53 protein-coding genes, 1 tRNA gene and 4 pseudogenes (2 of these 58 only partly in view) are annotated in these 57,671 nt (G+C 44.3%); 33 read left to right on the top strand and 25 right to left on the bottom strand.

Annotated features, from left to right (window positions below):
* Both dptH and ACRC53_RS11735 read left to right on the top strand, forming a co-directional pair.
* Window positions 1-643, top strand: the end of a protein-coding gene (gene dptH / locus ACRC53_RS11740; RefSeq protein ID WP_438643580.1) for a DNA phosphorothioation-dependent restriction protein DptH. Its footprint begins 4,442 nt before the window's first position; only the last 643 of its 5,085 coding nucleotides appear in the window; its start codon lies off the left edge, out of view; the stop codon is at window positions 641-643.
* Window positions 644-648: 5 nt separating this feature from the next.
* Complete coding sequence (locus ACRC53_RS11735) at window positions 649-978, top strand: hypothetical protein (protein ID WP_438643579.1); 330 nt, start codon at window positions 649-651, stop codon at window positions 976-978.
* A gap of 151 nt (window positions 979-1,129) precedes the next feature.
* Here ACRC53_RS11735 and dndE read toward each other — a convergent pair whose 3' ends face one another.
* The 5 genes from dndE to dbpA all read right to left on the bottom strand — a co-directional run bounded on the left by dndE (window position 1,130) and on the right by dbpA (window position 8,102).
* Entirely contained in the window at window positions 1,130-1,477 is a 348-nt protein-coding gene (dndE, locus tag ACRC53_RS11730; RefSeq protein ID WP_438643578.1) for a DNA sulfur modification protein DndE, read from the bottom strand.
* Window positions 1,477-3,492 carry a DNA sulfur modification protein DndD gene (dndD, locus tag ACRC53_RS11725; RefSeq protein ID WP_438643577.1) on the bottom strand — a complete coding sequence of 672 codons (2,016 nt, stop codon included), beginning with the start codon at window positions 3,490-3,492 and terminating at the stop codon, window positions 1,477-1,479. Before dndD ends, dndE begins: the two co-directional genes overlap by 1 nt.
* On the bottom strand, window positions 3,482-5,116 hold the full coding sequence (dndC, locus tag ACRC53_RS11720; protein WP_438643576.1) for a DNA phosphorothioation system sulfurtransferase DndC: 1,635 nt from the start codon (window positions 5,114-5,116) through the stop codon (window positions 3,482-3,484). Before dndC ends, dndD begins: the two co-directional genes overlap by 11 nt.
* Window positions 5,113-6,198, bottom strand: a complete 1,086-nt coding sequence (gene dndB, locus ACRC53_RS11715) for a DNA sulfur modification protein DndB (RefSeq protein ID WP_438643575.1) — start codon at window positions 6,196-6,198, stop codon at window positions 5,113-5,115. Before dndB ends, dndC begins: the two co-directional genes overlap by 4 nt.
* Window positions 6,199-6,698: 500 nt before the next feature.
* Window positions 6,699-8,102 (bottom strand): ATP-dependent RNA helicase DbpA, encoded by a 1,404-nt coding sequence (gene dbpA, locus ACRC53_RS11710; protein ID WP_438643574.1) that lies wholly within the window; start codon window positions 8,100-8,102, stop codon window positions 6,699-6,701.
* 543 nt (window positions 8,103-8,645) lie between these two features.
* Between dbpA and ACRC53_RS11705 the strand changes: the two are divergent.
* From ACRC53_RS11705 to ACRC53_RS11690, 4 genes and pseudogenes are all read left to right on the top strand, one after another.
* Window positions 8,646-8,801: pseudogene (locus tag ACRC53_RS11705) on the top strand (transcriptional regulator); the annotation flags it as partial.
* A gap of 83 nt (window positions 8,802-8,884) precedes the next feature.
* Window positions 8,885-9,955 (top strand): ACR3 family arsenite efflux transporter, encoded by a 1,071-nt coding sequence (gene arsB / locus ACRC53_RS11700; RefSeq protein ID WP_438643573.1) that lies wholly within the window; start codon window positions 8,885-8,887, stop codon window positions 9,953-9,955.
* A gap of 2 nt (window positions 9,956-9,957) precedes the next feature.
* Window positions 9,958-10,389 (top strand): glutaredoxin-dependent arsenate reductase, encoded by a 432-nt coding sequence (arsC, locus tag ACRC53_RS11695; protein WP_438643572.1) that lies wholly within the window; start codon window positions 9,958-9,960, stop codon window positions 10,387-10,389.
* 602 nt (window positions 10,390-10,991) lie between these two features.
* Window positions 10,992-11,672: a hypothetical protein gene (locus ACRC53_RS11690; RefSeq protein WP_438643571.1), complete on the top strand. Its 681-nt coding sequence runs from the start codon at window positions 10,992-10,994 to the stop codon at window positions 11,670-11,672.
* Between the two features lie 264 nt (window positions 11,673-11,936).
* On the opposite strand, the pseudogene ACRC53_RS11685 reads toward ACRC53_RS11690, so the two are convergent.
* Window positions 11,937-12,322 (bottom strand): annotated as a pseudogene (locus ACRC53_RS11685) (transposase); the annotation flags it as partial.
* A 167-nt stretch (window positions 12,323-12,489) separates the two neighbouring features.
* On the opposite strand from ACRC53_RS11685, the gene ACRC53_RS11680 reads away from it, so the two are divergent.
* A complete protein-coding gene (locus tag ACRC53_RS11680) occupies window positions 12,490-12,873 on the top strand; it encodes a Mor transcription activator family protein (protein WP_438643570.1) in 384 nt (127 codons plus the stop codon).
* Between the two features lie 156 nt (window positions 12,874-13,029).
* Here the strand turns inward: ACRC53_RS11680 and ACRC53_RS11675 are convergent.
* From ACRC53_RS11675 to ACRC53_RS11660, 4 genes and pseudogenes are all read right to left on the bottom strand, one after another.
* Window positions 13,030-13,630, bottom strand: a pseudogene (locus ACRC53_RS11675) (IS1 family transposase).
* A 168-nt stretch (window positions 13,631-13,798) separates the two neighbouring features.
* Window positions 13,799-14,080 carry a hypothetical protein gene (locus ACRC53_RS11670; protein ID WP_438643569.1) on the bottom strand — a complete coding sequence of 94 codons (282 nt, stop codon included), beginning with the start codon at window positions 14,078-14,080 and terminating at the stop codon, window positions 13,799-13,801.
* Window positions 14,081-14,091: 11 nt separating this feature from the next.
* On the bottom strand, window positions 14,092-14,964 hold the full coding sequence (locus ACRC53_RS11665; protein ID WP_438643568.1) for a DUF2589 domain-containing protein: 873 nt from the start codon (window positions 14,962-14,964) through the stop codon (window positions 14,092-14,094).
* Window positions 14,965-14,992: 28 nt separating this feature from the next.
* A complete protein-coding gene (locus ACRC53_RS11660) occupies window positions 14,993-15,550 on the bottom strand; it encodes a DUF2589 domain-containing protein (RefSeq protein ID WP_438643567.1) in 558 nt (185 codons plus the stop codon).
* Between the two features lie 506 nt (window positions 15,551-16,056).
* Between ACRC53_RS11660 and ACRC53_RS11655 the strand changes: the two genes are divergently transcribed.
* The 4 genes from ACRC53_RS11655 to ACRC53_RS11640 are packed head-to-tail and all read left to right on the top strand — an operon-like array spanning window position 16,057 to window position 23,723.
* Entirely contained in the window at window positions 16,057-18,135 is a 2,079-nt protein-coding gene (locus ACRC53_RS11655; RefSeq protein ID WP_438643566.1) for a type I restriction-modification system subunit M, read from the top strand.
* Window positions 18,135-19,457, top strand: a complete 1,323-nt coding sequence (locus ACRC53_RS11650; protein WP_438643651.1) for a restriction endonuclease subunit S — start codon at window positions 18,135-18,137, stop codon at window positions 19,455-19,457. The genes ACRC53_RS11655 and ACRC53_RS11650 overlap by 1 nt, the downstream gene beginning before the upstream one ends.
* Complete coding sequence (locus ACRC53_RS11645; RefSeq protein WP_438643565.1) at window positions 19,454-20,464, top strand: virulence RhuM family protein; 1,011 nt, start codon at window positions 19,454-19,456, stop codon at window positions 20,462-20,464. The genes ACRC53_RS11650 and ACRC53_RS11645 overlap by 4 nt, the downstream gene beginning before the upstream one ends.
* Before the next feature lie 4 nt (window positions 20,465-20,468).
* Window positions 20,469-23,723 carry a type I restriction endonuclease subunit R gene (locus ACRC53_RS11640; RefSeq protein WP_438643564.1) on the top strand — a complete coding sequence of 1,085 codons (3,255 nt, stop codon included), beginning with the start codon at window positions 20,469-20,471 and terminating at the stop codon, window positions 23,721-23,723.
* Between the two features lie 90 nt (window positions 23,724-23,813).
* Here ACRC53_RS11640 and ACRC53_RS11635 read toward each other — a convergent pair.
* From ACRC53_RS11635 to ACRC53_RS11620, 4 genes and pseudogenes are all read right to left on the bottom strand, one after another.
* A pseudogene (locus ACRC53_RS11635) lies at window positions 23,814-24,059 on the bottom strand (integrase); the annotation flags it as partial.
* On the bottom strand, window positions 24,055-24,204 hold the full coding sequence (locus ACRC53_RS11630) for a DUF4113 domain-containing protein (protein ID WP_438643650.1): 150 nt from the start codon (window positions 24,202-24,204) through the stop codon (window positions 24,055-24,057). The pseudogene ACRC53_RS11635 and the gene ACRC53_RS11630, both read right to left, overlap by 5 nt.
* Window positions 24,205-24,553: 349 nt before the next feature.
* Window positions 24,554-24,630, bottom strand: a tRNA-Arg gene (locus ACRC53_RS11625).
* 56 nt (window positions 24,631-24,686) lie between these two features.
* A complete protein-coding gene (locus ACRC53_RS11620; RefSeq protein WP_438643563.1) occupies window positions 24,687-25,931 on the bottom strand; it encodes a flagella assembly protein FlgT middle domain-containing protein in 1,245 nt (414 codons plus the stop codon).
* 190 nt (window positions 25,932-26,121) lie between these two features.
* Between ACRC53_RS11620 and ACRC53_RS11615 the strand changes: the two genes are divergently transcribed.
* Both ACRC53_RS11615 and ACRC53_RS11610 read left to right on the top strand, forming a co-directional pair.
* Window positions 26,122-26,766 carry a FlgO family outer membrane protein gene (locus ACRC53_RS11615; RefSeq protein WP_438643562.1) on the top strand — a complete coding sequence of 215 codons (645 nt, stop codon included), beginning with the start codon at window positions 26,122-26,124 and terminating at the stop codon, window positions 26,764-26,766.
* Window positions 26,767-26,837: 71 nt separating this feature from the next.
* Window positions 26,838-27,296 (top strand): LPP20 family lipoprotein, encoded by a 459-nt coding sequence (locus ACRC53_RS11610; protein WP_438643561.1) that lies wholly within the window; start codon window positions 26,838-26,840, stop codon window positions 27,294-27,296.
* A 129-nt stretch (window positions 27,297-27,425) separates the two neighbouring features.
* Here the strand turns inward: ACRC53_RS11610 and flgN are convergent, their stop codons facing one another.
* From flgN to flgA, 3 genes are all read right to left on the bottom strand, one after another.
* A complete protein-coding gene (gene flgN / locus ACRC53_RS11605; RefSeq protein ID WP_438643560.1) occupies window positions 27,426-27,839 on the bottom strand; it encodes a flagellar export chaperone FlgN in 414 nt (137 codons plus the stop codon).
* Window positions 27,840-27,881: 42 nt separating this feature from the next.
* Complete coding sequence (gene flgM, locus ACRC53_RS11600; protein WP_438643559.1) at window positions 27,882-28,214, bottom strand: flagellar biosynthesis anti-sigma factor FlgM; 333 nt, start codon at window positions 28,212-28,214, stop codon at window positions 27,882-27,884.
* A 317-nt stretch (window positions 28,215-28,531) separates the two neighbouring features.
* Window positions 28,532-29,275, bottom strand: a complete 744-nt coding sequence (flgA, locus tag ACRC53_RS11595) for a flagellar basal body P-ring formation chaperone FlgA (protein ID WP_438643558.1) — start codon at window positions 29,273-29,275, stop codon at window positions 28,532-28,534.
* Window positions 29,276-29,364: 89 nt separating this feature from the next.
* On the opposite strand from flgA, the gene ACRC53_RS11590 reads away from it, so the two are divergent.
* The 14 genes from ACRC53_RS11590 (at window position 29,365) to ACRC53_RS11525 (ending at window position 45,071) form a co-directional block, all read left to right on the top strand.
* Entirely contained in the window at window positions 29,365-30,306 is a 942-nt protein-coding gene (locus tag ACRC53_RS11590) for a chemotaxis protein CheV (RefSeq protein ID WP_438643557.1), read from the top strand.
* Window positions 30,307-30,309: 3 nt separating this feature from the next.
* Window positions 30,310-31,149: a CheR family methyltransferase gene (locus tag ACRC53_RS11585; RefSeq protein ID WP_438643556.1), complete on the top strand. Its 840-nt coding sequence runs from the start codon at window positions 30,310-30,312 to the stop codon at window positions 31,147-31,149.
* Between the two features lie 411 nt (window positions 31,150-31,560).
* A complete protein-coding gene (gene flgB / locus ACRC53_RS11580) occupies window positions 31,561-31,971 on the top strand; it encodes a flagellar basal body rod protein FlgB (RefSeq protein WP_438643555.1) in 411 nt (136 codons plus the stop codon).
* 3 nt (window positions 31,972-31,974) lie between these two features.
* Window positions 31,975-32,388: a flagellar basal body rod protein FlgC gene (flgC, locus tag ACRC53_RS11575; RefSeq protein WP_438643554.1), complete on the top strand. Its 414-nt coding sequence runs from the start codon at window positions 31,975-31,977 to the stop codon at window positions 32,386-32,388.
* 10 nt (window positions 32,389-32,398) lie between these two features.
* Entirely contained in the window at window positions 32,399-33,304 is a 906-nt protein-coding gene (locus ACRC53_RS11570) for a flagellar hook assembly protein FlgD (protein WP_438643553.1), read from the top strand.
* Window positions 33,304-34,620 (top strand): flagellar hook protein FlgE, encoded by a 1,317-nt coding sequence (gene flgE, locus ACRC53_RS11565; RefSeq protein WP_438643552.1) that lies wholly within the window; start codon window positions 33,304-33,306, stop codon window positions 34,618-34,620. Before ACRC53_RS11570 ends, flgE begins: the two co-directional genes overlap by 1 nt.
* 80 nt (window positions 34,621-34,700) lie before the next feature.
* On the top strand, window positions 34,701-35,447 hold the full coding sequence (locus ACRC53_RS11560; RefSeq protein ID WP_438643551.1) for a flagellar basal body rod protein FlgF: 747 nt from the start codon (window positions 34,701-34,703) through the stop codon (window positions 35,445-35,447).
* Between the two features lie 25 nt (window positions 35,448-35,472).
* Window positions 35,473-36,261 (top strand): flagellar basal-body rod protein FlgG, encoded by a 789-nt coding sequence (gene flgG, locus ACRC53_RS11555; RefSeq protein WP_438643550.1) that lies wholly within the window; start codon window positions 35,473-35,475, stop codon window positions 36,259-36,261.
* A gap of 11 nt (window positions 36,262-36,272) precedes the next feature.
* Window positions 36,273-37,370 carry a flagellar basal body P-ring protein FlgI gene (locus ACRC53_RS11550; RefSeq protein ID WP_438643549.1) on the top strand — a complete coding sequence of 366 codons (1,098 nt, stop codon included), beginning with the start codon at window positions 36,273-36,275 and terminating at the stop codon, window positions 37,368-37,370.
* A complete protein-coding gene (gene flgJ / locus ACRC53_RS11545) occupies window positions 37,370-38,479 on the top strand; it encodes a flagellar assembly peptidoglycan hydrolase FlgJ (RefSeq protein ID WP_438643548.1) in 1,110 nt (369 codons plus the stop codon). The genes ACRC53_RS11550 and flgJ overlap by 1 nt, the downstream gene beginning before the upstream one ends.
* A gap of 162 nt (window positions 38,480-38,641) precedes the next feature.
* Complete coding sequence (gene flgH / locus ACRC53_RS11540; protein ID WP_438643547.1) at window positions 38,642-39,325, top strand: flagellar basal body L-ring protein FlgH; 684 nt, start codon at window positions 38,642-38,644, stop codon at window positions 39,323-39,325.
* A gap of 130 nt (window positions 39,326-39,455) precedes the next feature.
* Window positions 39,456-41,375, top strand: coding sequence for a flagellar hook-associated protein FlgK (gene flgK, locus ACRC53_RS11535; protein ID WP_438643546.1), 1,920 nt, complete (start codon window positions 39,456-39,458; stop codon window positions 41,373-41,375).
* 138 nt (window positions 41,376-41,513) lie between these two features.
* Entirely contained in the window at window positions 41,514-42,785 is a 1,272-nt protein-coding gene (gene flgL, locus ACRC53_RS11530; RefSeq protein WP_438643545.1) for a flagellar hook-associated protein FlgL, read from the top strand.
* A gap of 192 nt (window positions 42,786-42,977) precedes the next feature.
* On the top strand, window positions 42,978-45,071 hold the full coding sequence (locus tag ACRC53_RS11525) for a tetratricopeptide repeat protein (RefSeq protein ID WP_438643544.1): 2,094 nt from the start codon (window positions 42,978-42,980) through the stop codon (window positions 45,069-45,071).
* 63 nt (window positions 45,072-45,134) lie between these two features.
* Here ACRC53_RS11525 and pseI read toward each other — a convergent pair whose 3' ends face one another.
* From pseI to ACRC53_RS11490, 7 genes are all read right to left on the bottom strand, one after another.
* Window positions 45,135-46,193 carry a pseudaminic acid synthase gene (gene pseI / locus ACRC53_RS11520; RefSeq protein ID WP_438643543.1) on the bottom strand — a complete coding sequence of 353 codons (1,059 nt, stop codon included), beginning with the start codon at window positions 46,191-46,193 and terminating at the stop codon, window positions 45,135-45,137.
* 71 nt (window positions 46,194-46,264) lie between these two features.
* The gene (locus ACRC53_RS11515; RefSeq protein WP_438643542.1) at window positions 46,265-46,708 is read right to left on the bottom strand and encodes a GNAT family N-acetyltransferase; all 444 of its coding nucleotides are present in this window, start codon (window positions 46,706-46,708) and stop codon (window positions 46,265-46,267) included.
* Between the two features lie 87 nt (window positions 46,709-46,795).
* Window positions 46,796-47,836, bottom strand: coding sequence for a UDP-2,4-diacetamido-2,4,6-trideoxy-beta-L-altropyranose hydrolase (pseG, locus tag ACRC53_RS11510; RefSeq protein WP_438643541.1), 1,041 nt, complete (start codon window positions 47,834-47,836; stop codon window positions 46,796-46,798).
* On the bottom strand, window positions 47,826-48,518 hold the full coding sequence (gene pseF / locus ACRC53_RS11505) for a pseudaminic acid cytidylyltransferase (RefSeq protein WP_438643540.1): 693 nt from the start codon (window positions 48,516-48,518) through the stop codon (window positions 47,826-47,828). The genes pseG and pseF overlap by 11 nt, the downstream gene beginning before the upstream one ends.
* Complete coding sequence (gene pseC, locus ACRC53_RS11500; protein ID WP_438643539.1) at window positions 48,515-49,687, bottom strand: UDP-4-amino-4,6-dideoxy-N-acetyl-beta-L-altrosamine transaminase; 1,173 nt, start codon at window positions 49,685-49,687, stop codon at window positions 48,515-48,517. Before pseC ends, pseF begins: the two co-directional genes overlap by 4 nt.
* A gap of 3 nt (window positions 49,688-49,690) precedes the next feature.
* Window positions 49,691-50,689 (bottom strand): UDP-N-acetylglucosamine 4,6-dehydratase (inverting), encoded by a 999-nt coding sequence (pseB, locus tag ACRC53_RS11495; RefSeq protein ID WP_438643538.1) that lies wholly within the window; start codon window positions 50,687-50,689, stop codon window positions 49,691-49,693.
* A gap of 299 nt (window positions 50,690-50,988) precedes the next feature.
* Window positions 50,989-51,132: a hypothetical protein gene (locus ACRC53_RS11490; RefSeq protein WP_438643537.1), complete on the bottom strand. Its 144-nt coding sequence runs from the start codon at window positions 51,130-51,132 to the stop codon at window positions 50,989-50,991.
* Here ACRC53_RS11490 and ACRC53_RS11485 point away from each other — a divergent pair.
* A complete protein-coding gene (locus tag ACRC53_RS11485; RefSeq protein WP_438643536.1) occupies window positions 51,131-52,564 on the top strand; it encodes a flagellin N-terminal helical domain-containing protein in 1,434 nt (477 codons plus the stop codon). The genes ACRC53_RS11490 and ACRC53_RS11485 overlap by 2 nt on opposite strands.
* Here ACRC53_RS11485 and ACRC53_RS11480 read toward each other — a convergent pair.
* The gene (locus ACRC53_RS11480; RefSeq protein WP_438643535.1) at window positions 52,524-52,685 is read right to left on the bottom strand and encodes a hypothetical protein; all 162 of its coding nucleotides are present in this window, start codon (window positions 52,683-52,685) and stop codon (window positions 52,524-52,526) included. The two genes, ACRC53_RS11485 and ACRC53_RS11480, sit on opposite strands and share 41 nt — an antisense overlap.
* Window positions 52,686-53,169: 484 nt before the next feature.
* Between ACRC53_RS11480 and fliD the strand changes: the two genes are divergently transcribed.
* From fliD to fliE, 5 genes are all read left to right on the top strand, one after another.
* Window positions 53,170-54,534: a flagellar filament capping protein FliD gene (gene fliD / locus ACRC53_RS11475; protein WP_438643534.1), complete on the top strand. Its 1,365-nt coding sequence runs from the start codon at window positions 53,170-53,172 to the stop codon at window positions 54,532-54,534.
* A 31-nt stretch (window positions 54,535-54,565) separates the two neighbouring features.
* A complete protein-coding gene (locus ACRC53_RS11470) occupies window positions 54,566-54,850 on the top strand; it encodes a hypothetical protein (protein WP_438643533.1) in 285 nt (94 codons plus the stop codon).
* Window positions 54,851-54,946: 96 nt separating this feature from the next.
* Window positions 54,947-55,336 carry a flagellar export chaperone FliS gene (fliS, locus tag ACRC53_RS11465; RefSeq protein ID WP_438643532.1) on the top strand — a complete coding sequence of 130 codons (390 nt, stop codon included), beginning with the start codon at window positions 54,947-54,949 and terminating at the stop codon, window positions 55,334-55,336.
* A 249-nt stretch (window positions 55,337-55,585) separates the two neighbouring features.
* Entirely contained in the window at window positions 55,586-57,235 is a 1,650-nt protein-coding gene (locus ACRC53_RS11460; protein ID WP_438643531.1) for a sigma-54 dependent transcriptional regulator, read from the top strand.
* Window positions 57,236-57,571: 336 nt separating this feature from the next.
* Window positions 57,572-57,671 carry the start of a flagellar hook-basal body complex protein FliE gene (fliE, locus tag ACRC53_RS11455; protein ID WP_438643530.1) on the top strand. 224 nt of this gene lie beyond the right edge of the window, so only the first 100 of its 324 coding nucleotides appear in the window; its start codon is at window positions 57,572-57,574; its stop codon lies off the right edge, out of view.

The raw sequence follows: 57,671 nt of genomic DNA, 5'->3' as shown, positions 1-57,671 counted from the left end.
TGCACCTACTTTGGCACAGGTTTGGGATCTGTATCTTGAGCAGGATAAGGTAGACGAAGATTCTCTTTATGCCGCACTCGATTCGTTGATCTCTTATGAGATCTTCGAAACGATGCCAGATGACGTGAGTTCCTTGTATGAGTTACTCGATGGAGTGACAGTGATCGAGTTAGCCGGCTATTCTCCCCAGATTCAGAATCTTGTAGTGGCACTTACGTTGGATCTCTTCTACTCGCAGATGCAAAAACGCGGCAAGCCACAAGTGGAGGGGGACTATCGCCAGATTACTAAGATGATCCTAGTTGATGAGGCTGACAACTTCATGTCTCAGGATTTTCCTAGTCTGCGTAAGATCTTGAAAGAGGGGCGTGAGTATGGCGTTGGAGTGATTCTCTCAACCCAGGATTTGAGCCATTTTAAAACGGGTGAGAACAACTATGGCTCTTATATTTTGACCTGGGTGGTACATCGCGTTGCCGAGATTAAGAATGCCGATATCAAGGCAATTTTTAATAAAGATGATAAGAATGAGCAAGAGCAATTAATGGAAACTATCCGCAAACTAGATAAACACTTTAGTCTCTATATTGATGGAGATAAAAAGCTGTCTATGATGCGAGATAAGGCTTTTTGGGAGTTGTAAATATTATGCTGAATGATGATGCAAGTAATAGTTGTTATAACGATGTTGTCTCTTATAAGAAGCATATTGAAAATAAAAAATTAGACGAGGAAGTTATCACTTTGCGTGAGTGGTATGAAACAACCAAACATCATACGGATGAAATAGAGATGTATATGGTTGGCTTTAAGAATCTCGGCAGATTAGGTAAAGAACTACATAATCGGGGAGTCCCACGGGTTACTGAACGTTATGGTGATAATATTCTGACGCATGTTGAAGCTACATATAAACGGCATGTTTTAAATTATGCTGCACCTTTATGTGCGGTTTCTTGTTTGTACTATAAGAAATGACGAGGTAATAGGTGGTATAAGGTTAGATTGGTTCTATTTGTTATTTAAAATAGCCATCCTGAATTATTTCTGATATTAACGTTATTTTCTGAAACTAGAACTGACAGTTACCAAGGTAAGGTAACTGTCAGAAAAAATAAATTTATTTATTTTACAAGTGATTGGCGAGTAAAAGCAGGCTGCGATGGTTTCTCAATGATGAAATACCATCTTCGACATGAGATGCCCATGCTTTTATCCACTCTTTATGTTCGAGATCTGGATAAATCATCTTCAATACGAGTTCTGTAACCGTTAGCGTGTCACCTAACCAAGTTATTTTGTCTAATACTAAGCTACCATCAAGTTTTTTATTTTCTGGATGATAACGAAATCCTGATTCAATTGAGCGGAAAAAGGCGAGGCGAGCTGCTATGTTGGGAGTAATCCCTGTATAGGCCTTGAGCCTCTTAAGTTGCTCCTCGGTTTGCTTATTTAATTGCATTCGGTTTGGTAACATTAGTGTTTCTCCGAGGCCTTAATATACTCACCTTTCCAAGAAAAATAACCCTTGGTAAGGGTTGATGACCTGGTTGAAGCGTTAAATTCAATTTGATAAGAGTGTGATATATCATCTGCCAGCGCCGAAGCGAAATAATGCTCATCTACCTCTGTGTCGGTGGAGAGTAATATTACTTGGTGGCTTGCATATGGGAAGTAATGATGGATTAATTTGTCACGATGGTGTGAATCAAGACGCCCCAGTGGGGTATCAATAATGACTGGTAGTTGCCGTCCAGATGTTTTTGCTAATGCATCTAGAATTGCAATTGCATAAATTTGTTTCTCGCCAGCAGAAAGTGATTTTCTATTAATTACAATACCTGTTTCATCTACTAGCTCAACATCAAAGGTGTAGGGATTGATCCTTGCTTTGATTTGCAAGTCTTCCTTCCTAGCCAATTTTCGATAGGCCAGTTCAAAATGTTGCTCCAGTGTTTTCACTCGCGCTTGGGTTAATATATCGCTGTATTCATCTAGCAGGCTGATAGTTTCATTGGCATATTGCACGGCACTCACGGCACCATATTGCTCTCTGGCTTTATCGTGCAGTTTTTGGGTTTGACGGGCGCAATCAAGTTGATTCATTACAGCTTGTTTGGCTTGCTCCAGTAGCGTCTTGTATTTGTGGCGCTCTTCTTGCCGCTTACTGTCCATGTCTCGTAGAGTTTGGAATATATCCATCAGCTGTTCGTCATCAGGCGCCCGCTCAATATTGCTGGCCGCTTGCTCCAGTTGATGCTCAACCTCAGCCAATTCACGACGCTGTGCATCAAATTTGCGCCAAGCCCGTTGGCAATCCGCACTGATTGCTGCGATGATAACGTGAGTCTCGCGCTCAGAGATATCAAAGAGGACGTCACCTTGCGGCTTGTTGGCCATAAAGCTGTCAAGCTGCTCTTCGAACGCTTGGGTTGTGATGGCCAGCGTCTCTTTGCCTTTAAAGCCGATATTGGTTTTGAGCTGTTCGAGAAAAAGATTAAGCTCTTGAGAAAAGTTGCGGGCTCGTTTTATCTCGATTTCTTTGGTTAGTTGTTGTTGCAGTTTGGCCATGGTATTGGGGGCCAGCGCAAAGGGGAGGGAGCCATCACATTCATGGCGCAGACTCTTTTCAAGCTGTTCTTTTTCTTTTACCAGTTCAGCAACTTTCTGCTGCTCCTGATTTTTTGTCCGCGCAAATGCACCACCTTGTGCTGCCAGCATGGCTTCATATTTCTGAATATCCTGGGTAATCAGGCCAATCCTTGCCATCACCAAGTCAGCTTCAAATCGATAATGTTCTGCCTGTTTGGCAAACTGTTTTTTATTCTGCTCCAGCTCGGCCAATTTGAGCTGTTGTTGGGTGCCCAGCTCTTTGGCTCCTTGCTGCTTTAAATAGATGCCAAGGTCGGTGCGGAGTTTGGCTATCAGATCAAGGCCGAGCAGGCGGCGTACCGCGGTTTGCAGAATCTTACCTGATTCATCTTCTGCTAATGAGGCGATTTTTTCGCCATCAAAAAAGAAGAGGTCAGCAATACCGTGTGGGATTAATTCATTGAGAAAGCCCTGACATTGCTCATAGTTGAGTTCGTCCAGCGACGCCCCATTTTGTAACAGTTTAAGCCGGTCTTTTTTGTTGCGGCTCCAACTGCGAATAACGGTAAACTCAGATTCAATACCTGCCTGGTTATAGGTAAACACCAGTTCGATAGAGGCATCTTTGGGTTGCTGGGAGACACTAACTCCGTTATGGATCAACGCTGTCAGCTGGTCGATATAGTCCTGATTATGGATTAAGTTATCAAAAGCCAGACGACCGTAGAGAGCCAAACGGATCGCAGACAAAATAGAGGTTTTACCAGCTCCGTTTAGCCCACCGAAAAGTACAATAGGCCTGTCGTGTCGCTCATGTTCGCGTTTTTGTGGAGTCAGTTCTATTTCGTGGTGGCTACGAAATACACGAAAGTTATGTAAGACCAACTTCTTAATGATCATTTCTTACTGCCTCACTAAACAGCGCTGCCATATCGTCGGCTTGTGCCAATTGCTTTTGTAATTCAACCAGCGAGCGTTCTATTTGTTCTACTTCTTCTTGATAGAGATCGCGTTCATTACGTTTTTGTAGCTGTGCTTGCTTCTGCTCTATAGCGTCGAGACTGCCCCAATCCTGTTTCAGGATGGTTCCTATTTTGGCAAAGACTCCTTGGCGGCGACTTAGACCTTCAAGCGATACTTCCAGCTCTATTAGCTTCATCACCATTTCGGGCTCGACATCATAGCCTTGGCTGAGCTTTGCTAGCAGGTCTGCGTCGCTGGCGTTAAAGCGTGACTGATCATCGATTAGCCAGTCGAGATCTTCGCCATAAACCTTACGATATATAGCTGGCAGCGAGTCATTCCAATCCGGCTCGTTAGGGTCGGTTAACCACTCTTGGCGAATTGCATGCAGCTCTGGTTTTGTGATTAGAGTGATGGTATGACCATGTAAATTGAGATCACGCTCCATCTTAAGCAGCTCTTTAAGCCACTCCTTGCGGTATTTTAGCCAATAAGGGCCGGGTACGTGTTTGCGTTCGTCGCTGAGTGCTTCCCCCTCTTTAGCGTATTGATAGCTCACTTTTCCTGTACGGCGCTTGTAGTTGCGATAGGTATCTTTTTGCGCAGGCTCTGTCGTCAGTGCTAACTGATTGCGGAACTTGAGCAGAGGCAACATCCAATCTTCCCCATTTTGGATCAGGCTCTCCATAGCTCGGTCTTTGGTTACTACTGTACAGGTCCAGCAACCAAAGCGTGAGTTACCACAAGAAGGAGTGCTGTCATCAATCACTAAAGGGCATTCACCTTGACCGGATGAATCCATATAGAGGGTCCAAAGCGCGCGGTTATTGCCTCCCCAGGGATTCTCCCATTCTTCCACATCATCTGGCGCATATTTGAAGGCGCCACGCAGCAGTTTCCAGACATCTTCTACATCCCAAGTATCGATAGGGGTGTAGATGAAAGCATTGGCTAGTGTGGTATGACGGGCAAGACGGGTGCCATCAATCTTATGCTTGGCAATCACTTGAGCACGGGAAGCGCTCTCACTGCTGCGAGAACCGAGCACAACAATCACTTCTTCAAATTGACTTACTTTGTCTTTTATAAAATCACTTACAGGGTTGATTTTCATCCGCTCAGTGCACCAGCGGAAGCTACGTGTTGGGGCTGGATAGCCTTTACCTAGCAGATTTACCCAAAATGTTTCATGTGTTTTGGGGACAACCGGGTGAGCTGTAATTGGTAACGCATCACGCTTGGCGCCTTTTTCGATTTGCTCCATGGTGCGAATGATCAAATCGACAACAACAGGTGTCTCGACTAATGTGTCTGATGAAACGACGAAGACATCTTTGTGGCGCATTTCAGGCGGTAAACCCAGTAGTGCGAGATAGACCAGTGTCAGCACAGCAGAAGAGTCTTTTCCTCCGCTATAACCTATGACCCAAGGACGTTTGTCTGCGCAATAGATGCGTTGTACTTCAGCCACGTGCTCTGCCAGCAGACGGCCGACAAAGAGCTCGGTATTGATGAAATCTTCGTAATCGGCCAGATCATGGGCCTGAATCAAGGGGTTCATTGGGAGATAACCTGAGTTTCAAGTACCTTTTCCTCAGGTGTGAGGGAGAGGTTTAATAAAGTTTTAAGTCCGTTACAGGTAAGCTGGAGTGCAGTCGTTGATTTGCTTAGCTTGCCATGAGACATGGTTCTGCGAACCCATTCTGGATTGGTTTTACGCCAATCAATAGTTTTAATCTTGCAAAGGTCTGTTTGCCAAGTGTCCGGATTTTCACTAATTAGGTATCGGCCAAGCATGCCTAAAGCATGCAGACCTACACCGTGAGAATGGACATATTCTTGTCTGAGTTGAGCTGGAGATACTTCCTTACGGCTGGCCATCTGCCAATCAGGCATGTGGTCGTAGACTGTTTTCCAATAGATAGCGGCCAATTGAGCTTCTTCATCTGTGCAACCCTCTTTAGGCCCTTTGCCTAATAGTGCTCGAGTTGCCTGCTTTATGCTGCTCAAGGTAAACAGTTTGCTGGATAGTTGGGAAATGCTCGATTTTTCCATTTCTGTCAGGCCAACAAATGGTTCCATATTGGTGGCTAGATACCGAGCTAGCTCTGAGCCCTGATCTCGGTGATCGTAAAGTGTAGACAGAGAAGGACTCGGTTTGACTGCATACTTGTTAAGATCTGCAAACATCTGCTGGCTGCGAGTTAGCCCTTCATCGACAAAGAATAATACAGGGATGTTGTCTTGGCCCAATTCCGGTCGCTCTACCAATGCTTCCTCGATAGCCTTACGGCGGTGCTGTCCATCATTGATAAGGATCTGTGCATCCATGGGGACCCGTAAGGTACCCAGATTGTTGGATCCGGGATGTTCGGCAAATTCGACGTTAACAGCAATTGACGCAGTCAATGCGGAGAAAACGTAATCCTTAGGATTTTCTAGCAGGTATCGCACCATTTCTGGTATCCGAGATTTGTTCAATGTGCGTTGAGCGCGTAATTCAGGAGGAACTTCACTTTCATCAAAATTGAATATTTTGGGAATGATGCGCATTGGACAAGTCGCGATATAGAAAGGGCGGCCAGCTTGTATCCCACGTACTGCAGGAAATGAGTAGCAGTAGTCAGAGTCAAAATGGTTCATTTTAGTTGCTCCTATCTAGCCACACACCAAATTGGTTGCGTTATAATTTGACGTAGCTGGTGATAAATACGTCATTTAATCTGTGTTTTAACGTAATGCAGGGCGTGCATTCTACACATTTACATTTTAAAAGCGAGATTGAGAGCAAATTTTATTTGGAATTGTGTGGCTTGCAGAACTTCGTATTGACAATGAATTATTGTGATGTGCTGTATGCTGATATTTGTAATGTTGTGAAAAACAAGCTCAGAGCTAACGGTTTAGCACAATTCTATACTTAGGGGAAAGTAGGGCACTTGGGAACAGCTAAGCTGTCTTCATGTTTAGCTTAATTTAGCCAAATGTAGTGTAGTACGATTAACGTAATGCTTTAGGCAATCTAATCACCCACTACTCACCCTGAGATTCGGGTTATTCCAGTTGGTGCAGCAATAAATTGTCCTCGGTACTTGTTCAGACACCGAGAACAGTGCAATAAGCAAAAGATAGTAAGCAGTAACTTACTTCATCAGCCAAGCGCGGTATGACTTACCTTTAATGCGGTCGCCCGTGATTTTTCCAAGGGCCTTTTTTGCCACACTGCGGCTAACCGCCACATAAGCGCGGTAATCGGTGACTAAAATTTTGCCCACCGCTGCACCTTCGATACCGTTTTGGCCGGTTAACGCACCGAGGATATCGCCGGGGCGCAATTTATCTTTTTTACCGCCATCAATATGCAAGGTGATCATCGCAGGCGCTGAAGGCGCTTGACCCAACAGACTGGCTGATGGCAGCGGTTCGCTATGAATTTCGTGCTCTAAATAATCTTCTAGCAGCGCCATCTTGTAGCCATCTTCGTGGCTAAAGAAGGTAAAAGCCGCACCCTTGCTACCCGCGCGGCCAGTACGACCAATACGGTGAATATGCACTTCGGTATCGTGGGCCATATGGTAGTTAAACACGGCATCGAGGGCATCAATATCCAGCCCACGGGCGGCTACATCAGTAGCGACCAACACACAGGCGCTCTTGTTGGCAAATTGCAGCAAGGTTTCGTCTCGATCACGCTGTTCCAAATCGCCATGCAGCGCCAGCACGCTAAAACCAGAGGCGGTCAGTTCATCAGCCACTTTTTGGGTTTCGCGCTTGGTATTACAGAACACAACGGCGCTTTCTGGCTTATGTTCGAGCAGCAATAAACGCAGTGCCTGCATCCGCGCGCTGTCATCTTCCAGATGGAAGAAGTGCTGGGTGATGGTGCTCTTTTCTTGAGTGACCGCAACCTTCACCATCACAGGGTTATGCATCACCTGCCGAGCAATGGACTGAATTTTCTCAGGGAACGTTGCGCTGAACAGTAGGGTCTGGCGTTCGCGAGGGACGTTGGCAATAATCGCTTCCAACTGCGGCTGAAAACCCATCTCCAGCATGCAGTCAGCTTCATCGAGCACCAACATATTTAGGTTGCTCAAATCTAGATGGTTACGATCCAGATGATCTACAATCCGCCCAGGTGTTCCCACGATAATATGCGCGCCGTGCTCAAGCGAGCCTACCTGTGGCCCCATTGGTACACCACCGCAAAGTGTGAGGACTTTTACGTTGTGGATGCCACGAGCGAGGGTGCGGATCTCCTGTGCCACCTGATCGGCAAGCTCCCTCGTGGGGCATAGCACTAAGGTTTGAATCCGAAAACGTTTTACATCTAACTTGTTGAGTAACCCAAGGCCGAAGGCCGCTGTTTTACCCGAGCCGGTCTTGCCCTGACCAATCACATCCTCACCGGCCAAAATGGCGGGTAAACTCTGGGCCTGAATGGGTGTCATCGTGTGGTAGCCCATAGAGGAAAGGTTATCAAGCAGTGCGGATTTCAGCTTAAGAGTCGAAAACGCGTGTGTAGGCTGGGTATTTGAATTACTCAAGGAAAGTATCCTGTGGTGGTGAACCCTGCCTGAGCAGAGTTACTGAAATGGCATTGTGTACGGGTTTTGCTTCTCGGCATGAGCTTGATTTTGCCAGCCAATGTATTTTACTGACATGTCTTAAACTCACTCCGCGCAAGCCATTGTAGCAACAAAGCACCGTTTTTGCTTTAAGTGATGAATTAAGGCGTGCAGGCTGTCATCAAGATGATACGGCGTGTTGTGCTGCGAAACATTCACCTCAATTTCCCCCTTCGTTATAGGGCTAAAAATATGATATGTAAGTCTATTCCATATCAGGCTGTAGTGTAGGGAAACGCACCGCCGCTCTGTCGCGGCACTTCGGTATTACACAGTAGGTTAAAGACCACCCCATCTTTTTATGCAGCAATTTATTTATATCTGCTTGATGGATAAATGGATAAATAAAAAGAATGAGTATTACGTCATATTATGCCGAGATATTGAATGTATCAGTGAAAAATTAGCAGGGGTCTTGGGGTTCAGAACAGGCTCAAACCCTTTTCTTAGGTAGTTGAATTATCAACATTGAGCCATCATATTGCTGCATTAGTGTCAGTTGGGTTGGTTAGGCAGAATCGAGAGAGTCGTACGCTTATGTGCGTTTCTCAGTATGAGGTGCTTGAGGATATTATCGAATTTTTTTGTGAGGAGTGTTGTATTAATACACAACAGTGAGCTGTGATGAGCACTTATTAATGTTCTATTGGTGTACTGCGCTTTAAGTTATCTGTTTTATCAAATACTCATGGAGTTTAGTGATGAGTGCATCCACGTGCTGCGATAAACACATCAGCAAAAAAATGAACTTTCTTGACCGCAACCTTACTCTCTGGATATTTGTTGCTATGGCCCTTGGGGTCGGAATAGGTTACTTATTTCCGCAGATGGCTCAGTGGAATGAGGCGATGTCGGTAGGTACAACGAATATCCCGTTAGCGATCGGCCTTATCTTGATGATGTACCCACCTCTGGCGAAGGTGAATTACTCTACAATGGGCACGATGACCCGTGACCGTCAGGCGATCACCCTCTCTGTGGTAATGAACTGGCTGGTTGGCCCCATTCTGATGTTCGTGATTGCATGGGTGTTTTTGCATGATCAGCCAGGTTACATGGTGGGGCTAATTCTGATTGGTTTAGCTCGCTGCATCGCGATGGTACTGGTATGGAATGATTTAGGTGGTGGAAGCAAAGAGTATGGTGCTGGCCTAGTGGCACTGAACAGCGCGTTCCAGATCCTCACCTACAGTTTTATGGCTTGGTTGTTTATTACAGTGCTACCGCCACTGTTTGGTTTACAGGGCTTTGCGGTTGATATTACGATGCTCGATATTGCCCAAAGTGTACTGATCTATTTGGGTATCCCTTTCTTGGCCGGTTTTTTGAGTCGTCACTACCTTGTCAAGTTCAAGGGGGAGCAGTGGTATACTGAACGTTTTATTCCGGCTATCTCTCCTATCACGTTGATCGCTTTATTAGCGACTATCGTGCTGATGTTTAGCCTAAAAGGGGAAATGATCGTCGAGCTCCCCTTAGATGTACTGCGCGTTGCAGTACCGCTGGTGCTCTATTTTGTGCTGATGTTTTTCACCAGTTTTTTGGTCGGTAAAAAACTCGGTATTCCCTATGATAAGAACGCGTCAATTGCGTTTACTGCCACAGGTAACAACTTCGAACTGGCGATTGCTGTCTCTATCGCAGTATTTGGTTTAAGTTCGGATCAAGCTTTCGTGGGGGTCATTGGCCCACTGGTTGAGGTGCCTGTGTTGATTGGTTTGGTTAATGTGGCTCTGCGCATGAAGCGCAGCTACAGTAAAAAAGAGGCTTGATTATGAATGATACCCAGATCACCATTTACCACAACCCTGCGTGCGGCACTTCGCGTAATACGTTGGAACTGATCCGTAACTCAGGTGTAGAGCCAACGGTTATTTACTATCTGGATACACCGCCGAGCCGAGCGACATTGGTCGCTTTAATTGCTGATATGGCGATACCTGTACGCGATCTACTGCGTAAGAATGTGCCACCTTTTGAAGCACTTGGGTTAGCTGAAGATAAATTCAGTGATGATGAGCTCATTGATGCCATGCTGGCTTACCCTATTCTGATAAACCGTCCTATTGTGGTTACTTCACGAGGAACTCGGTTATGTCGACCGTCAGAAGTGGTATTGGATATTCTACCAAACCCTCAGCAAGGCGTGTTTAACAAGGAGGATGGAGAGCCGGTGGTAGACGCACAAGGAAAACGGATTAAGTGATTTAGGCTTGCGAGTACACCACCTTGCTTGTCTGCAAGATAACGATAATTCAATGATGTTGTCATCGCAGTCAGAAAATATGGGGCAGAGCTGATTATCAGCCCTGTTTTTTTGCCTTTGATGTATGTGAGACAAAATGCAGAAAAAGCTTATCTTTTTCAGCGACTAAACGAAACGCATGGGGTAACTGTTGATGAGTACATTGCGCGTTGTCAGCTAACCCACAAAACAGCCAAGTGCAAACTGGTTCAACAACCAATGGATGAGTACTGGCAGTTGCATAATGACAATTACCATCGCAACTACAAACCTCGCAATTACACTTAAAAAGCAGATTTGGCAATATTAATACCAACAATTCTAATCGTATCCATGTGATGTTGCTCTCAGATTAATGCAGTTAGTAAAAGCATGGCACTGACTACCTTAGGAAGAGGCATCCATAACATCATTACAGGATTACCTAACTAAACGCTGGGATACTTTACCTTATTAATCATTGTTCTCTCTGACGAGATAATATACGTGACTTATTGGTAAATGGATTTTTCGAGTTGATTCAGTAAGTCCAATCTTTTCAGCTAAAAATAAAAGGGACTAGTATGAGTATTAATGTGGTTAAAGTAAGACCCTGTGTAATCGATGGTAATGTGGTTTTTAATCCGAACAGTATTGTGGAGCCTTCCTCTTGTTCTCCTTTAGTGTGGAAGCAAGATATATCTGCGATTTTAATTCGAGGTAATCAGGAAGAAATTCTACGTATTCTGGAAAACTTAAAAAAGAATCCAGAATGTGCAATCCAAATACCAAAAGAACACTTTTCTCTGTTTTCATGGTATGAGGATGATATTTATGCTCCGCGGGGGCGATCATTCAATTTGAGTCTGTATATGGGTTTCGGTTATTTGGTCACAACGAAGGAGAATGGCAGTGGGTTTTACATCGGTTCTCGCGGTATTGCTGAGAATATCGTTAAACATGCTGCTGAAAAAATTAAAGGTTACATGCTTGGCCAGGTTAGTGACGTTGTGGATGCAGTGTATACTATATATGAAAAATTAAAATCTGAAGTGCCAGCTGATAAGCAGGAAGGAGAGTTAGTATTTGTTATATCTCATGATATTAACAATCTATTGTTTAAAGGAGAAGCGTTTACCTATCTGTCTGGCGAGGTGAAAGAAGATGAGATTCCAAATGGGATCAAATTCATCGATGATGGTAATGGTGGGTTGAAAGCAGTCAATATTACGTTTAGAAACCTACTTGCTAATTGTGTTGCTTAATCAATCGTATTTTCTAAGATAAAGCGGCGTAAGCCGCTTTTATCTGTGTAGTGATTAACTAAAACTGTCTATGGTTTTAGAATTTAACTAAAATCTTCACTTTGATTCATTTGAGATTAATTTTGCATTGTAATAATATAGCCTCACTTTATAGTAATAACCAATGATAAATCGGTCATATCTTATTTGATTTCGTTAAAACTCTTATAGCCTTGTGCCAGAGTTCACTCCATTTTTAAACGCCTGAAAAATCGCTCTATTGGTGCTACTCTGGTTCACGTTGAATACGTGGAATAATACTGAAATAGGGTATTTGCTACTCTGATTGAGTTTTTCAGTTATCGAGAATTGTTTAGCGAGTCCAACATCAATAGGGTCGCAGTCTTTTTTAGGATTTCTTTCTCGATATTTATGCATTCAATTTTACGTTTGAGTGCTTTGATTTCAATCTGCTCAGGTGTCATTGGTGAGGCTTTAGGAGTAAGCTCTTGGTGCTTAACCTAAAGTTGTGTTATCCACTTATTGGCTGTCGATTTACCGATGTTTATGGCTTTATCTGCAACTTATTGTGTATAAGCTTGATCAATGATTGATTGAGCGGTTTCGAGCTTAATCACAGTAATATATCGTAAACGTTTACTTTTATTCATGACATTTCTTATTAGTAGGCCAAATTAACTATGCCACTACACACATATAGGTAACAAATATACGTTTGATTTTTGAACATCTAATTTTCTGAGGATCTTTTTCCTTATAGTTATAATTTTAAGATCTGTTTTCATTGCCTTGTAACTAGGAAAATAAGGACAAGGGAATGAATAAGTTAAACAATAAAATAACGTCAACACTTAATGAAATCGATACTACTAAAATGCCAAGGCTGCTGCAGGAGCTGATTGAGCTTTTAGGTTTAAGTGAGGCTTATGATTTTATTTGCCAGTTTGGTGGTCAAGTTAAATATATCGCAAAAAATCCGGAAAGAACGGCATTAAAAAAAACAGTAAAAAAAGAGAGTTTGGATATACTATGTTCAAATTTTGGCGGCATTACGTTGGAAATACCTAAACGTGAACATTTTGATAGGCAGATACGTAATTGGGAAATAAAAGAAGCAAGTGAATGTGGTGCTTCTAGATCTGAACTGGCGATTAAGTATAACTTGAGCATTCGACATATTGGTAATATAAAAGGAAAGTGATCGCATAATATATAATGGCGTTTTAGTGGTGTATTTAATATGGTGGGTAACATTAGACATAATGCTCACTCTCGATAAATGTACCCGACATATTGGTAATATAAAGTAGAAATGATTGCATAGCATACAATGGTGTATTTAATCTAGTTATTAATGTTAGACAGAATACTCATGCTCAATAAATGTATCTATGATCTTGTCATGCATTTCTGCCGATTTTGTGTACCCCTGAGTCTTACGGTTTAGCTGTTGTGAAGACTCAGGTTTTTACACTCAATACGTTGAGTGTAAAGCTTATCTATAATGTATTTTTCATTCGATAATATGTCATGAGTACTGAAATTTTCCATATACGAGAAAGCCGCATTAAAACCTGACAACAACTTCAATAACTTGTGACGCTTTTTCCTACTTCTATGGCTAACCGTATGAGCAATAATACATTTGAGACGCGGATTCTATACGTACCATAAATAGCATGCTACTTTTTATCGCTAACAAATGACCACATTTTATTGACTTCACAAATAAGCTAAATTTACCGATTCTTCAATGGAAGAAAGGTTACATTTTTTGGTGAGAGTTTTTTAACGTGCGAATAACGGTATTGATGCTAGTGTTCAATAGACGAGCTATACTCGAATTGAAAGCTTCGGCAATATACCTAATAACGATAATATCTGGTATTTCCCTGTTTATGCTTTTTTACCAACGCTGTTTGCTTACAAATTGGACATTTCATATCCACTTTAGCTATCACAATATCTTTAATAAGAAGATGTGGTTTATCTAATTATTATCAGATTGAATACATGATTGGTGTTTTTACGCTATTTTTACCGCAACAAAAACTTGTAATAGTGATGCTACATAGAAAAATCCCCACCAAGATATAGTGGGGATTACATGATGGTTTTAAGCCTTATTATGACAAACTCATAGGCTTTCTTTTGAAGCCGATATGATACGCCACTTGTTGGGACACAACGGTATTTTCACCAAACTTAATGATAGTGAATCCAGTATCTTTCCCTATCAGTGTCCCTTTGGGACTGGCATTGAGACACTGATTCAGTTTGTTGATTTGTCGCTGCATAAAATCCTCATCGTCTGGGTTGTTCGGATTGTAACGCCCGACAACGATACGTTCTATGTGGCGAACATCTGCTAGATCCAGTGTATCATTGGTACCGCTGCGTTTTACCATGACTTAACTCCTTATGGCTTGTTCACTTCTTCCTGAAGCTTATTTAATGCTTCTTGAAGTGCAATCTCTTTGGTAACAACCTCTATTTTCTTCGTAGCAACTTCCTGCTCTGCATTAGTAACAGCCTGATTTGGCGCTGAAGTAGCACCACTCGCAGTAGAGCTAGGATTGCTGAGTTTAGCCTGCTCTAGCTTCATATTGGCAAGTTTGAGCGCAGAACTTGCCATTTCAAGAGCATTTCGAGCCTCAACCACAGTTGCTGAAGCTTGCTTGATGCCAGGCTTTTCCAATAATGCTTGATTTGGGCCGTTGACGGATTTCGGTGCAACAGAATCCTGAATAATATCCAGCACTCGAGACAAACCTTCAGGTGTACCTGCCTGGGAAGCATGAACACGAACATGATATTTTGCAGAGTTGTCACTTGAACGAGTATTTTCTTTATGGGTAGCAACACTACCAGAAACACTTGCAGTGATGCTAAATGGCCCCCAGCCCAGTTTTGCTTTCGCTGAAAAATCCCCTTTTGTATCTTGAGTTTCTTTGGAGGACTCTGCAGATTTGACTTCCATATCAAAGGTGATATCGACGTCATCTACCATCAGGCTCGGAATATTGACGATGGCTAGGACTGGAACTTCCAGACCTACATCTTCTTTACCTATAATATCGTTGCCCAAACCATCCTTACCAGTGACAATATGACGAGAATAAGAGAAATCTGCGGTTCGCGTCTTATTTCCTTCAAAACCGACATCACGAATAAAATTGACAGTTGATTGTGCCAACATTACCTGTGCATCGCAGGCAGCCTTTAGGGGAGTGCCGATCAAACTTTCCATTGGAAGGCCTGAAAATTGGTTTTGCATGCTTTCTAAAGCCATACTGATTTCCTTTTTTGATATTTAGGCGTTATGCCTTGGGTGAAGCCGTTTCAGATGAGATTTCTGGTGACGGCATGTTTGGAGCGTTATTACCGATTAGGGTCGGTGAGATTTGGGCGTTATATTTGTCGATTACTTTCATGACACACTCTGGAGCATCGCTTGCTTTAAATTTAACTTTAAAATCAATAACATCTTTGTCTCGTCCAGATTGCTCTCGCTGCCTTGGGGCAATATCTACAAGAAGTTGAGGGCAATTACGCTGCAAGCCTTCACTAAGATTTGTGCTATCGATGCCTGTTACTCGAACCGAAAAGTCCACTTCTAGCTCATCGAGATATAAGCCCTTGGCATCAGTAACAGCAATAAGAGGCATATTGATCTCATGCTCTTTATCCAGCATCAGCTTGACGACTTTTGGAGTGAAAATATCTTCTTCTTGGTTGTAGTCGAAATATTGTGTGATCAGATTTTGATAATGAGACAGGCTCATATCACTGGCGCAGTTAGCAACATAATTCAAACCACGGACAATACCGTCTAGGTGTTGCGGTGAAATTGGTTTGTTTTTATTAAAAATTCTCATGATATTCAGCCCTTTTATGTTGAAGATGGAGAAAGAATATTGGTTTGAATTTGGGTAATGCAGTTGGAATTTATTCCCAATCTAGAGAAAGCCGTATTAGCTTGAGTGAATTTCTTATATTGAAATGGAGGCGTGAAAGAAAAAAATTTGTTGCTTTAAGGTGGGGCAGAATAAGCCTGTCGATGATCTCGCAGGCCTCGCTATGGGTATGTGAGTTGATTGGGAAGGGGTTATGCAATTATTGTGATGTTGCTAGATTATTAATGCAAAGGGTTGGGTTGATATGAAACAGACGACTTTGTTGAATAAGTGAGAGCAACAGAAAAAGTTAACTCTTTTCTGACTCACTATTATTTGATACGAATACTTTGGAACATTCCTAAAAGTGTCATTCGATTTAGTACTTTGACCAAATATGTGGCTCAGACTTACTAAGCTAATCGCAGATCTAGCCCATAACCTTCCTGTATAATCAGCACAATTTTTCGTAGCAAGTGCTGATTTATATGACTAACAACAATTTCTCTTCTGTAGCCGCATTTTTATGGTCCGTCGCTGACCTTCTGCGTGGCGATTTCAAGCAATCTCAATACGGACGTATTATTCTCCCTTTCACACTACTAAGACGCTTAGAGTGTGTGCTTGCCGCTACCAAGCCAGACGTTTTGGCAAAATACGAAGCTGTAAAAGCAATGCCGATTGAGGCGCAAGACAAACTGCTCACCCATGCAGCGCAGTTAAGTTTTTACAATACCTCTAAAATGGATTTAAACCGCCTTGGTGAAACGGGTGTCGCAAGTAACCTAGAGAGCTATATTCAGTCGTTTAGCCCCAACGCGCGTGAGATTTTCGAGCACTTCGATTTTTTCAATACAATCGACAAACTCGAAGAGGCGGATCTGCTTTACAAAGTGGCAAAACGCTTTGCGACCACCGACCTTCACCCAAATACCATCAGCAACTACGGTATGGGTTTGGTGTTTGAAGAGTTGATCAGACGCTTTGCCGAAGGCTCTAATGAAACCGCAGGGGAACACTTTACCCCAAGAGACATTGTTGAACTGACTACCTCACTGCTTTTCACCAATGAAGAAGAGCTAACCAGTTCAGGTTTAGTGCGCTCGATTTATGACCCTACCGCGGGTACAGGTGGCTTCTTATCATCGGGTATGGAGTATGTTCATAAGCTTAATGAAAACGCCTCTTTGTCTGCTTTTGGCCAAGAGCTAAACCCTGAGTCCTACGCTATCTGTAAAGCGGATATGCTGATTAAGGGGCAGAAGGTCGATAACATCAAATTGGGTAATACCCTATCGAATGACCAACTACGCACCGACAAGTTTGACTATATGCTGTCAAACCCACCGTTTGGTGTGGATTGGAAAAAGATCCAAAAACAAATCAATGATGAGCACACGCAAAAAGGCTTTGAAGGTCGATTTGGTGCTGGTTTACCACGCGTGTCTGACGGTTCATTGCTGTTTTTACTACACCTGATCAGCAAAATGCGCCCTGTCAGTGAGGGCGGTTCACGTATCGGTATTATCTTGAATGGCTCGCCACTCTTTACGGGTGGTGCGGGTAGCGGTGAAAGCGAAATTAGACGCTACATTCTGGAAAATGACCTGCTAGAAGCGATTGTGGCGCTGCCAACCGATATGTTCTACAACACAGGCATTGCCACTTATGTTTGGGTGCTATCTAGCCATAAGCCTGCTCATCGCAAAGGCAAGGTTCAACTTATCAATGCGTCCAAGGAACGAGCTAAAACAGGCGGTCGTGGTCGCAGTGGTGGTGGTGAAGTAGAAGGCGATGATGAAAATGTTTTTTATCAGGCCATGCGTAAATCACTCGGCAGTAAACGCAAAGAATTGACACCTGAGGCGATTGATAAAATCGTGCAAACCTACGGTCAATTTGTTGAAAACGACTTTAGTAAAATTTTTGACTACAAAGAGTTTGGCTATCGCCGTATTACCGTTGAGCGCCCGCTGCAATTAGCGATTTACCCGAAAGACGAACTACGCCTAGAAGCTCTGCAAGCGGATAACGCTTGGGAGAAAATGGATGACACTACCCAACAAGCCATTCTGAATGCGCTCGCTTCCTTCGAGCAAGAGAAATACTTATCGCGTGATAAGTTCCTCAAGCAACTCAAAGCCAAACTAGAGCGAGAAAGCGCACAAGGGCAGCAAGAAAGCGCAGCCAAAGCCGTTAAACTCAGTGCAGTTCAACTAAAACTTATCGTGAAACACTTAGGCGAGCACGATGATGAAGCTGAAGTATGTAAAACAAAAGGCCAAATTGAAGCCAACCCAGATTTGCGTGATTTTGAGAACGTGCCACTAACTGAAAGCGTTGCCGATTACTTTGCTCGTGAAGTGCTGCCGCATGTGCCCAATGCATGGATTGATTTAAGTAAGACCGACCCTAAAGATGGTGAAGTGGGTATTGTCGGCTATGAAATTCCATTCAACCGCCATTTCTATGTGTATGAACCACCAAGAGCATTAGCAGAAATTGATACTGATTTAGATGCAGTTTCGGCTGAAATTATGCAGTTGCTGCAAGAGGTGCATTCGTGATGGCTGGGCGTTATAAAGCATATCAAGAATATAAAGATTCTGGTGTTGAGTGGTTAAAAGAGATACCTATTCATTGGGATTGTAAGAAATTAAAATTCTTTCTTAATGACCTTGTAAGAGGTCCTTTTGGTAGCGCATTAAAAAAAGAATTTTTTACAACTGCTGGTATAAAGGTTTATGAGCAAAAAAACTGCATACAAGACAGTGTAGGACTTGGTGATTCATATATATCAGAAGATACTTATCGTGAGTTGAGTCGGTTTACCGTGACTAATGGCGACTTACTAATGAGCTGCTCTGGGACTATAGGCAGGATCGTGGAAGTTACAGAACCATATGAAAAAGGAATTATAAATCAAGCTCTATTGATAATGAGAATTAATGAAGATGCTGTAAACAAAGCATTTTTTAAGCATATCTTTAGAAGTGAAGATGTTCAAAAACAAATAAAAGATAATACCCAAGGTGGTGCTATGCAAAACCTTGTAGCTACTGATGTTTTTAAGTCAGTTTCTTTTACAGTCCCTTCATATGAAGAACAACAAAAAATCGCCGACTTCCTCGATCACGAAACCGCCAAGATCGACACCTTGATCGCCAAACAAGAAAAGCTGATTGAGCTATTAAAAGAAAAACGTCAAGCGGTGATTTCTCACGCAGTGACCAAAGGGCTTAACCCTGATGCACCAATGAAAGATTCAGGTGTGGAGTGGTTAGGTGAAGTGCCTGAGCATTGGGAGGTAAAGCGTCTAAAATTTAGTGCTGAGTTATTATCATCCAAAGTTGCAGATAATAATGTTAGAAAAGTTATAGCTCTAGAAAATATCGAAAGTGGTACTGGGCGATATATCGAGACTAATTCAAGTTATGCGGAAGATGGTGTAACAACAGAGGATGGCGATGTGCTATTTGGCAAGTTGCGCCCCTATTTATCAAAAGTATTTTTGTGTAATGAATCATCAGTTGCTTTCGGAGATTTATTAGCTTACCGCCCTAAAGTAGGTACTTTATCTCAATATCTTTTCTATTCAATGATATCAGGTGGATTTATCGAAATAGTAGATAGCTCAACCTATGGTGCAAAAATGCCGAGAGCAAGTGCAGAGTTTATTAATGAAATGAGAATTGTGCTACCACCAGCAAGAGAACAAGAAGTCATCATTAATCAACTTAACGATGTTCTAAGTGTATTTAATAGATTAACCACCAAAGCTAGTGATGCAATAAAATTGATACAAGAGCGCAAAACAGCCCTTATCTCAGCAGCCGTAACAGGCAAAATTGATGTGCGGGATTGGGAACTTCAAGGAGTTCAAGGATGAGTAACGAACTGACTCCACCACAAGGACAATTTATTCTCTATCAGAGTGATGATGGCACAACGAGGGTCGAGTGTTTATTTGAAGCCGATACCTTATGGCTAACCTTAACTCAATTAGCGAGTTTATTTGGCCGTGATAAGTCGGTGATCTCCAAGCACCTCAAAAACATCTATGCCGATGGCGAGTTAGCTCAAAATTCAACCGTTGCAAATTATGCAACGGTTCAGACCGAAGGTACTCGTGAGGTTGAGCGTAATCTAGAGTATTACAATCTTGAAGCAATTTTAGCTGTTGGTTATCGAGTTCGTTCTAAGCAAGGGACACAATTTCGTCAATGGGCAACTCGGACATTACAAGAGTACTTAACCAAAGGCTTTGTAATGGATGATGATCGCTTAAAAAATCCTGAAAACAGCCAATATTTCGATGAGCTACTCAACCGCATCCGTGATATTCGGTCATCAGAAAAAATCTTTTGGCGTAAAGTGTGTGATATTTATGCCACGAGCACTGATTATGATGGCAGTGCCCAAACCAGTATGCAGTTTTTCGCTCAAGTGCAGAACAAAATGCATTGGGCAGCACACGGCCATACCGCCGCTGAGTTGGTCTTTAACCGCGTGGATGGTGATAAGCCGCATATGGGCTTGACCAGCTACAAAGGGAAAGAACCAACCCGCAAAGAAGTCGTTACCGCAAAAAATTATCTCTCTGAGCAAGAGTTAGATACGTTAAATCGCTTAGTTAACTCCTACCTTGAGTTTGCAGAACTTCAAGCAAGACAAGGTAAACGGATGAAAATGATAGATTGGGCGACAAAGCTGGATGATTTTCTAAAACTGAGTGATTTTAATATCTTAACCCATGCTGGAAAAATCTCTGCCGAGCAAGCAAAACAGAAAGCCAAACAAGAGTACGATAAATTTAGGCGCGTGGTCGATGCAAACCCAACCTACGTCGATCATGATTTGGCCGTGGCGCTTAAAAAACTAGAACAAAAGAAATAGGCTTATGACTCCCGATAAATCAGTTAGAGAGCAGCAATTCCAAAACGACATCCTTGACCAAATGCTTATCTCAGGTTGGTTGCTAGGCGAGTCGAACAAATACAACAAAGCATTGGCACTTTACCCTGAAGATGTAATTGCGTTTGTACAAGCAACACAGCCTGAGCAGTGGGATAAGTTAGCGCAGCATTTTCCTGCAACAGAGCGTAACCCAAGCGCAACGGCTGATGCTCTACTCAAGTCATTAGAGCAAGAGCTAAAAAATGAAGGTACGCTGTGGGTGCTGCGAAACAAGCTCAGTAATCGTGGTGCGAAGTTTGACCTTTGCAGCTTCAAGCCCGATCACGATTTAAACGAAGCGGCAACCGCCCGTTATGAGCAAAACATTCTGCGAGTCGTTCCTGAGCTGGTTTACTCACCGAACGGCTATGATGGGCGCTTAGATTTAACCCTGTTTGTCAACGGCATCCCTGTTGCTACCTGTGAGCTTAAATCTGAGTTTAAGCAGTCAATTGATAACGCCAAAGTCCAATATATGAAGGACAGGCAGCCGAAAGATCCAAAAACTCGTAAGCCAGAGCCGTTATTAACCTTTAAGCGTGGTGCACTGGTTCACTTTGCCGTGAGTCAATACAACGTAGCGATGACCACTCGCTTAGATGGCAAGAAAACCTTTTTCCTACCGTTTGACCAAGGCACAAGTGAAGGCGGTAAGGGTAACGATATTCCTGAAGATGCTTTCTCTTCGGCTGAAAACTCCTATGCCACATCGTATCTATGGAACGAGATTTTCCAAAAAGATAACCTGCTACTGATCCTTGGCCGTTACATTCACCTTGAGGTGAAAGACGTTGAACACCTAGACGGTTCAATCACGCAAAAAGAAACGATGATTTTCCCTCGTTATCACCAGTGGGCGGTTGTCTCTAAGCTGCTTAAAACGGTGGATAGCGAAGGTACAGGGCGTAAATACCTTATTCAGCACAGTGCAGGCTCTGGCAAATCAAACTCAATTGCGTGGCTGTCTCACCAATTAGCCTCAAAGCATTACTATACTGAACACCCTGAACTCAAGAAGAAGGCGGGTGATAAGGTTTTTGATTCAGTCATCGTGATTACTGATAGAACGGTGCTTGATAGTCAGTTGCAAGATACGATTTATCAGTTTGATCATAACGAAGGAATGATTGCTCGTGTTAACCGAGAAGAGGCCCTCTCTTCAGGTGGAGGGCGCTCTAAATCCAGCCAACTGGCGGGAGAGCTAAAAGCAAGCACCTCAATCATTATCGTGACCATTCAAACCTTTCCACACGTTTTAGAGGCGATCCGCAAAGATTCCACCCTTGCAGGTCGAAGCTATGCTGTGATAGCAGATGAAGCTCACTCTAGCCAAACAGGGACAACCGCTCGCAAACTGCGTGAAGTGCTGATGGCAGAGCAATTAGACGGTGATGAAGAGCTAGACAGCGAAGATATGCTGCGTTTATCACTGGAGGCTCGTAAAGGCTCAAACAAACTCAGTTATTTTGCTTTTACCGCTACGCCAAAGGCGAAAACATTAGAGCTGTTTGGTCGCCGACCAAACCAAGATGAACCTGCGAGCGATACCAACAAGCCTCAGCCTTTCCACGTTTATTCAATGCGCCAAGCAATTGAAGAGGGGTTTATTCTGGATGTACTGCAAAACTACACCAGTTACCGAGTGGCTTACCAATTAGCGCACAACAACCCAGATTTTGATCATGAGGTGGACAGTAAAAAAGCCGCTTCGAAAATGGCGAAATGGGTACGCTTGCACCCGTATAACATTGCTCAAAAAGTAGAAACCATCATTGAGCACTTTAACGAGAAAGTGAAACATCTGCTGGGCGGTGAAGCTAAAGCGATGGTTGTCACCAGTAGCCGTTTAGAAGCAGTGCGATACAAACTCGCTTTTGAAAAATACGTTCAGGAAAAAGGTTACACCCACGTCAATGCGATGGTGGCCTTTTCAGGCGAAGTGAATGATCCTGATTTACCCGATTACCCTTTCACCGAAAATAACATGAACCCGAACCTTCGTGGTCGTGATATGCGTAAAGCCTTTGATACCGCAGATTATCAGGTGATGCTGGTGGCAAATAAGTTCCAGACGGGCTTTGACCAACCCAAGCTGGTGGCTATGTATGTCGATAAGCCATTAAAAGGCGTTGAGTGTATTCAGACCCTTTCACGGCTAAATCGTACCTACAAAGGTAAAGATAAAACCTTTGTGCTCGATTTTGTGAATAACCCAGAAGAGATCTTGGCTGAGTTTAAGGTTTACTTCCAAACCGCTGAACTGGCTGGCGTGTCTGATCCTAACATTGTCTATGAGCTAATGAAAAAGCTTGATAAAGTCGGGATTTACCAGTGGCGAGAGGTTGAAGCGTTTGTTGAGGCGTATAACAACAAGCAAGCAAACCAAGCCAAATTAGCCAACGTGTGCAAACCTGCCGTTGATCGTTTCTCCGTGCGTTATAAAGAAGCTACTCTGGTGCTGCAATCTGCACAGGCGGAGGTGTCGAAGGCAAAAATTGAAAAGAACGATAAGAAAATCAAGTTTGCGGAAAACAGTGTCAAACATGCCAAAGAAGCACGCGATATTCTGGAAGTGTTCAAGAAAGATTTAATATCGTTCTATCGCTTCTACGAGTTTGCGTCCCAGATTGTCAATTTTGATGATTATGAGCTAGAAAAACTGAGTATCTACGCCAAGCATCTTTACCCACTGCTTCGCCTTGATGTGGTGGAGGATGAAATTAATTTATCCGATGTGGTAATGACGCACTACCGTTTGCACGAGCAGCGTGAAGCCGATCTACAGCTTGGTGTAAAAATTGGTGAAGAGCCAAAACCTTACCTATCAGCAGCAAAGGAAGGCAGTGGTGCAGTACCGAAAGACCCTAAAACTGAGCTGTTAAACGAGATCATCCAAAGAATGAACGATTTGTTTATCGAAGATGGTTTGTCTGAGAGTGATATGCTCAATTATGCCAATACCATTGCAGGCAAGATCTCAGAAAATGCCGTGGTGATGGCTCAACTCCGCAGCAACACCAAAGAACAGGCGATGCTTGGTCAATTCCCTGAGTCAATCAACAACGCCATTATCGAGAGCATGGACGTACATAACGAGATGGCAATGAAACTGTTGTCCAATGATGCAGTAGCGAAAGGCTTTGCTGGACTGATGTTTGATGTGTTGATGAAAGGATTGGGTAATTCATTGAAAGTATAGGGCTATAATAGTTCACTACCCGACGCGAGCCCTCGTTGAGAGGTTGAAGGTAGTGAACTATGAGGGTATGCATGACCCTATTTGGCTACTTTAGCTGCCACCAATAACTTTCAACTGCTTAGTCCCAGTAACAGAGAGGTTGCCTTTGGCGGCCTCTTCAATATGCTCACTCCACCAGCACATCATTGGCTTTCTGCGTTCAAGATAATCCGTTCGATTATATGCACTGCGAACCTGATTATCGTCTACGTGAGCCAGTGCAGCCTCTATCAAATCAGGTTCAAAACCTTGTTCATTGAGCGTGGTGCTTGCCAGAGAGCACAAGCCGTGGCTAACTCACCACCAAAATATCCGCTAACGACGTGGTATAGCGCGGACTCAGGTATTCGCGCTTCATCATCCATTCAGAAGTATCTGTGCCTCTCGAAGCAAAATGAATCTTTCCTCGATGGCTGTGGTTAATGCGGTCGATGACCTGCATTGGTGCTTCTCTGCGCTGGTGGCATTGTGGGCTGGTAAACAGATCGCCTTGTTGGCAGTTGAAAAGCATGAAATCAGAAATGGCCAACGCAATCGTCTTTTGTGTGGAGGTCACTTCTAGGTACAGAAGCCCTCTGAATTTTCTGGGTGAGCTGTTTATCAATGTTTGAGTTGAGGCGATTTGCGCTCAATGAATATATTTCTCTAAAGGCATACGTGAGCGAAAAGAGAGTCGCATCAAACTTTGAGCAAAATGTTTATATGTGGTCTATAGCGTGTTGGCTGTTGGGCCCCAAGCTAAAAAGTGGCTTTTAGTGGGGATGTGCTGATGTGTAACTCATTGATTTTAATGGTGCTCCCGACTGGATTCGAACCAGTGGCCTTCCCCTTAGGAGGGGGACGCTCTATCCAACTGAGCTACGGGGGCAACCGCGCCATTATACTGATTAATCCGCGTTTTTTAAGCTTTTAAATACCGTTTGCCTATGATTTAGTCACTAAATCACCCACTTGTACGGTAGAACCAGCACTTAATCCGCGGCTGCTAAGTATTGCATGGGTGGGGTAAACCTGTGTCACGGTGAGCCGAACACTGCTCGGTGTGAACATCTCTTGCACCTGACCTTGCTGGTCGATGAACTCGGTAGTGTGCAGCAATTTTAACGTATCGCCCTTACGTACGCCGTTGCGTGTGCCAATATTAATGGTCAGGCGATCGCCATTGATTGCACCGATGCGCGCCTGCGTGCTGCTGCACCCAAGTTGCGTATCTAAATCTTGTGCTATCTGATCGGTCTGTAAACGAATGGCATACCCATAAGCAGATTGCCAAAAGTTGGCACTGCGCGTATCAATGCGCGCGGTGCGTTCAAAGGGCCACTGTGCCTCGGTGCGGTATAGTTGCTGGAAAACTTGCTCACCGTTGTAGCTGTCAAAAACCTGAATATTGACCGCAAAGTTACGCTGCATAACGCTGGCCGAAAAATACTGGCTTAAACCGGTCTGGGGGATCGGGGTCAGATCAACAAGCTGCCCCGTTAACAAATACTGCACCTGTTGCTGCTCACCCACAGCGGCTAACCAGTTGGCCGAGGAATCGGCTGGAATGTGCGTGTTCTGATAACTGCGCACTTGCAACCCTTGTAATGCCTGACGAAGTTGGCGCTCAAGTACTGTGGGATAATCAGTATCCAAATTAAAAATCGCACCGGTAGAGGCCTGCGTCAGATCATCTATCGCAAAGCGATACACTGACATCGGCTTACTGTAACTGAGCTTGCGGCACATCTTTTGATCTGGCGTGATATCGGCACGTAGCGTCAGCGTATAACGGCCCTGTTGTGTAGTGGCACTCACAATCATCGCACTGCGGATCGGGCTGCTTTCAGCATAACTGACAGGCGTATCATGGCTGATCAGTGAATTAACCAACGGGGTCTGATACTGCATTGATACGCCAGCGTAACCGAGTAACTGGCCGGTAGCATCCATCAACGCCAATCTGCGCAACTGTGACTCATCTCCCGCCTGTGTCGGAATACTGACATGGGTCTGATACCAAGCGGCATAAAGGTTGCTTGTAAACAGACTGCTGGCCAGTACGCTGGCCGCATACAACAAACGTTGGCGGGATACAGCTCTCATCGGTGATACCTGAATAATCCTGACAATGGCGACAATAAAGGCCGCCGATAATAGTAATGGGGCAAAGCGCAAAGAGATGCGCATAGCCTGTACACGGCGTCATAACAGATGCAATGACACACATAGTCACCCACGCTGCGCAACCGCTTAAGCGAGACAACAGTGAACGCTATGCAATTACTGTTCCGTCTATGATGGAAATGATCAGCACCTTGCTCAAGTTTTTATTAAAGCAGGCGATATAACAATAAGAGAGTGATAGAGGGCACATAACGTGAATCAGCGAAAAACATCATGGGTTGCCGGTCTGGTATCAGCACTGCTACTGAGCGGGTGTGCAAGCCATCAGCCTTCAGCAGAACAGCCGTATGTCATGGATAAAAACCATATAGAGGTGCTACCGCGCCACAGCGTAGACTACTTTGTGGATGCAATGGCGCGCCAGTTGGTGGCATCGAATAAAAATTTGGCCAGTGGTGGATCGGTGGCCGTGGCTTCATTTGTTGATTTACAGCAGATGGATCAGACCAACTGGTTGGGCAACCTAATGGCTGATTCTTTTATCTATCAGTTGCAACAGCGTGGGTTAACCGTACTCGATTACAAAACAACCGGGCAAATCAGAGTCACGCCACAGGGTGATTTTGCGCTCAGTCGCAACTGGCGTGATCTGCAAAAAACCTATCGGGTGGATAATGTTCTGACCGGTACAATGCTGCGCCAAGGATCAGGGATCCAGATCAATGCGCGAATTATCCGTTTTAGCGATCGGGTGGTTATCGCCACTGCACAAGGTTTTTTACCAGCAGAAAGGCTGGGGCGCAGTGTCGGGAATAGCAATAAAGTGCAATTACGCGATGGCATGATAGTGCGTGGTGACAATACCTTTAGCGCCCCTAGTGTCATTATTGCACCATAAATCACCACGCTAGACATATCGATATTGGCCGAGCAAGCGGTAAATATATGGCAAAAAAACAGGGATAACAGATGCACAAGTTGAAAAATGGTTTAGCACTGGTGTTTTGTACGGCACTATTGGGCTGCGCACCAAACAGTAGCCAGATCCTTAATGCGGTAGGCTATGCTCCAATCGCCGTGCAAGCGGGGAAAACAGCCCAAGAGCGTCAACTGCAAGCGATGCGTGCCTCGCGTCTTGATGCATACCGTGATATGGCAGAACAACTCTACGGCTTAAAGGTGAGCAGCCATACCCACGTGTTGTCATCAGGTTCACTGCGTGATGCCGGAGTACAAACTCAAGCCGCAGGGTGGGTACGCGGTGCGCAAGTAGTTCGTAGCTATCCGGTAGGAGATAACTATGTCACCGAACTGCGTCTTGATCTGAGTAACGTCAAAAAATTGCCAGCGGTTACCCGTGTACCACAAGCAGCAGTCGAGAAAAAAGAGCAGGTGATCTTAGTGCCTGGCCGTAGTGCAACGTTTTAACGTATCTATACTGTCCGACATAAGATCCCAGAATAGATTAGCGTTACCGCTATGCGGTAGATTAGTATGAATACTGAACGGTGAACATGTAATGGTAAATGCTGTTCAGCAAGGCAACAATCGGCCGGTTTACACCTTCACATTATTCCCTAGAGTCGAGGTGTTGAGCGTTTTCCCATCTGCATTATAGGTCATCATCTCTTTACCGCGCACGGCCATTAACTGATTGGCTAAACGGCTAAGACTAATGCGTGCCTCTTTCATTATCTCACCAAGGAGATGATTTTTGGTTTGGCACGATTGCAATAACTGTTGAACAGTGAGCAAAAGCGCATCTTGCTGCTTGAGCTGCGCTCGCTCTGGATGTTGTGCAATCTGCTGATCAGTGGTCTGTAGGGTTTGCAATAACACATTTTTTTGCTCACTAAGTGTAAGCAGTTGATCAGCCTGATGCTCAGTGAGCGCAGTCAGTTCACTGTCAATTAGCTGATCTAATGTCTGTAGCGTTATTTGCTGTTGAGTGAGTAGTGCATGCAGTGTCATTCGCATATCCTGTTACTGGTCAGTGGGTTATCGCATGGGCACTTAATAAGAGCCTGACTCTAACTTAAGCAAATTTGCGGCCAGTTTTTCAGGGTTTACCTGATATTCACCCGCATTAATGGCTTGTTTGAGGCGCTCAACTTTCTCGCTATCAAACGGCATCTCACTGTTGACCTGCTTTGGCACTTGCGCAAGCGTTTGGGCTTGTGAAGTCAGTGTTACTCCGTCAATAGCAGAGCCTATTTGTGATGCAGTTGTGCTTGGCGATATATCACTTGCCGCAGTATCACTGTGTGAATTTACCGTATTTGATAAGGCTTTCCCTGCTGCGGCTGAATTTAAATGTGTATAAGTAACTTTATCAATGCTGCTCATGGCACTATTCCTATGCGACTTTTCATTCTTATTCGGCATGTATTCAAGTGTGGAAAAAATCGTAATGCACTATTTTTAAAACGTATTTTTAAAACGTATTTTTTAAAGTCCACTTTCTCAAAATACGTATTCTCAATATACGATTGAACAGGTCATCCTCACTATCACAATGCCGAATTACATCAACAACGCTTATGTCATATAACGGCATCGCCACCAAGAACTTGAGCATTTATTTTGGGGGATACAGACCTAAAGCCAAGTTATTCGCTGTGCCGTAAAACCCCGCCGTTCAGGGCGAGGAGGATGTCAAAAGATCAATACGTTACAGAGGCTTCGCCCACCGCAGTCACCACCGCACTGACGACCCGTTGTGAACGATTATTGCGAATTTGAACCGTATCACCCAGTGTACCATTACCCAGGGCAACGCCTGCTGCAATAACCGCTAACCCAGGTTTACCCGCTTTGAGCACCACGCGATCCCCCTTACACACCTGACAAATTTGCGCTGCAGAGATGGGGGCGGCTGCATTGAGTGGGCGTACCGTTTTTGCACCAATGAGCAAAGAGAGATCGTCAAAAATCCGTGCATGCGCCTGACGCACATCTTTGTAAGCGAGCACCAAATCATCCGCCTGCAAGAGCGTATCGCTGCGAATCGCACGGGCAGTAACAACCACTGGGCTAACTGACAAAATTTTTACTGGCACATACACTTGCCAATTTTGGGTTGGGCAGCGCACCAACACCGTTGCCTTCGTAGTAAGTGTTTGCTTACCGGGCAGCGAGCTTACCAGCTCAGAGGCGCACGCAGCGAACTGCAAACGGCTATCGAGCGGTGCCGCGTTAACTTGATGCTGCAGCTCACTGTTTGCAGGCAGTTGGCTAACAACAAACGCCTCAGCCGCTTGACTAATACTACTCAACGCTTGTTGTGCAGGCTCAGAGGTTGCCGCTAATGCTAGAGTGGCATAATTAATGCTTAAGAATACCCCACTAAGGCCGATAACGAGCTTAATTGGGCGTAAAGCCTGAACCAATGGCGTTGAGAAAAACACAAAACGTCTCCTGTTATGCTAAATACCCTGAACATACTAAGGGGATATGCGTGATAAAACAGATAAAAAATTGCTGGGAGTAGCCTGTTATGGCGGGGATTTTAGATTCGGTAAACCAACGGACACAACTGGTCGGGCAAAATCGTTTAGAGCTATTGACGTTTAAGTTACAAGGTTCGCAACGTTACGGCATTAACGTATTTAAAGTCCGTGAGGTTTTGCAATGCCCGCGTTTAACTATGTTGCCGAATTTAAACCCGATCGTCAAAGGCATTGCGCATATTCGTGGTCAGACGTTGTCAGTGATTGATATGAGCTTGGCAGTAGGCGGGCAACCGGTTGATGATTATGAAAAATGTTTCATTATCATCTCTGAGTATAACCGTTCTGTGCAGGGTTTTTTAGTGCAATCGGTTGAGCGTATTATCAATATGAATTGGGAATCTATTTTACCGCCACCAAAAGGGGCGGGGAAAATAAACTACTTAACTGCTGTGACTGAAGTGGATAAAGAGCTGATCGAAATTCTGGATGTTGAGCGTATTCTCGATGAGATCTCCCCTGCGCCGACACATATTAGCCAGTCAATTTTAGATGCCGCGGCAGATGAGGTAAAAAACATACAAAATGCCGGTAAGAAAATATTGGTGGTGGATGACTCAAGCGTTGCCCGTAAGCAAATTGAGCGTGCATTGACTAGCATTGGTCTTGATTGTGAAATGGCCAAAGATGGCCGCGATGCGCTTGAGCGTTTAAAACAGGTAGCCGCCAAAGGTAGCGTATATGATCACTACGCACTGATTATTTCAGATATTGAAATGCCAGAGATGGATGGTTATACCTTAACAGCCGAAATTAGGCATCATTCACAATTTAATGCGCTGCATGTGATTTTGCATACCTCGTTAAGCGGGGTGTTTAATCAGGCGATGGTCAGTAAAGTGGGGGCAAATAATTTTATCGCTAAATTTAACCCTGATGAACTGGCTAATGCCGTTAATCAGGCACTTTTTCAATTAGCCTCAGAGTAACCCATGAATTCTGCTAACTTTAGTGAACACGAGTACCAAGAGTTCAGCCGTTTTTTAGAGTCGCAGTGCGGTATTGTGCTCGGTGATAATAAACAGTATTTGGTTCGCAGCCGCTTGACCCCCTTGTTGCCCCGTTATGGGTGTACGCATCTCTCTGAGCTACTAAAACAGGCATTACACGGCATTAACCGTGACCTGCGAATCTCGGTGGTTGATGCCATGACCACGAACGAAACTTTATGGTTTCGTGATAACTATCCGTTTGATATTCTAGCAAACAGCCTATTGCCAGAATTTGCTGCGCAAAAACGGCCAATTAAAATTTGGTCAGCAGCCTGCTCATCAGGGCAAGAGCCTTACTCGATTGCGATGACGGTACTTGAAACCCAGATGCGTCGCCCTGGAATGTTACCAACGTTACAACCGGCGCAGATTGTGGCAACCGATATCTCACCACAAATGCTCGAAATATCGCGTCAGGCCAGTTACGACGCATTGGCACTCGGTCGGGGTTTATCACCAGAACGTAAGCGTCAATTTTTTGAAGCGCAACCCGATGGCCGTATGCAACTTAATCACAAAGTCCGCAGTTTAGTCTCGTTTAAGCCGCTGAACTTAAAAGAGAGTTATGCGCTAATGGGCAAGTTTGACATTATTTTCTGCCGTAATGTCTTGATCTATTTTTCCGCTGAAATGAAATCAAAAGTCATTAACCAGTTAGCCTCTTGCTTGCAACCGGGCGGGTATTTGCTGCTTGGTGCATCAGAGTCAATGACAGGGTTAAGTGATCGTTTTGAGATGGTGCGTTGTACCCCTGGTATTATCTATAAACTCAAACCGTGAGTGATCGATTTACAGGTAAAAAGCACACATTAATTGTGGTGATAGACTCACCATCACGGGGCTAAATTTGCCCCGTTTTTTATGCGCAAAACAGGCGCTGGATCAGACTAAGATATCGGGGAAGAGATCCCTTTTAAACGTGCTTTTTGTCAGAGTCCACACAGCGTGTTTCCCCTTTTATTAGCACAGTTTTTTAATCTTTTCACTGAAAACTCGGCAAAAAACTCTTTTTTTTGTGAGAGAAATTCGCTACGTGCAGAGTCTTATTGAGTGTGATTCCCCTTATATTTTCCTTCTGTTTCTCTTACAAAACATCGTACATATTGCTGTTCAGATATTTTGGCGCACATTTTGGCACTAAGTTTGCTTACCTTACTGCATACACTTCGACTGATGTATGCGGAGAGAGAGATGGCAATCAGTTTCGATAAAGCATTGGGTGTGCATCAGTACACGCCTGGTTTGCGTAATCAGCGCACCGAGATATTGGCCAGTAATATCGCCAATGCGGATACTCCTGGCTATAAAGCGCGTGATATGAATTTTTCACAAGCACTGGATCAGGCCGTTACACAAACGAGCAGCAACTTAAAGCGCAGCAGCTTGTCGATGAGCCATGATCGCCATATCTCTGCTGCCTCTGATTTCTCAGGCACGACAGCTTACCGTATTCCTAATCAGCCCGATGCGGGTGACGGTAATACCGTTGATCTGCAAGTTGAACGTAATCTGTTTATGGAAAACAGCATTGAGTATCAAGCTTCGTTGCAATTTTTGGGCGGTAAATTCAGTGGCTTGAAAAAAGCCATTCGTGGGGATTAATCAATGAGCTTGTTTAATGTTTTTGATGTTTCCGGTTCGGCAATGAGTGCCCAATCGGTACGTTTAAATACAGTGGCCAGTAATTTGGCTAATGCGCAGAGTGTCAGCAGTTCAGCCGATGAAACCTACAAGGCGCGCCACCCGGTGTTTAATGCCGCGCTAGATGATGCGCTCAATAGCAGCTCAAGTGTACCCGTTTCAGTGGCAGGCATTATTGAGAGCCAAAAACCGTTGAACATGGAGTACCGCCCCGATCACCCATTGGCAAACCCCGATGGTTACATCTTCAAACCAAATGTGAATGTGATGGAAGAGATGGCCGACATGATCTCAGCGTCGCGCTCATACCAGACGAACGTGCAGATTGCCGATGCTGCCAAACAGATGGCGATGCAAACCCTCAATCTGGGCAAGTAAGGAGCAGCAGGTGATAGACCCCAATGTCCGCACGACTCGTTATCTGGATCAGGTGAACCGCCAAAATACTGTTGCCAACAGTAATACTCGTACAACGGATGCGAATACACGCAGTAAAAGTACCGACGAAACACCCAATACCCGCCCCAATGAAACACCGACTGGAGGGGCAACATCATCGCTGACCCAGCAAGATTTTATGCGCTTGTTGACCCAACAGTTAGCGTTTCAAGACCCATTTAACCCCGTCAGTAATGATCAAATGGTGTCGCAGATGGCCTCATTTTCCACCATTGATGGCATCAACAAAATGACCGATCAATTCAGTTTGATGAACCAAATTATGGGTTCAGGCCAGGCGTTGCAAGCCTCATCACTGGTTGGGCAAGATGTACTACTGCCCACGAGCGATGTGTGGCTAGAAGAGAGCGGTGTGAGCGGGGCTATCTTCTCAAAAACCGGCGAGAAGCTGAATAACTTGTCGGTGCGTATTGAAGATGAGAATGGTCAGCTAATTAAGACCATCGGTATCAGCGGTGAGCAAGATGGTGTTGTGCGCTTTGACTGGGATGGCACCAATGACAGCGGTGAAAAAATGCCTGCGGGCAAATACACCATGAAAGCGACCGCAGAAATTGAGGGTGAGCAAAAAGACATTACTGACCAATTGGCCACTTACCACCGTGTCAGCAGTGTGGTGCTGCAATCAGAGTTGGGCGCGCTGATCAACGTCAACGGTATTGAGGGCGGTATTCCGATTGGTAACATTTTAGAAGTGGGGAAAATCAGTGGGGGTTCAAATTCTGGAACACCACCACCAGAGATTAAACCGCTTCCGCCCATTGGCGAGATCCCCCCCGAATCTGAAGACGGTGACAAGCCCACAGAAGAACAACTATTACGGAGATTCCTATAATGTCGAGCGTTTCCTTAAGTGGCCTGTTTGCCGCACAAAAAGATCTGAGCACCACCAGTAACAACATTGCCAACTCAAATACCATCGGGTTTAAAGAGTCGCGCGCTGAGTTTTCCGATGTGTATTCAACCTCCATTTTCTCTAACCCAAAAACAACGGTTGGTGGCGGGGTGCAAACCTCGATGATCTCGCAGCAGTTTCACGAAGGTTCGACCCGCTATACCAATAACCCGCTTGATTTGCGTGTAAACGGTAAGGGTTTTTTTGCTGTGACCAACGGAATGGATGATAAAGATGTCAACCTAACCCGTGCCGGAGAATTTAAGCTCAATCACGATAACTATATTGTTAACTCCAGTGGCCAGTATTTACGTGTGCTACCTGTTGATGACAAAGGGCACGCATCGTCTGTCAGTTTACAGGCTTCTCAGCCAGTACGTGTACCAAGCGAGGCGGGTAAACCTTCGCCATCGACCAAGCTCGATATTGGTGTCAACCTGCCTTCAGGTGCACCGGTGGTCAGCAAAGTGCCGTTTGATTTTGATGATCCGGATACCTACAGCAAGTCTACTTCGACCAATATCTATGACTCGCTGGGCAACAGCTACTCAATGACCACCTACTTTGTGAAAACCGATGATAACACGTGGGCATCGTACAACACCGTGCGCGATCAAAATGGTGATGAGCAGTATTTAGATGTGGAAGGGGGCGTAGAGAGCGATCCAAATCCGGCTGATCCAACCAAGAAAAATCCAAAAGGCGTGGTGCTTGAGTTTAATTCTGATGGTTCATTGAAATCACAAACGCCAGAAAATGCAAAAACGGTCTCGATGCAAGATGCGGGGATCTCATTAAGTGGCGCTGATACATCACAAACATTAGATCTGAATTTTGATAAACCAACTCAGTATGCGTCTGATTTTAATGTGAAAAAAATCACCGAAAATGGTGTGGTGGTTGGCCGTTTGACGAAGGTAGATATCACCCCTGAAGGCTTAATGGTGGCGAACTACTCGAACGGAAAAAGCGAGTATCTGGGTAAAGTGATGCTAGTGACCGTACCCAATGAACAAGGGTTAACCCAACTTGGCGGTACACAGTGGGGCGCGACACCTGACTCTGGCGCAATGCTTATTGGTGAGCCCGGAAAAGGCTCAAATGGCCGGATTATGAGCGGTGCGCTGGAGGAGTCGAACACCAATATGACGGTTGAAATGGTGGATTTGATCACTGCGCAACGCAATTTTCAGGCGAACTCACGCGCACTGGAGATCGATCAATCACTGCAGCAGACTATTTTACAAATTCGTTAATCAGATTTTGTCATTATGCGGCTTTTTCGTATTGGAAAATGGAAAAAGCCGAGTATCTGCTTAAAACGCCGGAGTGACTGATGGATAAAATGCTCTACATCGCCATGAGTGGTGCAAAACAAAATCTGCAAGGTGTGCAAGTGCATGCCAATAATTTGGCTAATGCGAATACACAGGGTTTTCGTAGTGATTTTGAGCAGGCTCGTTCAATGCAGGCGTACGGTGAAGGCTTGCCTTCACGAGTATTTAGCATGGTTGAGCGACCAGGCAGTGATTTTACACACGGCGGTTTTATGACGACCAACCGTGAACTCGATGTTGCGATTGCCGGTGAAGGTTGGATCTCGGTACGCGCCGCGGATGGCACTGAAGCCTATTCGCGAGCTGGACATTTACAGGTTGACCAAAACGGTCAGTTAATGAACAGCAGCAATCAGCCAGTATTGGGCGATGATGGCAACCCGCTGAACTTACCGTTGCCACTGGCGAAAATAGAAGTTGGTGGAGATGGCACACTCTCGTATCTGCCCAAAGGTGCGCCGCCTGATGCACTCGAACAAGCGGGCCGTATTAAGCTGGTGAATCCGCCACTCAACACCCTAACCAAAGGGGATGACGGTTTATTTCGCACCCGTGATGGTATGCCACAAGCGGCAGATCCGGTTGTGCGATTGGTCAGCGGAAAGCTGGAGTCGAGCAACGTCAGCTCTGTTGGCGAAATGGTGCAGATGATTGATTTGCAGCGCCAGTTTGATATGCAAGTGAAAGCGATGAAAGCGGCAGAAGAGAATGATACTGCGCAAGATCGTTTGCTGAAATTGAGTTAACCGCTATCGCGTTAAGGGGAATATCATGGATCCGGCATTATGGGTCAGTAAAACCGGTTTGGATGCACAGCAGACCAATATCCGCAATATCTCAAATAACATCTCTAACGCCAGTACAGTCGGCTTTAAAAAGGGCCGTGTGGTGTTTGAAGATTTGCTGTATCAAAAAATTAATCAGCCGGGCGCGTCCTCCTCACAAGACGATCAGATGCCCTCTGGGCTGATGCTCGGCAGCGGTACCAAAGTGGTGGCTACCCAGAAAAATTTCCAGCAAGGCGGAGTGCAAGTCACTAGCAATGCCTTTGACATGATGATCGATGGCGACGGTTTTTTCCAAATTCGCTTGCCCGATGGCTCAACCGGTTATACCCGTAATGGCCAGTTCCAGATGGATGATGAAGGCAATTTAGTGACTGCCGGATCAGGCTATCCGGTTGAGCCGAATATTGCGATTCCAACAGATGCCACTTCAGTGACAGTGAGTGCCGATGGGCAAGTCTCTGCGCGTATGCAGGGGCAGGCTGAAAACCAGCAAGTTGGGCAAATTACCTTAGTCAGTTTTGTGAACCCGCAAGGGCTAGAGCCGATGGGCGAAAACCTGTATGTGCAAACAGGCGCAAGCGGTGAGGCGCAAGAGGGGACTCCGGGGCTCGATGGATTAGGTAAGATCAAACAAGGTGCGCTTGAATCTTCCAACGTGAATGTGACCGAAGAGCTGATTAACCTGATTGAAGCCCAGCGCGTATTTGAGATGAACTCAAAAGTGATCTCATCGGTTGATGAAATGCTGGGCTACGTTTCTCAGCGTCTGTAAAGAGTAACCTGATGCAAAAACCTTGGTTAGGGATCATGATGGCCATCAGTTGTGTACTGATGCCAACTGCGCAGGCTGCACGGATCAAAGATGTGGCGGCTGTTGAAGGGGTGCGTAGCAACCAACTGGTTGGTTACGGTTTAGTGGTAGGGTTAACCGGTACGGGCGAAAAAAGCCCGTTTACCGAGCAGAGTTTTAAAGCCATGCTACAAAACTTTGGTATTCAGATCCCGCAGAATGTGAAGCCGAAAATCAATAATGTTGCGGCGGTTGCCGTAACAGCAGAACTGGCGGCTTTTACCAAGCAGGGGCAAACCATTGATGTCACCGTCTCTTCACTGGGTGAGGCAAAAAGCCTGCGCGGTGGGGTATTGCTGCAAACTATGCTCAAAGGGCTCGATGGCCAAGTATATGCCGTTGCGCAGGGCAATTTGGTGGTAGGCGGATTTAGTGCCGAAGGGAATGACGGGTCAAAAATCCAATCAAACACCCCCACTGTAGGGCGGATCCCAAACGGTGCGACAGTAGAACAAGAAGTGCCAACGCCCTTTGCACGTGGCGATTTTATCACCTACAACCTGCATAACGCCGATTTTACCAGTGCCAGACGCATGGCTGAATCAATCAATGATCTGCTCGGTGGCCGTATTGCGCAAGCTGTGGATGCTACCTCAGTACGGGTACGCGCGCCGCGTGATGCTACCGAGCGCGTTAATTTTCTTTCGACCATCGAGAATATCAACTTCGATCCGGCAGAAGAGGCTGCACGCATTGTGGTCAATTCACGTACCGGTACGATCGTGGTGGGGCAAAATGTTCGTTTGCGCCCAGCAGCGATTACCCATGGCGGGTTAACAGTAACTATTAACGAAAACCTCAATGTCAGCCAGCCAAACCCGTTTACACAGGGGCAAACGGTGGTAACACCTGACTCGAATATTCAAGTCAATCAAGCTAAATCAAACATGGTGAAGTTTGATCCGGGTGTGACGCTCGATGATCTGGTACGTGCAGTGAATGATATCGGGGCTGGCCCTTCAGATGTTATGGCGATCCTTGAGGCACTCAAACAAGCTGGTGCGATACAAGGCGAACTGGTGGTTATTTGATGGATACCCCGTTTGTTGATGCCAGCACCTACCATGACCTAAGCAGCCTCTCGCGCCTGCGTGAGGCCGCGCAAGGCGATGACAATAATGCCTTGCGCGCGGCAGCCAATCAGTTCGAAGCCACCTTCATGCGTCAGATGTTAAAAAGCATGCGCGATGCCAACGCTGCGTTTAAATCTGACTCGCCGTTTAACTCCTCTTCGGGCGATTTTTATCAACAAATGTACGATGAAGAGCTGGCCGGTGAGCTATCGCGTCAGGGGTCATTGGGGCTGGCAGACCTGTTGGTGAAGCAACTCGGTGGTGAAGATGAACAAACCGCATCAGCCTCATCAGTTGCACAGGCAGGTGGGCAACCGATAAGTTCGCTGCAAACAAGCCTACCGCTTACTGCACCATTGGCAAGCAATGCGCTAAACCCGCTGCCTGCGCGGGGTTCGCTACAGAACATGCGTGCGCCACTTGGCGATCTGCTCTCTGAGCTGCGTTTGCGCAAAACCCATGTGGGAGATGCAAAGCCGCTGGGTGATGATCAAGATACCCATAAACTGTTACCTGAGTTGTATCAGCCTGAATCGCTGCAGCATGCGCAACGCGCAAAAACACAAGATAATCAGGGGCGCGGTGATACCGAAAATGGCACATTTTCCAGCGCACAAGAGTTTGTTGCTACGCTGTTTCCCCATGCACTCAAAGCCGCCAAACGGCTCGGTACAACTCCTGCCATTTTGATAGCGCAAGCGGCACTGGAGACAGGGTGGGGTAAAAGTATTATTCAAAATGCAGCAGGCAGCAGTAATAACCTGTTTAACATCAAAGCAGATAAACGCTGGCAGGGCGATAAAGTCACCGTACGGACACTCGAATACTTTGATGGTACAGCAGTCAATATGACCTCACCGTTTCGAGCGTATGAGAGTTTTGCCGACAGTTTTGACGATTATGTGCACTTTTTACAGCAAAATGGCCGTTATTCAAAGGCGTTGCAACAGGCTGCTAATCCTGAAACCTATATCTCGCATTTACAACAGGCAGGGTACGCAACCGACCCCCGCTATGCTAGCAAAGTCATCAGCATACTGCGCCGCGTTCAGTCACTACTGGAGTAACCTATTTTCATGAATCCGTTGTCTACTCAGCCCTTAAAACGCGGCTGTGATCCTATACAAAAGAGATCTTTTTTATCTGTTATTCCCACCAATATGCGGTCAATTTTTATTCTGCCAGCGAGCACGAATAATAATCACATTCATCAAAGACAAAAACGCACCGTGCACGCTCTGATCCCGTGTCTGCTGTTGCTGGTGAGCAGCGTACTGAGTGGCTGCGCACAGCCAAGCAAGCCCATTGCAGATGATCCCAATTGGGCTCCCGTTGAGCCACCGCCGGCAGTAAAACCGCCAGTAGAGTTAACCGGTTCACTGTTTATTAAACCACAAGGTGGTGGGCTGTATTCCGACATAAAAGCGCACCGTGTTGGCGATATTATCACTGTGCAACTGCGTGAAAATACCAAAGCTAAAAAGAATGCGAATACTGATTTAAGTAAAGAGAGCAAAGCCAATTTAACCAGCCCAGTGATTGCTGGCCGCCCAGTGACGATTAACGGCGTGCCGTTGTCATTTGGCCTTGAGAATAGCAATGATTTTCAGGGCGGATCAGCTGCTGATCAGAGCAATAGTTTAAGCGGGGCGATTTCAGTGGAAGTGGTGCAAGTGCTCTCAAACGGTAATTTGCGCGTGCGTGGTGAGAAGTGGATCACCCTCAATAATGGTGAAGAATTTATTCGTTTAACCGGCACGATTCGGCCACAAGATATCGGCTCTAACAATGTGCTTGATTCACCTAAAATGTCAAACGCTCGGATTCAATATTCAGGCACGGGTGCATTCTCTGATACTCAAAAGCAGGGATGGTTATCGCGCTTTTTTAACAGTGAATGGTTTCCACTTTGATATCCATTATCTGTTGAGTCATCAGGGTAAAGTTTTGCTCAGTGTGGCAGATACAGAGTACAAGCATGGTAATGCGTTTTCCCCAAAGCGGTATGTGCTGCTGGGATAGGGCCATATTTAGGAGAGTGTAATGAGTGATCTACTGCAACTGGGCATGAGCGGTGTATTGACCAATCAGGCGCAACTTAAAGTAACCAGTAACAATATTAATAACGTTAATACCGTAGGTTATAGCCGTCAGGTTGCAGTACAAAACACCAACGGAACACTGTATCAAGGCAATTTACAGTTTGGTACTGGGGTAAATATTAGTGAAGTACGCCGAGTTTACAGCAGTTATGCCAATAATGAGCTGAATATGGCGACCACCAAATTCTCTAATGCCTCACACCGTACAGGCAACTTAGCCGAGCTGGATAATTTGCTCTCAAAAGTGGGGATAAAAATTCCTAATACGTTAAATAGCTGGTTTGATGCAGTCAAAAAGCTGGGTGATACCCCTAATGATGTGGCACTGCGTCAGCAGGTGCTCGATCAAGGTAAAAACCTAACGGCGCATTTTAACAACATTCATAGCACGTTAGATAATAAGCTCAACGAAATCAACAGCCAACTTGAAGGAAATGCAGGTCGAGTTAATGATATCGCCAAAGAGTTGGCAGCCATTAACCAATCAATTGTTGAGCAGGGCGGTTCATCAAATGAGATGGAAGATCGCCGCCAATTACTGCTCGATGAACTGGCCGAGTTCACTCAAGTGTCAACCGTGCCAAAAGATGATGGTTCAATCAACGTGCTGATCGGCGGTGGCCATACACTGGTGTCGGGTACAGAGAGCGCCACCATCAAGATGATTGATGGCTCGCCCGATCCGCGCCAAACCCAGTTGGCGATCAGTTGGGGGAACAGCAATAAACCGTTGAACGGCCAATCACTTGGTGGCAGTTTAGGGGCAATGTTTGAGATGCGCGATGTGCATATCCCCAAAGCGATGGATGAGATTGGTCTGATGTCGCTTGGTATTGCCGAGAGTATCAATAAGCAGCAGCAACAAGGGTTGGATCTCAACGGTAGCGTTGGCCAAAACATGTTTACGGATATCAACAGTGAGCGGGCTAAACAGGGGCGGGTAGTCACGAACAACCCGAATCTGAATTTGAGCGTAAATATTGATGATATTGGGAAACTCAGCAGTGGCCCATTTAATGTGGAGTTTGACGGTACCGATTATCTGCTGCGTGATAAAAACGGGAATACCCTTGAGACTCTTAGCATGCAGGGGAATCCGCCCACAAGTTTGAGTTCAGAAACATACGGGTTTAGCCTTGAGTTAAACGGCGGCACGATCAATAAAGGCGATAAAATAGAGATCCGCCCAACTCGTCAGGCCGCTGCCGATATCGATATGGTGATGACCAAGCCAGAACAGATTGCCGCACAAGGGATCATCACGCAAGGTGAGAACAATAAAGGTAGCGGTTCGGTAGGCGTTGTGCCAAAAGATCCGACTGTTGCAGGGTATCCTACGAATGGCAGTACGCTAAATATCGAATATTTTGATGATGGCGGAACACTCTCATACCGCATTACTGATGGTGCAACCCCACCCAATGCGTTGCAAGAGGGGGCATTTAAAGCCGGTGAAACCTTAACCGTGGCTGGCGTAGAGATTACGTTAGACGGGCAACCACAAGCCGGTGATACCTGCAAAATCGATCTTGATCCGGCATCAGGCAGCAACACTAATTTGATGGCGATGCAAGATCTGCAAAACAGCAAAATCATGGGGAATGGCACACAAACGTTGTTTGATGTGTATGAAAAGCTTAATACGGATATTGGCGCGGCGCAATCATCAGCCCAGCGTGACTACTCGCACAGCAAACTTGAATACCAATCTGCGGCTTCACGTATGAGCAGTATTTCAGGTGTAGATTTGAATGAGGAAGCAGGTAATCTCATTCGTTATCAGCAATCTTATGCGGCCAGTGCCCGTATTATTTCCGTTGCCGATGAGATTTTTCAAACCCTGTTAGGATCTATTGGCTAATATCCCTAAAGATAAAAAGTATGTGGGTATTGGTTCGTGGTGAACATAACGCGCTCACGAATATACCGTGTTTGTGATCATAAAAAGAACAATCACCTATTTAGTAGGTTGAAGTATAAGGTTAGGGAGTAGAGCAGCATGCGCGTTCCTTCATTTCAAGAATACCGTTTTTTTAGCACCAATATGGGCGAAAAACAGGCCGATATGAGTAAGCTGTTTGGTCAGATGACATCAGGTAAGCGCGTTGAAGCGGCGGGTGATGACTCAGTAGCGATGATCTCCATTCACAATTTAAAGCAGCAAAGCACTTTAAATCAGCAATACACCAATATGGCCGATTTATCACTAAACCGTTTGGCACAAGAAGAGACGTATCTGAAAAATGCCGACGATTTAGTGCAAAATACCCGTGAGAAAATGTTGGGCTCATTGAATGGCTCAGTCGATGCAGAAGGGTTGAACTCATTATCACAAGATATGCAGTCTAACTTTGATGCCATGCTCGATCTGGCTAATACCCGTGATGAGTCGGGCAACTATATCTTTGGTGGTACGAAAACAGACAAACCCCCGTTTTATAAAGATGCTGACGGTAACGTGCAGTACCGCGGTAACGATGAGCAGCGTTATTTACAAGTGGCCTCGTCAATTCAGATCCCGATCAGTGATTCGGGGAGCAAACTGTTTCAGCAAGTCCCGAATCCGTTTGGCGATCACACCCCTGATTATCAGCGTGCAACCGGTTCTGATTTTTTTATCGAAAAAACCGAAAGTCAGGGGAGTTCAGCGGAGAAATATGACATTGAGTTCGTCACTCTAGATGATGGCAGCACCGGTTTTCTCGCCAAAGACAGCAGTGGCGCGTATGTACCAGCACAGAAGCTCAGTGATCCTAATGACCCAAACAGTACACTGCTTCCTCCAGAGCCACAGCCGGTTGATATGGTTAATAACCAAATTATTATCGATGATGGTACAGGGGCAGCCGACAGCCAAAAGGTCAAAATTACCTTCAGTGGTACCCCCACGGTAACAGAAGAGGGCGCAGATAAAGTCAGCATCACACCGGAAAAAAACATTGATGCTTTCGCTGCCATGCAAAACGCAATCAATAATGTGCAAGATGGCAGTAATAGCGGCAATATCAGTGTGGGTATTAAGCAGATGGATGCCATTAGCAAGCATCTCAACAGTGTGCGTGGTGAAGTCGGTACCCGTATGCAAGCGGCAGAAACTGCAAAAGAAGATCATGCTGATAATGAAGTGGTACTTAAAACCGCGCTCTCATCGCAAGAAGATATTGATTATCCTACTGCAGCACTGCAATTTTCTATGATGAGTTTAGCTATGCAAGCCAGCCAACAGACCTTTGTCAAATTACAGGGCATGAGCTTATTTAATTATTTGTGATGCACTATTGATTGATTGATTGATTGATTGATTGATTGATTGATTGATTGATTGTTGGTAATCAATTACCCATTTCTCAAAAATCGCTCTTTGGAGCGATTTTTTTTATGTTTTTTTGCTACGTAACCCCATAGGAAATGGCGTAATAATTGCTATGTCAGACGTATTAGAGACAAGCAATCAGAGGAAAACATGTCTGACATACAGAATCTGCCTTCGGCAGAAGAGATCGAAGCGCATTTTCAATGTGGGGTAGAGTTATTTAATCAGGGCAGTAAGGAAGAGGGGTATCAGATTGTTCGCCTGATGGCTGACTTATGTACTGAGCATTTTACCTATCAGCATACTGCGGGTCTGATTGCTTTTGAAAATAATAACCAAGAGGCCGCACAACATTATCTATGGCGAGCCGCTGAGTGTGATCCCAATAACCTTGAGATCTATTTTACCCTTGTGCAATCTTATTTTCGCAGTAAACAGTATGTAAGTTGCCTGAACTTACTGACTGAACTAGAACAGCATATTTCTGGCAGCGTCGAGCTTTTGACACTGAAAAAAGAAGCATACGAGCAAATGGGTGATAAAACCAATGCGATGCGCTACCGAGCACTGTTACGAGAAGTACAACAAAGCGAAGAGATTGTAGAACTAGAAACGACGCTGCAAGGGTATTACAAACAGGCTAACGATTTAATTGAGAGCCGAAATTTTGCTGATGCCGAGCACTTACTCTCAATGGCTCAAGAGCTTAAGGACGGTGATGCCGAGCATGATTTTTTATGGGCTTATCTCTACCACCGCCAAGATAAAAATGAGCAGGCTAAACCTAAAGCCGAGATTGCCTATAAAAAAGGGTTTCGCAAGCCAGGAATGTATTATGTGTATGGCTACATTCTCAATGAGTTAGGTCAATATCCCGCAGCACGCAAGATTTTACAAGAAGGCGTGAAAGCCTACCCTGAAAGCGTGGTTATCTATGAGACTCTGGCAGTAAATTACCTTAAGTCTGGGGCATATGAGCAGGCTCTCAAAGCATACCGTAAACTTAATACGGATAAGCCATCCGATGAATATCGTATTCAAATGGCGATTGCTGAGTTTAAATGGCTAGAAAGCAGTAATAAAAATCTGAATTACGCTACTGTGCATCAGTTCCAAGATAAACTATTACCGTTATATCACCAATATCCAGGAAATGCAGGGTTAGCTGATGCAGCAGCCAAAATTTATCAATGGTTAGGTCTGGGGAAACAAGGTGATTTGGTATATCAGGATTTGATTGAACGCTATCCAAGCTCAGTATCTCCACGATGGAATCGTCAACAGTACTTGGGTATGACGCACCAATATACCGAATTTTTAGAGGCTTATCGTTATGGGGAGCAATGTAGCCTACGTGTGACTTTTGGTCGAGAAATTAACCGTTGGCAAGGTCAAGCATTACAAGATAATGAAACACTACTGATTTATTGCGAGCAAGGCATTGGGGATGAAATCCGTTTTGCTCATAATTATGGGCTTGCTGCTGAAAAAGCGAAAAATGTTATTGTATATACTGAACCTCGTCTTATTGAGATGTTTAGTTTAGCGTTCCCAACAATAACATTTATTCCATGTGGTTTTAACAATGCATCTCGCACCTATCCTAATGAAATAGAATATATTCAGGATAATGTTTTTATTGTGGCTGCAGGTGACTTGATGGAAATTAATTTCCGCGAGAGTGGGTCATTATTGCGCGCAGAGCCCTATGTGGTATTACCTACTGAGTTAACTCACGTTTGGCAACAGCGTATCGAACAATTACCCAAGCGCAAATATAATATTGGAATATCATGGCGAAGTGGCATGCGAAACCAAGGGCGTAACTTAGGTTTGCTCGATGTTATGGATATATTGCCGATATTTGCATTAGATGCGAATATTATTTCTTTGCAATATGATGATGTGAGTAAAGAGCGTAAGCAGTTACAAAAGCGCGGAAAAGATCTGATCGTTTTTGATGATTTAGATCAAAAAAATGATTTTATGAACGTAGCAGCCTTGTATCAATCACTGGATTTTGTCATTTCAGTTGGTACATCTGTTGGTGACATTGCTTATGCTGCAGGCGTTCCGGCTATTATGCTATATGCTAATTACCTAGGCCAAGAAGAAGGCGTATTACATCAAGATTTTAGTGGTTGGGGTCGTCAGTATTATTTGTTCTCTCCATTAACCAAAGATAAGTCTACGGTAGTACAGCAGTGTGTGAACGATATTCTGGCTAGTCATAACAAGCAGTAATAAACTATGCAGTAATAAGTGATGATATCTCTCCCCAATAACTGATTATTGGGGAGATAACCTTTAAATATTACGAATATCTTCCCATGATAATGCCGTTCCTTTTTTTAATAGACGACAGGCCACTTTCCCAATGACTTCATCATAATACCGAGGCAATAAGCCAAATCCTGGCCGAATACTGCGCACATTATCAGCGTTCAGCCGTTCTCCTGCGGCAATATCTTGTATGACATATAATGATCGTCGGAACTTCACGTTGCCTTTTTCTGCTTCTGTTCTCTCATAAGTTACAGCGCCTAAAGCTGACCATGCTGTTCGAGTATCTTGACATAAACGGGTTAGTTCATTGGGTTCGAGTGAAAAGCTGTCATCCGGTCCACCAGCAGAGCGGTCAAGAGTCACATGCTTTTCTATCACGCAAGCACCGAGTGCGACAGATGCAATCGCTGTGGCATTATCCAAGGTGTGATCAGATAACCCTGTGATACTGTTAAAACGCTGTGCCATATCAGGAATGGTGCGTAAATTATATTGCTCTGCGGGGGCAGGATAACCACTCACACAATGCAGCAAAACAAGCTGTTGGCAGCCGTGCGAGCGTGCAGTATTCACTGCCTCTGCAATTTCTTTAGCATTGGCCATGCCCGTTGACATAATCATCGGTTTACCGGTTTGAGCAACGCGGCGAATAAGTGGTAAATCAACTAATTCAAATGACGCTATTTTATACGCGGGAGCATCTAGCTGTTCGAGTAAATCTACTGCAGTAAAATCAAATGGCGAACTAAATATCGTAATTCCCCGTTTTTTTGCATGTTCGAATAGCGGTTGATGCCATTCCCATGGCATAGAGGCTTTTTGATAGAGAGAATAAAGTGTTTCACCATCCCACAAGCCACCCTGAATATTGAACTCATCACTGTCATGCTCAATGGTAATAGTGTTTGCTGTGTAAGTCTGCAATTTAACCGCATCAGCACCCGCTTGTTTCGCGGCATCTATAATCTGGATTGCACGGTTGATATCACCATTATGGTTTGCTGACAGTTCAGCAATAATATAAGGCGGGTAGTCTGCACCAATACGGCGACCGTTAATTTCAATATAGTTGTGGCTCATGGCGATACCCTACTCAGGTCATGGTTATATCAAATTTTATTGAGAAGATGTTATGCAATAAAGAGACAAGATTATGGTAATACGTAATGCAAGATGTCATCTTGTTGAGAAAGGAGTCGAAGCCCATTGCTTTTTGCGACAGCAATAGATGCCAAATTAGCACATTTAATTTCAGCTTTGATAGGTAATACCGTCTTATCTAAAAGATGTTTAACAATTTGTTTTGCGATACCACGGCCTCGTGCTTGAGGTGCTACCGCCCAAGAGAGGATATGTATACCCTCTATCAAATCGGCTCTTGCCATTCCAACGGGAATACTGTTTTGTACGGCGATATACACTTTCCGAGAAGGATCATTCATTACAGATTGTAGCCAGCGAGAGTGTTGTTCTGTACTGATCAGATCGGATGAATGGCTATATTGACGCGTTATCACATCATTACGCCAAGCTAGTAATATGTCGGCATCATAGGTATTGGCTGGTCGTAAATATAGACTTGTGATTAGGCACATGTTATAGCCATATTCCTTCATGAATTTCGGTTAGTGGTCAACAGTGTTATATTTTGTACGCATAGGCGCTGAGGATGACTTAACGCATTAGTATTTTGACATATCGACACGTTGATAAAATTGTTGAGCAACACGACAAGCCCCTTTTCCATCAATCATGATAGGATTTAAACGATTGAGTTGCTGCCAATAGCGGCTAATCCAGCCCAGTTCATGAGCATAATCCTCTTGCGTAAGATGCTCTGCCTCACCCAAATAGCGAACCGCATTTTTTTGAGCCAAATGGTGGGATATTTCACGCTGATTATCTGCAACACAGACCACTGAAGCTGGCGTGTTTAAGCACAGGCGTTCCCAATTACTACTGCCAGATGCACCAATCATGTAGTGCGAGGTAGCTAATAATTGCTCAAAATCATCGCGATGCGCATACAACAACACATCCATGTTTTCCGCGATTGCCTGTAATTGCGGGTAGCGCAGATTAGCTCGACCGGTAATCAAGAGAACCGTGAAGGGAAGTGGGGGGATCTCTTGTACTGCGCGTAAGAATTTTTCACACTCTCCCGTGGGATCGCTACCGCCAAAGCAGACCAATAGTTGATTTTCTCTGGGTAAATGCTGCTCTCGCAGTGAGGAAAAACGTGGCCGTAATAACGCATATTCTGGGCCGATAAGATGGGTTCCTGGGCTATTTAGATAACGCTGACTTTCGGCTGGCCAGAGATTTTGATCTAAGATTAAATCGCTCTGATGAGGCCGATTTATGTCATCAATTGCTAGTAGGGGGCATGCAAAATGGGTGCTAATTGCACACTCCCATTCTTTTCCTAGCTGATAGTGATCAACTATCACCCCATCGGCGTGAGGATGGTGCAAAATGATATTTGCAATATCATTTTGCCACGCAACGGATTCTGCATCATCGGGCAATACGGTTATGCCATACCCATGAGCAACAATATAATCATTCAGATTGCCAGGTAAATCTCGGCAAATGAAATGAACCTGACAACCTAATTCGGTGAGATGTTGCGCTAAGACCATGCAGCGCATTACATGGCCAGTACCTATGTGTGCTGAGGCATCAGCTCTAATCAGGATATGGCGTGGCTTTTCAGTTCTCATTGTGCAATAGCCGAAACATAAGTTCTGCATATTCCCAGTCTTCAGGTGTATCAATATCCTGTACTCGCTGACGGGGTAAAATCATGGCGCGCGCAGCAGGAGAGAAGATAGGTTTGCCATTTAAAAAAGCATCTGTGGTTCCCCAGTAAAACTGGCCTGCATCATGAAATGCTTCAGGCAAGTCTTGTGAGCGAGTGCTTAAGTGTTCAGGTTGAAACATGCTCACGCGTTGCTGTGCATCGAGTCTAATTGCACGTTGGATCGGAAAAGCATAGCGGGTGGCACTGAATACATAGTCAGTATCGTCTTGCGCCAGTAAATGATATCCCGCCAACAAATCTTCAGCGCGCACAAAAGGGGCGGTGGCATACAGGCAACATAAGATATCTACGGGTTGTTGCTGCTGATGAAACCATAGCAAGGCATGTCGAATGACATCCGTGGTTGTCGCGTAATCGTTGGCAATATCCGCAGGCCGCATAAAAGGGACTTCAGCACCATATTGCTGCGCCACCTCGGCGATTGCAGGATCATCGGTCGATACAATGACAGCATCGAAGCAGCCTGCTTGCAAGGCTGCTTCGATGGAGTAAGCAATGATCGGTTTTCCAGCAAAGAGACGAATGTTTTTATGAGGGATACGCTTGCTGCCCCCTCGTGCTGGGATCAATGCAATTTTCACAGTTGTGCATCCTGTAAAATGGTACGCAGCACGTCAATTACAGCGTCTTGCTGCTGATCTGTCATCGCCGCAAACATGGGTAATGAAATAGCATCTTCATAATAGGCTTCAGCTATCGGATACTGGCCAATTTTAAAACCTAAGTTTTGATAATAAGGCTGGGTATGAACAGGGATATAGTGAATATTGACACCGATTCCGGTATTTCTCAGTACATCAAAAATCTCTCGTCGCGTTTTGTTGAGTTTTGCACGTTGTAGACGGATCACATACAGATGAAGAGCCGAATAAGTATCTTGTTGGCTGAACAATGGCCGTATTAGCGGTAAATCATGCAGCGCCGCATGATAACGTTGGGCCAGTTGATGGCGACGCGTAACAAACGTATCTAGGCGTGTCATTTGAGAAACGCCGAGCGCGGCTTGTAATTCGGTCATGCGGTAGTTATAGCCAAGGTCAATTTGTTGGTAATACCAACTACCGTGACTTTCGCCCTGCATTTTTGATGGTTCTCGGGTAATACCATGGCTGCGTAGCAGCGCCATACGCTCGGCTAACTCAGCATTGTTAGTTAATGCCGCGCCACCTTCGGCGGTGGTGATGATTTTGACCGGATGAAAGCTAAAAATTGTGATATCAGAGTATCGGCATTTACCGATCGGCTCACCATGGTATTGCCCTCCAATTGCGTGCGAGGCATCTTCAATAATATGGAAGCCGTACTCTTGCGATAGCGCATAAATGGCGGCCATATCACATGGATAACCACATAAATGTACCGGCACAACAATTTTGGGCAGAGTACCGTTTTGTTGAGCACGTTTGAGTTTTTGCTCTAACTGTTGCGGGCACAAATTATAGGTAACGGGGTCAATATCAACAAAATCGACATCAGCACCACAATAGCGGGCACAGTTAGCGGATGCGACGAAAGTAATCGGTGTTGTCCATAAACGATCGCCAGAACCTAATCCGAGCGCCATACAGGCAATATGTAACGCCGATGTCGCACTGTTGACGGCCAGAGCATATTGGGCACCGGTGGCTTGCTGTAAAGCCGACTCAAAGGCCGGAACTTGCGGCCCTTGAGTTAAAAAGTCTGACTGCAATACAGCAACAACGGCATCAATATCATCTTGAGAGATCTGCTGTTTACCGTAAGGGATCATGAATCAGATACTCCCAATTTTAGCTTGATTCAGCTCAATCCATGTCTGGAGCGTATCTTTGCTCATCCATTCAGTGTTGTTATCACTGGAGTAAACAAAGCCTTCAGTCACTTTTTTTCCATCTTTGATACGTTCTGGGGAAGTATGCCATTCATGGATTGCGGGTAGGATTTTATAATGTTCAGGGTATTCGTAGGTGTAGTAAGAGTCTTCAACGCCGATCATCTGTTCGTGTAATTTCTCACCAGGGCGAATGCCAACAATCTCTTGCTGTGCTTTTGGCGCAATCGTTGCTGCAATATCGGTAATATTCATCGATGGGCTTTTCTTAACGTAAATCTCGCCGCCCACCATATCTGCGAAGGCATGCCAAATCAGCTCAACGCCTTGCTCTAACGTGATCATAAAGCGCGTCATGCGCGGATCTGTTACTGGCAACACGCCTTTATCTTTAATTGACAAGAAAAATGGAATAACTGAACCGCGTGAGCCCATCACATTGCCATAACGCACAACAGCAAAGCGTGTTTTGTTTGCCCCAGAGTAAGAATTGCCTGCAACAAAGAGTTTATCTGAGGCCAACTTAGTTGCCCCATATAAGTTTGCAGGGCTGCTGGCTTTATCTGTAGACAGCGCGACGACTTTTTGCACACTTTTATCGATACAAGCATCAATCAGGTTCATTGCCCCGTTAATGTTGGTTTTGATGCATTCAAATGGATTGTATTCAGCCGTAGGCACAATTTTAGTTGCAGCGGCGTGCACAACAAAATCAACGCCATCGAGTGCACGCATTAAACGATCTTTATCGCGAACATCACCAATAAAAAAGCGTAGGCGTTTTTCATTTGGATATTTCTTTGCCATATCCCATTGTTTCATTTCATCACGCGAATAAATGATGATTTTCTTTGGGTTGTATTTGGCCAGTGTCATTTCAACAAACTGGTGACCGAAAGAACCAGTACCGCCAGTAACCAGAATCACTTTGTCATTAAACATAGGTACGCCATTAATTCATCAATGAAGGGCAGTAAAGGGAATGCACCCTATATAGAAAAATAGGAAGTCGATTTCTTGACATGCCGCATTGCAAACTCGTTATGGCTACTCTCAAGCATAACTTGTGCCAATACGATAAATGGTGCATTGATGTGCGTTAACACGGTTTTGTACAACAATAAAAAATAAATAAATTTTTTATAATCAACGTGTTATTTAATGTTGTGAAATTTATTCTTCAAGTTTTTCTAGGGTTGCCGATTAACTGTATACAAGCAATCAGCATGCAAGCTGCACGGTTAGCCTAAGCGATAAACATAAAAAATTGTCCAACGGGCTAATGTTGTTGTGAGCAGTGCCGATAGATGATGGTGTAACAAATAATCAATAAGTCGCTGCGGGCAAGTATGCTGGGTGGCAAATTTAACGGAGATTACAAGCATGGCTATTACCGTAAACACCAACGTGACCGCGCTGAATGCCCAGCGTAACCTGAACAAAACCAACAATGCGCTGAATGTGTCTATGCAGCGTTTGTCTACCGGTAACCGTATCAACTCAGCAAAAGATGATGCGGCAGGTATGCAGATTGCTAACCGTCTGGGTTCACAAATCAGCGGTCTTGGCGTGGCAATGAAAAATGCCAATGACGGTATCTCTATTGCACAAACTGCTGAAGGTGCAATGCAGGAGTCAACCAATATTCTAAATAAAATGCGTGATTTGGCTCTGCAATCAGCAAACGGTTCAAACTCAGATGCTGACCGTGCTGCTATGCAAAAAGAGGTTGATTCACTAAAAAATGAGATGACCCGTATTGCAGAAACCACCACTTTTGGTGGCCAGAAGCTGATTGATGGCTCTTTCGGTACAAAATCATTCCAAGTGGGTTCAGAAGCGAATGAGACTATCGATATTAGCTTGGGCAATATGACGGCTGCTAAACTGGGTGCAAATAAAACCAGTACCACTACTCGTTTAGGTACTGCGTTAGCTGCTACTAACACTGCAGGTACAAACACCGTTACTGATGGTGAGTTACTCATTAAAGGTAAAGGTGATGAAACTATCACTGTTACCGCAGGTGCTACAGCCAAACAAGTTGCAGCACAAGTTAATGCCGTATCAAATAAAACCGGTGTGAATGCATCAGCAAAAACCAGCGTAGGTCTTGCGATTACTGGTGGTAAATTAGATATTGAACTGTCAAGTACAGCATCAGGTGCAACAGCCGAGCGAATCACCGTAAACTCTGATGATATTAATGATCACGCAAAAGCGATCAATGATAAAGCAGCGAAAACAGGTGTAAAAGCCAAAGTTGAGAACGGTTCATTAGTCTTAATGAATGAGAATGGCGAAGACATTAAAGCTGAGAATAAAGGTGCTGCAGGCACGTCTATCGGCGGTGTAGGTTTAGCAGCCGGTGGTGCAGCTGCAAACTCTATTACTGTGGCAGGGACTATTGAGTACTCTAGCAATAGCGGTGCATTCTCTGTTACAGGTACTGTTGATGAGCTGGGTACTGGCGGTGCGGATACTGCTGCAAGTTCTTCGCAAGTGGCTGTATCAAGTGTTGATATGTCAACACAAGATGGCGCACAAAGTGCAATTTCTGTTATCGACGGTGCATTGGCAACTATCGATAATCAGCGTTCAGATTTAGGTGCGTTGCAAAACCGTCTTTCTAGTACTATCAGTAACTTAGGTAATATTCAAGAGAATACAACGGCCGGCCGTAGCCGTATCATGGATGTGGATTTTGCCTCTGAAACCACCAACATGACTAAGCAACAAATTCTGCAACAAGCAGGTACCGCAATGCTGGCGCAGGCTAAGCAATTGCCACAATCTGCACTGTCACTGCTGGGTTAATTCTCTGCAACGTTTGTACACACAAACGCGTGATAACAACAGGGGCTAATGCCCCTGTTGTATTATCTTGCCATGTTAGCAGTGCAAAAGGGGCAATATCTGTTGCGAGAACTTCGTTCACGCCTTATTTTTGGCTCTCTTCCCTATACGACCCCTCTTTGCTCTGAAAATGACAGCCGTATTGTTACCGGTTGTACTCTTTGTTATGCCCTATTTGGCTATTGAGCCTGCATCAACTCGTTTATGCCGTGCCAGCACTAAGGGGGGCTATAACTGAAATATTTATGAATAACGCCATAGTGACTAAAGCCATAGTGACTAAAGCAGCGATTACTGCAATTGCAGTTACAGTTAAAAAAGCATTAACCGCTCAGTACATGCAGTGTTCTAGGCAAATAATGTAGGGGTCATACTGCAAAACCTGTTGTCAGGTATTGGTTCATCATCTTGAAAACAAAAAATATAGGCTTGCCAAAAACATGGCAGTTCAAATGGCCAGTATTTTGCTTTATGACAGAAAACAGATTCATTTGGCGACACAAAAGTAAATATTGCTTTCGCTACGTACAGAGAAACCCGTACACGATAATAAACAGAGGTGAAATATGCGCGCTCCCGGTATTGGTTCTGGTTTACCTGTCGCCGATTGGGTCGATATGATGGTGAAGGCGGAAGCTACACCAAAATTAAAACAGTTTCAAAAACAGCAACAAACGCTTGATACACAAATTTCATCGTACGGAAAATTGAAATCGTCGTTAACTGAATTTCAAGATTCACTAGAAAAAATGCAAAAAGATGAGGCCTTTGATAAGCGTAAGGTTGATATTATCGGTAAAGAGCCCCCGTTCTCTGGATCTGCCAGCAAAGAGGCGATCTCTGGCAGTTACGATGTGGCCGTTAAGCAGTTAGCCAAAGAGCAAAAAACCAATCTAGGTGCAGTAGAGCCTGATACCAAATTTGAATCAGGAACGTTAGATTTTAAAGTCGGCGAAGAGAGTTTTGCTGTTGAGATAAAAAAAGACAGTAGCCTGAAAGATATTGCCGATGCTATCAATAAATCCCCCGATAATACCGGAGTCAAAGCCACGATTGTCACGTACACCGATGCTGCCGGTAAACCACAAAATGAACTGGTGTTAATGGGCGAAAAAACCGGTGAAAAGAACAGTTTTGAAGTGACATCTTCAGCAGATCCAAGCAGTAAACTGGGGCAAATGATCGCTGGGCAAAACACTGCGCCTGAAAACATGCCACAAGATGCCATTTTAACCATTGATGGTAAAGAGATCCGCAGTGCATCGAACAAAGTGGAAAATGCAATTCAAGGGTTAACACTCGATCTGAAAGAGGTATCAGAAAAAGATGCTTCTGATAAATATAAAACCAATCGGGTAACCGTAGGCTATGACAATAGCGCAGTTAAAACGAGCTTAAGTGAGTTTGTTGCAGCATACAATAGCATTATTGATATTACCGATGAGCTGACCAAATACAATAAAGAGACCAGTACCGCAGCCCCTCTCACCGGGGATAGTTTGGTTCGAAACTTAATGGTGCAGATGCGCGAAATTATGACGAGCCCATCTGAAGCGGCAGGCAGCGTAAAGTTTTTGGCTGATATTGGTATTAGCACTGAGCGAGATGGCAAACTTAAAATTGATGATGAAAAACTTGATGAAATACTCGAAGATAATTTTACCAAGGTAGGCGCATTTTTCTCAGATAAAAACGACGGTATATCTAGCAAGCTAGAAACACTCATGAAAGATTTTGTGGGTGCAACGGGCTCATTAACCGAAAAAGATAAAGCATTAAATGAACAAGTGCGTAAATTAGGTAAAGAAAAAGAGGCATTTGATAAACGGATGACTGATTTTGAAATCAGAATGACCAATCAATTTAATGCGATTGACGCTGCCGTTACACAAATGCAACAACAGATGAATACCGTATTAAGTGTGTTGTAAATAAAGCTGCTTTATTAAATAGGTTAATTGTATGCTAACAGAAGTTATGCAAATTGATGAGCAGTTGCGGGCGTTATTTTCTGAACAAGCCGATCCTGAACCAGAAGATATTTATACGCTTTTATCTGCTCGGCAACAAAGCCTTGAGCAAATATTACCAAACTTATCAACTGACCATAAAAAGCAATTGCATGAATTAACAAAGTCACTGCTTTTTTGTGTACAAAAAACACGAGCCCGTTATGCATTAACGCTATTTCAACATAAAAGAACACAGAAAGGGGTAAAGGCATATCAACGAATCAGTGTGCAGTGAATGTACTGGTTAATAAATAAAAACAGTTATTCGATGGTGTTCATTGTGTATGCATTCATTACAATAAAATCAGTATAAAAATAAGAGAGTCAAATTATGCGTGGAACGTTACAAGCGTACAAAAAAGTCTCAGTAGACAGTCAGTTACAGTCAGCATCACCGCATAAAGTAATTTTAATGCTACTTAATGGTGCGATAGAGCGGTTAGTGCAAGCTAAGGCCGCAATACACATGAATAATACTGCCGTAAAAGGTGAACGATTAGGAAAAGCGATTGCTATTATTACGCATTTACACGCATGTTTATCAGAACAAGAGGGAGGCGATATTGCAAAGAATTTAGCGCAATTGTATGAGTATATGCAGACTCAATTATTACACGCCAATATTCATAATGATGTTAAAAATATTGATGAAGTTATTACGCTATTAACGGAAATTAAAATATCGTGGGAACAAATTCCCACTGAATTGCATCATATATGATGAATAATAACAGTTGCACTTATTTGCTTTGTATTTAATACTTAGAAATCAAATGCGATTTATATCGCAAATTTCGTTGTATATTTATTTTAATATAAACATATGCACATAATAGTAAGCTTGTTTTTAGTTAAGTAGATCACAAAAATAAGGTGAGATACAGCAAGTACATATGATTGCATAAGGGTATATTGATATAGTTATCAATTATTAAAATATAAACATTAATGGTGTATAGAAATTCGTATCATGTCTGGATTGCAGAAGTTCTTATTGATCGAAGATGATTTTGAGCGGCGCACAATGCTAACCACTATTTTTGATTTTATTGGTCAAGATAGTATTACGGTATCATCGTGCGAAGTAAAACCGTCTCTTGCAGAATCTCATGTTTGGGCTGGTTGTTTGCTAGGCCATATTGCTGATATTCATCAACGTGAAGAGGTAATCGACTTCCTGCGTATTCACCACTATATTCCGGTGATTGTTTTTTCTGATATTAACGTTGGAGCACAGATATTAAGCAACAGTACTAACATAAATAATACTGATATAAGTTGCTCTGATATTAATAATACTTATTCAGGCAGTAATCATGTTGGAAATGTGTGTGCGCCACTCAATTATGCTCAATTAACCGAGGCATTACGCCACTGTTATGAATTTACTGGGCGACATTTAGCCTCTTATCCGCAAATTACCCGTAAAAACACCCTATTTCGTAGCTTGGTTGGGCGAAGCCACACCGTACAACATGTGCGCCGCTTGATTGAACAAGTTGCCCCGACAGAGGCCAGCGTGCTGATTTTAGGTGAATCTGGCACAGGAAAAGAGGTTGTTGCGCGTAATATTCACTATCATTCAGTGCGTAGCAGTGGCCCGTTTGTGCCAGTAAACTGCGGCGCAATTCCAGCAGAGTTACTAGAAAGTGAATTGTTTGGGCATGAAAAAGGTGCGTTTACCGGTGCAATCTCTACCCGTAAAGGCCGGTTTGAACTGGCTGAAGGCGGCACACTGTTTTTAGATGAAATCGGTGATATGCCGATGCCAATGCAAGTTAAACTGTTGCGCGTATTGCAAGAGCGCAGTTTTGAGCGCGTAGGCAGTAATAAAACATTACGGGCTGATGTGCGGGTTATTGCCGCAACGCACCGAAATCTTGAAGAGATGATTGCTCAGGGCGAATTTCGTGAAGATCTGTACTATCGGTTAAATGTGTTCCCTATTGAGGTGCCTGCGTTACGCGATCGTGCAGAAGATATACCGTTATTGTTGCAAGAGTTGTTGTCGCGTTTAACCGCCGAAGGGGCAAAAAGTGTGCATTTTACCCCACGAGCGTTACATTCACTGTGCGCCTACCCTTGGTTAGGTAATGTACGTGAACTGGCTAATTTAACTGAGCGATTGGTCATTTTATACCCTGATGCGCTAATCGATGTTAGCCATTTACCGGCAAAATACCGGTGTATTGATGTTGCTGAGTTTCAACCTAATACTGACTGTTATCTGCAAGAGAGCACCCTTTTAAAAAAATCAGCAATATCAAGAGGTGAGTTAACAAATATCTCTAACAATAGTGTGCAAGATAGTGATGAGCAAGAGATGCTCGAACGTGCTGCACTTAATGAGATATTTAATGAGGCAGTAAGTCTCACCTCTGATACTGCAGCAATAGCAACAACCACTAGCGAAGCTGATGGTTTTGTGACATCGCTACCTTCTGAAGGGATGAATTTAAAAGAGATGCTCTCTGATTTAGAGATTGATCTTATTCGCCAAGCCCTTGAGGCTCAGTATGGTGTGGTTGCTCGCGCTGCTGATATGTTGGGTATGCGCCGTACAACATTGGTTGAAAAAATGCGTAAATATGGCTTGAGTAAAGAAAACTCAGCGGCCTGATTTAAGTATGATGACCGTGTCTTTTATGTATATCGCCACTTTATTTAAGCTGTAAGGTGGCGTTTATTTAATACCACGATTGTTATTTTTAGGGCGACTTTTTGCAAATTTTATCTCATTTATCTCATTTATCTCGTTTTTATCTCACATGTTCGCCCCTTTTATTTTTTACTTTTCTCTGATTTTTACCGTATTTGTATTCAACTTAAGATCAATGCTACAGCCGATATTGCATTTTTATTCTGCTCTAACGTTAATTTGGTATCTAATTTGCATAACCTAGTAAGTGACACCCAATAAAGTAGTTTTTGTGGCGTTTGAATGGTGGAGTAGAGCATGGAATTATCGGCAATACAGCAAGAGATGCGAAGCATGACACTTGATGCAGCAGGTTCTGCTAGCCAACTGGCAGTAGGCAGCACAGCACAAAGTCGTG

The organism is Plesiomonas sp. (genome assembly GCF_051652165.1).
Lineage (GTDB): Bacteria > Pseudomonadota > Gammaproteobacteria > Enterobacterales > CAMTGL01 > Plesiomonas.
The sequence above is the reverse complement of the archived record's forward strand: the minus strand, read 5'-3'. Positions and strand labels throughout refer to the sequence as shown.

What these genes read in the sequence shown, in the direction of transcription:
- ACRC53_RS11735 (WP_438643579.1), top strand. Translation starts at nt 649, where the DNA reads ATGCTGAATGATGATGCAAGTAATAGTTGTTATAACGATGTTGTCTCT.
- dndE (WP_438643578.1), bottom strand. Translation starts at nt 1,477, where the DNA reads ATGTTACCAAACCGAATGCAATTAAATAAGCAAACCGAGGAGCAACTT.
- dndD (WP_438643577.1), bottom strand. Translation starts at nt 3,492, where the DNA reads ATGATCATTAAGAAGTTGGTCTTACATAACTTTCGTGTATTTCGTAGC.
- dndC (WP_438643576.1), bottom strand. Translation starts at nt 5,116, where the DNA reads ATGAACCCCTTGATTCAGGCCCATGATCTGGCCGATTACGAAGATTTC.
- dndB (WP_438643575.1), bottom strand. Translation starts at nt 6,198, where the DNA reads ATGAACCATTTTGACTCTGACTACTGCTACTCATTTCCTGCAGTACGT.
- arsB (WP_438643573.1), top strand. Translation starts at nt 8,885, where the DNA reads ATGAGTGCATCCACGTGCTGCGATAAACACATCAGCAAAAAAATGAAC.
- arsC (WP_438643572.1), top strand. Translation starts at nt 9,958, where the DNA reads ATGAATGATACCCAGATCACCATTTACCACAACCCTGCGTGCGGCACT.
- ACRC53_RS11690 (WP_438643571.1), top strand. Translation starts at nt 10,992, where the DNA reads ATGAGTATTAATGTGGTTAAAGTAAGACCCTGTGTAATCGATGGTAAT.
- ACRC53_RS11680 (WP_438643570.1), top strand. Translation starts at nt 12,490, where the DNA reads ATGAATAAGTTAAACAATAAAATAACGTCAACACTTAATGAAATCGAT.
- ACRC53_RS11670 (WP_438643569.1), bottom strand. Translation starts at nt 14,080, where the DNA reads ATGGTAAAACGCAGCGGTACCAATGATACACTGGATCTAGCAGATGTT.
- ACRC53_RS11665 (WP_438643568.1), bottom strand. Translation starts at nt 14,964, where the DNA reads ATGGCTTTAGAAAGCATGCAAAACCAATTTTCAGGCCTTCCAATGGAA.
- ACRC53_RS11660 (WP_438643567.1), bottom strand. Translation starts at nt 15,550, where the DNA reads ATGAGAATTTTTAATAAAAACAAACCAATTTCACCGCAACACCTAGAC.
- ACRC53_RS11655 (WP_438643566.1), top strand. Translation starts at nt 16,057, where the DNA reads ATGACTAACAACAATTTCTCTTCTGTAGCCGCATTTTTATGGTCCGTC.
- ACRC53_RS11650 (WP_438643651.1), top strand. Translation starts at nt 18,135, where the DNA reads ATGGCTGGGCGTTATAAAGCATATCAAGAATATAAAGATTCTGGTGTT.
- ACRC53_RS11645 (WP_438643565.1), top strand. Translation starts at nt 19,454, where the DNA reads ATGAGTAACGAACTGACTCCACCACAAGGACAATTTATTCTCTATCAG.
- ACRC53_RS11640 (WP_438643564.1), top strand. Translation starts at nt 20,469, where the DNA reads ATGACTCCCGATAAATCAGTTAGAGAGCAGCAATTCCAAAACGACATC.
- ACRC53_RS11630 (WP_438643650.1), bottom strand. Translation starts at nt 24,204, where the DNA reads ATGCAGGTCATCGACCGCATTAACCACAGCCATCGAGGAAAGATTCAT.
- ACRC53_RS11620 (WP_438643563.1), bottom strand. Translation starts at nt 25,931, where the DNA reads ATGCGCATCTCTTTGCGCTTTGCCCCATTACTATTATCGGCGGCCTTT.
- ACRC53_RS11610 (WP_438643561.1), top strand. Translation starts at nt 26,838, where the DNA reads ATGCACAAGTTGAAAAATGGTTTAGCACTGGTGTTTTGTACGGCACTA.
- flgN (WP_438643560.1), bottom strand. Translation starts at nt 27,839, where the DNA reads ATGACACTGCATGCACTACTCACTCAACAGCAAATAACGCTACAGACA.
- flgM (WP_438643559.1), bottom strand. Translation starts at nt 28,214, where the DNA reads ATGAGCAGCATTGATAAAGTTACTTATACACATTTAAATTCAGCCGCA.
- ACRC53_RS11590 (WP_438643557.1), top strand. Translation starts at nt 29,365, where the DNA reads ATGGCGGGGATTTTAGATTCGGTAAACCAACGGACACAACTGGTCGGG.
- ACRC53_RS11585 (WP_438643556.1), top strand. Translation starts at nt 30,310, where the DNA reads ATGAATTCTGCTAACTTTAGTGAACACGAGTACCAAGAGTTCAGCCGT.
- flgB (WP_438643555.1), top strand. Translation starts at nt 31,561, where the DNA reads ATGGCAATCAGTTTCGATAAAGCATTGGGTGTGCATCAGTACACGCCT.
- flgC (WP_438643554.1), top strand. Translation starts at nt 31,975, where the DNA reads ATGAGCTTGTTTAATGTTTTTGATGTTTCCGGTTCGGCAATGAGTGCC.
- flgE (WP_438643552.1), top strand. Translation starts at nt 33,304, where the DNA reads ATGTCGAGCGTTTCCTTAAGTGGCCTGTTTGCCGCACAAAAAGATCTG.
- ACRC53_RS11560 (WP_438643551.1), top strand. Translation starts at nt 34,701, where the DNA reads ATGGATAAAATGCTCTACATCGCCATGAGTGGTGCAAAACAAAATCTG.
- flgG (WP_438643550.1), top strand. Translation starts at nt 35,473, where the DNA reads ATGGATCCGGCATTATGGGTCAGTAAAACCGGTTTGGATGCACAGCAG.
- ACRC53_RS11550 (WP_438643549.1), top strand. Translation starts at nt 36,273, where the DNA reads ATGCAAAAACCTTGGTTAGGGATCATGATGGCCATCAGTTGTGTACTG.
- flgJ (WP_438643548.1), top strand. Translation starts at nt 37,370, where the DNA reads ATGGATACCCCGTTTGTTGATGCCAGCACCTACCATGACCTAAGCAGC.
- flgK (WP_438643546.1), top strand. Translation starts at nt 39,456, where the DNA reads ATGAGTGATCTACTGCAACTGGGCATGAGCGGTGTATTGACCAATCAG.
- flgL (WP_438643545.1), top strand. Translation starts at nt 41,514, where the DNA reads ATGCGCGTTCCTTCATTTCAAGAATACCGTTTTTTTAGCACCAATATG.
- ACRC53_RS11525 (WP_438643544.1), top strand. Translation starts at nt 42,978, where the DNA reads ATGTCTGACATACAGAATCTGCCTTCGGCAGAAGAGATCGAAGCGCAT.
- pseI (WP_438643543.1), bottom strand. Translation starts at nt 46,193, where the DNA reads ATGAGCCACAACTATATTGAAATTAACGGTCGCCGTATTGGTGCAGAC.
- ACRC53_RS11515 (WP_438643542.1), bottom strand. Translation starts at nt 46,708, where the DNA reads ATGTGCCTAATCACAAGTCTATATTTACGACCAGCCAATACCTATGAT.
- pseG (WP_438643541.1), bottom strand. Translation starts at nt 47,836, where the DNA reads ATGAGAACTGAAAAGCCACGCCATATCCTGATTAGAGCTGATGCCTCA.
- pseC (WP_438643539.1), bottom strand. Translation starts at nt 49,687, where the DNA reads ATGATCCCTTACGGTAAACAGCAGATCTCTCAAGATGATATTGATGCC.
- pseB (WP_438643538.1), bottom strand. Translation starts at nt 50,689, where the DNA reads ATGTTTAATGACAAAGTGATTCTGGTTACTGGCGGTACTGGTTCTTTC.
- ACRC53_RS11485 (WP_438643536.1), top strand. Translation starts at nt 51,131, where the DNA reads ATGGCTATTACCGTAAACACCAACGTGACCGCGCTGAATGCCCAGCGT.
- ACRC53_RS11490 (WP_438643537.1), bottom strand. Translation starts at nt 51,132, where the DNA reads ATGCTTGTAATCTCCGTTAAATTTGCCACCCAGCATACTTGCCCGCAG.
- fliD (WP_438643534.1), top strand. Translation starts at nt 53,170, where the DNA reads ATGCGCGCTCCCGGTATTGGTTCTGGTTTACCTGTCGCCGATTGGGTC.
- ACRC53_RS11470 (WP_438643533.1), top strand. Translation starts at nt 54,566, where the DNA reads ATGCTAACAGAAGTTATGCAAATTGATGAGCAGTTGCGGGCGTTATTT.
- fliS (WP_438643532.1), top strand. Translation starts at nt 54,947, where the DNA reads ATGCGTGGAACGTTACAAGCGTACAAAAAAGTCTCAGTAGACAGTCAG.
- ACRC53_RS11460 (WP_438643531.1), top strand. Translation starts at nt 55,586, where the DNA reads ATGTCTGGATTGCAGAAGTTCTTATTGATCGAAGATGATTTTGAGCGG.